Origin of the sequence: Stenotrophomonas sp. SRS1, assembly GCF_026130205.1 — a bacterium.
Taxonomy (GTDB): Bacteria; Pseudomonadota; Gammaproteobacteria; order Xanthomonadales; family Xanthomonadaceae; genus Stenotrophomonas; species Stenotrophomonas rhizophila_B.
The window spans coordinates 225681-283351 of sequence record NZ_JAINFD010000003.1 but is presented as its reverse complement, the minus strand read 5'-3'; the positions used below and the strand labels follow the sequence as shown (position 1 = coordinate 283351).

Genomic DNA, 57671 nt, shown 5'->3' with positions numbered 1-57671 from the left:
CGTCCTCGATGCGCGAGATCAGCTGGCGCAGCAGGCGGAAGCTGGACGGGATCACGCCGGAGGCGTCGCCGGAATGCACGCCTTCGTTGAGCACCTTGACCGAGAAGTTGCCGCCGGTCAGGCCGCGCAGCGAGGTGGTGCACCACAGCTGGTCGTAGTTGGCGCAGCCCGAATCCAGGCACACCACCAGCGACGGCTTGCCGATGCGGTCGGCCAGGTGGTCGACATAGGCGGGCAGGTCGTAGCTGCCGGACTCTTCGCAGGCTTCGATCAGGATCACGCAGCGCGCGTGCGGCAGGCCCTGTTCCTGCAGCGCCAGCACGGCGGCCAGCGAACCGAACATCGCATAGCCATCATCGGCGCCGCCACGGCCATACAGCTTGTCGCCGCGCAGCACCGGGATCCACGGACCCAGATCGTCGTCCCAACCGGTCATTTCCGGCTGCTTGTCCAGGTGGCCGTAGAGCAGGATGGTGTCGTCGCCGGTCTCGGCGCCGGACGCCGGAATTTCCAGCAGCAGCAGCGGGGTGCGGCCTTCCAGGCGCACGACCTCGACGGTCAGGCCGGGCAGGTTCTGGGCGCGGGCCCAGGTTTCCATCAGGGTGACGGCCTGTTCCATATAGCCGTTGGCGACCCAATCGGCGTCGAACATCGGCGATTTGTTGGGGATAGGGATGTAATCGACCAATTGCGGGACGATTTCGTTGTCCCACTTTTCACTGACGAATTGGCCGAGCTTGGCGCTGTCCATCTGAACTCCGGAGTGCTTTTGACAAGTCCCTCCATTCTACGCCTGCGGTGGGGTAGGTATTTCCCTACATCACGTCGGGTGTTAGGCCTGCTGTGTGAAGGCGCTGTGGACGATAGGCTGTGTGTATGTGGCGAGGGACGCTGGAACCTTCGACAGGATTGCCGGCAGGGGCCGGTTCCGAGCCACAAGGAGTTACACAGTGGGACCTTGGTTTTCGTGCAGGGCGCTGGTGCTGGGACTGCTGTTGAGCGGAATGGCCTTCGCGGCCGATCGGATCAACATCAATACGGCGGATGCGTCGACGCTGCAGCAGGGATTGGCGAACGTGGGGCCCATGAAGGCCGAGGCGATCGTCGCGTACCGGCGACAACACGGCCCTTTCGTACACGTCGAGGATCTGGCGCGGGTGAAGGGGATAGGGACAGCTACCGTCGAACGGAATCGACAACGGATGACGACCGGGGCCAGGCAGGCGCCGGCCGAGGCACCGCCCAGGAGGGCAGCGCCGGCCTCCGTACCAAGGCGCTGAACAACAGGACAGGTCGGGACAGGCAGGACGCCGGTCACTGGTCGCCACGGCAGGATGCCGCGGCGGCACCGACAGCTGCACGGACGCAGCACGCAGGGAGGCGGCGCGGAAGGATTGGCGCGGACCCACCAGGATGGTGGCATCCAGACCCCGGGAAGGGTTGAGATGGCGGAAGCATATACGGCCGAGTGCAGGACGCATGGCCGGCACCCAGACTGGGCAGGATGCACAGGGGGAAGGCGGGATGCCGACAAGGATGTATCGATTGCCCGGTTCGCACAGGATGTGTGGCCGGGCAATGCTTTTTGGGGCGACGGAAAGGGATCGCCGGTTTTCGCGATCGGCTGCAGGCAGTTCGTGTAGCGTGGCGGCATCTCTTTGAATGGATGCACGACATGGCAGTACGCAGCACGCTGTTGAGTCTGGCGCTCGGGACGCTGCTGGCGACCGGGATGCTCCCCGCCACGGCCGCCACGGCGGCCAACCCGGCGCCGACGGCAGCCACGACCACACAGGCCCCGCGCGGGCCGACCGATCTCAAGCCCGGCCAATTCCTCTGGCATCCGGAAATCTCCCCGGCCGGCCCGATCGTGCTGGTGGTCAGCCTCGATGAGCAGCGCGCCTACGTGTACCGCAACGGCATCGCGATCGGCATGAGCACGATCAGCTCGGGCAAGACCGGGCATGAAACCCCGACGGGTGTGTTCACGATCCTGCAGAAGGACAAGGACCACAAATCCAACCTCTACAACAGCGCGCCGATGCCCTACATGCAGCGCCTGACCTGGGACGGCATCGCGCTGCACGGCGGCAGCCTGCCGGGTCACCCGGCCTCGCACGGCTGCGTGCGGCTGCCACAGGCGTTTGCGCAGAAGCTGTTTGGCGAAACCCACCGTGGCGATACCGTGGTGGTGGCCGACGCCAAGAGCGCGCCGATGACGCTGGCCTATCCGGCCGTGCTGGCGCCGGTCAGCAGCACCGGCAAGCCGCTGGTGGAGAGCACCGACGCGCCCGCGCACTACTGGAATGATGCGGCGGCACCGGCCGGCCAGGTCGGCATCCTGGTCAGCCTGCATGATCAACGCCTGTATGTGCTGCGCGATGGCGTGCTGATCGGCGAGTCGCGGTTGGAGGCCAAGGCCTTGCCGGCGTTCGAGGGCACCACGTTGTTCGTGATGGGCCAGGGCTACCAGGACAACCCCAGCCCGCTGGACCCGCACCGCCCGCTGCACCGCTGGACCGCCTACCCACTGCTGGGCCAGACCGCCGCCAATGCCACCCCGGACCTGCTCGCCACGCCGAGCCTGCCGATGGCGCTGCCGCCGGAATTCGCCGAACAGCTGTACGGCGTGCTGGTGCCCGGCACCACGCTGCTGGTGACCAGCCTGCCAGCGGTTCGCCCGGTGGCCGATGAACAGAACCTGCAGCCCGTCTTGGAATCCGACGCCGGCGGGTCCACGTTGTAAGGGATGCCCCCGGTTGGTGTGCTGCCCATGCCCGTTGTGAAATTGCTGCCTGCCGCGTTCTGCGGCCTGATCGCATCCGCCACCGCGGGTGCGGCCAGCCCTGCGCCCGCTGCGGAGGCGAATCCGGTACAGATGGCCGAGATGCTCTCCAAGGCGGCACCGGCGGCGGACAAGCAGGTGCTGCAGCTGGCAGCCCGCGCGATGCGCTGTGCGTTGCGTCGGCCGGAGCTCGGCGTCGACCCGGGCAAGTTGAGCGTGATCGATTACTCGCGACCGTCGACCGAACCGCGCATGTGGATTTTCGATCTGACCCGCCAGCGGCTGCTGTTCGAAGAGTGGGTCGCGCATGGGCGCAACAGCGGCGACAACCGCACCCAGCATTTCTCCAACAAGGACGGCAGCTTCATGTCCAGCCTGGGCGCGTTCACCGCCAAGGAAACCTACATGGGTGGCAACGGCTATTCGCTGCGCCTGGAAGGGCTGGAGCCGGGCTTCAACGACCATGCCCGCGACCGCGCCATCGTCATCCACGGCGCGCCCTACGTGAATCCCGCGATCGCGCGCCTGCAGGGGCGCCTGGGCCGCAGCCTGGGGTGCCCCGCCGTGCGGCTGTCCGTGGCGCGGCCACTGATCGACAGTCTGCGCGGCGGCACCATGGTGTTTGCGTACTACCCCGACAAGGACTGGCTGGCGCGTTCGCGCCTGCTGGAACCCGATTGCGGCGGCGTATCCTGAGGCAGCTCTGCTGCGTCGGCTCAGGCACACTGGCGCCATGTCGACCGATACCGTCCTGAGCGCGGCCAGCCGCGTCATTCCCTCTTTCGAATACCGCCGCGAACGCTGGCGCAACGGTCTGGGCTGGACCCGCGAGATCCTGCGCGTGCCCGACAACGAGGACTGGCAGGTGCGCCTGTCGATCGCCGAGATCGAGCAGGACGCCGCCTTCTCGGCGTTTCCGGGGGTCGACCGCGAGCTGGTGCTGCTGCGCGGCGAAGGCCTGCGCCTGCGCTTCGCTGATGGCGCGGTGCATACGCTGATGCCGCCGCACGACCGCCTGCGGTTTGCGGGCGAAGCGCAGGTGACCGGCGAGTTGATCGATGGGGTGACCCACGATTTCAATCTGATGTGGCGGCGCGATGCCGTGCAGGCCGAGCTGCTGCACCGGCCGCTGGTGGGCAGCATGTTCTTCTTCACCGACCCCGAGGCGGCGTGGGCGATTCATCTGCTTGCCGGCCAGGCCGAATTTGAAGGCGAGCCGTCGCTGGCACCGCTGGCCGTCGGTGATACTGCCTGGTTGGCCGCCGGTGAGCGCCGTCGGTTCGCCTTGCATGGGGGTGGGGAACTGCTGGCGATCCGCTTGGGTGCGGGCAGCCGTTCTGACGGATCCTGACGATGGTCGTGCGATCCGTTGGATCGTCTCGGACCGCTCGCCCTCAGTACACGTCGCGCCGGTAACGCCCGGCCACGATCAAGGCTTCTTTCCCGTCGCGGCCCAGCGCCTGCTCGATCACCGCATCCACCGCCGGGGCCATGCCCTGCAGGCTGCCGCAGACCAGGATCGTGGCACCGTCGTGCACCCACTGCTGCAGCGTGTGGATGTGCGCCTGCAGCCGGTCCTGCACGTAATGGTGTTCGCCACCGTCTCGACTGAACACCGTATCCAGACGCGCGATCCAGCCGTCGCGCTGCCAGGCGCGCAGGTCGTCGCCGAAGAAGAAATCGTGCGCGGCCGTGCGCTCGCCGAACAATAGCCAGTTGCGGCGCGCGCCGGCGCTGATGCGCTCGCGCAGGTGGGCGCGCAGGCCGGCGATGCCGGTGCCGTTGCCGATCAGGATCAGCGGCGTTGCCGCTGGCACACCGTGGAAATTGGGATTGCTGCGGAAGCGCAGATCGATGCGCCCATCCAACGCAGCGTGATCGCACAACCAGCCGCTGCCCAGCCCCGGGGTGCCATCAGGACGCAGCTGCCGACGCAGCAGCAACTGCACCTGGCCTTCGGCAGGCAGGCTGGCGATGGAGTACTCGCGGTGCGGCAGCGGACGTAACGCGGCGACCAGTGCGTCGGCGTCGGCAAACGTCGGGAGTTCCCCGTTACTGGGCAGATGCGCCCGCGCGAGATGTGCACGCAACGGCTGCCCATCGATGAGCATATCGCCGTCCCACGGGGCATCGCGCAGCCAGGCCTCGACCTCGGCCGGTGCGTGTTGTGGCCCGATCTCGACCACGTCGCCGGCCTGCCACGCCGGCAGCACGCCGTCGGAAGGCACCAGCGTAATGCGGTACGTCGGTGCGCCCGGGCTGCCCGGGTTTTCCAGATGCCGCGCCTGCAGTTGCCACGGCAGGTACTCGGCCGGCGCCCAGTCCGGCAGTTCGGTGGCTTCACCGCCGAGCTGGCCGAGCAGTTGCTGCCAGTGGCGCAGTGCGCCGGGATCGGCATTGTCTACTTCAACGGTATCGAACAGCGGATGTGCGCCGTGCTGACGCAGCCACGCATCCAGCTGGTGGCCGAAGGCGCAGAAATGCCCGTAGCTGCGATCCCCCAGCGCCAGCACGCCGTACTGCAGCTGCGGCAATGCGAGCGCCTGTGGCATCACCTTGCGCAGGAAGGGCAGGGCATGATCCGGCGCATCGCCTTCGCCGGTGGTGCTGACCACGAACAGCACCTGCCCGCTGCGCTGCAGAAGCTCGGCGGTCACCGCATGCAGCGCGCGGATGCGGACCGGCAGGCCGGCAGCGCGCAACGCCTCCGCACTGCGTTCGCACAGCTGCTGGGCGAAGCCGGTCTGGCTCGCCCAGACCAGCAGGATCGGTGCGGGTCCGTTGTCGGCCACGTGCTCTTCGCGCGCGCGCCCGCGCCACCAGATCAGCGTGCAGAATGCCGCATACAGCACCAGGCTGCCGGCCGCCCAGCGCCACTGCGAGGCCAGGGGGGCGCTTTGCCACCATGCGTCGCCCAGATGCAGGCGCAGCAGCGCCCAGGCAACGACCGCCAGCAACAGCATGACCGCCAGGTTGCCCAGCCAGGCACGGGAAGGACGCAGACTCATGCCGCGCCCACGCGGTCGTCGGCGAGCAGGTGCTCGAATGCGGGGCTCATGTGTTCCTCGATACCGTGCGCGCCCCGGCTGACAACGCGGGCGGCCAGTGCATGGGTGCGCGCAAATGCGATGCCTTCGTCGGGGCCCATCACCGTCAATGCGGTGGCCCAGGCATCGGCCTGCATGGCACTGTCGGCGACCACGGTGACTGCGGCCGCAGCGCGCGTGACCGGTGCACCGGTGCGCGGATCCAGCGTGTGGCTGAACTGCTCGCCGCTACGTTCGAAGTGATGCCAGCGATCACCGGAGGTGGCCACCGCCAGTTCTCTCAGCGCGAGCACGCGCGGCGGCTGCTCCGCCTGCGCATCCTCTTCCGGGGCCGATTCCACCAGCACGCGCCACGGCTGGCCATCGGGCTTGTGGCCAAAGCCATGCAGCTCGCCGCCGACCTCCACCAGCGCGGCGTGCACCCCGTTCTCGCGCAGCCACGTACTGACCTGATCGACACCAAAGCCCTTGGCGATCGCCGACAGGTCCAGCGCCAACCCACCGGGTTGCAGCAGGCGACCGGGCTGCCAGTGCAGCCGCTCCCAGCCACACCGCGCACGGGTCGCGGCGAGGGTGGCCGCATCGGGAATGCGCCGGGCTTGCGCCTGTGCGCCAAATCCCCACAAGGCCACCAACGGGCCGATGGTCGGATCGAAGGCGCCGCCGCTGCGCTGTGCGATGTCCAGTGCGCACTGCATCACCGTGTCGAACAGCGGTGGCAGCGTCTGCCATTCACCAGCGGAGGCGCGATTGAAGCGCGCGATATCGCTGTCGGCTTCCCACGTGCTCATCTGCGTCACGATGGCGTCCAGCTGCGCCTGGATGCCGGCGTGCAGCGGGTGCAGGTCGCGGCTTCGCGCCACGGCCAGCTTTACCTGCCAGGTGGTGCCCATGGTGTGGCCGCCGAGGCTGGCGATGTCGAGATCCGGGTTGTTCATGGGGATGGGCACGTCGGGCCTAGTAAGCCCGATGGCCGGACTGCGTCGGGTGAAAAGCCCCCGTCGTGTCGACGGGGGCGGGTTGAGGTGGACGGCGCGTGCAGCGCCCGCGCCGAAGGCCGTTACTCCGGCAGCACTTCCAGCGTGGCCACATAGCTCAGGCGACGCTTCTTGGCTTCCTTGATCGAGGTCTTGCTGTCTTCGGTGCCGGTCTCCAGCCAGTACATGCCCGCTTCGGGCCAGGTGACGGCGAACTCGCCCTTGGCATCGGTGCTGACCTTGATCTCTTCCTGCGCGTTGCGGTAACGGGTACCGCCACGGGTGATCTCGAAGTCCAGGCCGGCGGTCGGCTTGCCGTCGACCAGCACGCGGAAGCGCGCGGCTTCGCCGGCGACCAGATCGTTCGGGTGGGCCAGCGCGATCATCTCGATACCCTGGTTGGTCGGCTTGAGCGCGGTGTCGTTCGGGGTACCGTTGGTGACGAAGGTTTCCACGCGACCGACCGACTGCGAGACCTGCAGGTTCCTGGCGTTCTTCGGCACCTCGGTGGCGAAGGTGGCCGGGGTGCCGCGCCAGCGCTTGGGCTTGCCGTCTTCTTCCCAGCTGGCCGACAGGCCGTTGTTGACCGTCGCCAGGCGGTAGGTGCCCTGCTGGGTCAGCTCGACATCGAACACGCTGCGGAACTTGCCGGTCGCCGCGTTCTGCGGCTGCACGGTGCTGCCGTCCGGCGCGGTGATGACCAGGCTGTCCAGGCGCAGCGGCACGTGGTTGAAATAGAACAGGTCGTTGGAGACCGCCGCATCGACGGTGATCCACGGGTTGGTACCCGCGATCACGGTCTGCGAGGGCTGCAGCCAGGCCTTGTGGGCCAAGGCGGAGAACGGAAGTGCGGCGGCCATGGCGGCGGCGAGGACGAGCGTGCGCTTCATCGAAAAACTCCAGGTGGACAGGGGATCAGGGCTTGGCGGACAGGGTGACCAGACCGAGTTCGGTCGCGCCCTGGGCCTTGCCCGACTGGGCGGACGTGACCGGCCAGGTGAAGGGGATCTTGAGCAGTTCGCGGCCGCCGACTTCGCGCACCGCTTCCACCACGAGCGTGTAGTTACCCGGTGCGAGCGCCTTGAGCGCCGGCTGCGTGTCGCTGAAGGAGAGCGCGTGCTTGCCGACCGGGCGGGTCGGGCCGGTCACACCATCCACCGGCACCTCCAGCGTACGGCCGCTCTTGCGCCACCACTGGCGCAGATCGGGCAGCCACTTGGTGCCATGGCCTTCGGCGTTGCCGGTCTGCTGGTACCAGACGGAGAGGTTGGCGGCGACCTTCTGGTCGGCCCCCTCCAGCCACACGGCCACATACGGGCGGTGGTACTCGGCCACGTTGAGCTTGGGCACCTCGACGTTGATGTCCAGGGTGGTGGCATAGGCCGGCGAGGTGGCCAGCAGGCCGCTCAGGGCGATGGTCAGGGTGACGCGCATGGTGCGGCTCCGGAAAGAAAGGTCAGTGGATGAGGATCAGGGCGATCAGCAGCGGGATCAGCAGGCCCAGCCCGACCAGCGGCCAGGTCATGCGGCGCTGGCGGGCATGCAGGTGCAGCAGGAACAGGCCGGTGATGCAGAACACCAGGCAGGCCACGGCGAAGATATCCAGGAACCAGCCCCAGGCCGGCCCGGCATTACGCCCTTTGTGCAGATCGTTGAAATAGGACACCCAGCCGCGTGCGGTGGATTCGTATTCCACGTCGCCCGTTTCGCGGTCGATGCTCAGCCAGGCGTCGGCCCCCGGGCTGGGCATGGAGAGATAGATTTCGCCATCGGACCATTCGGCCGGGCGGCGCCCGATCGAGATGCCGAGCTGCGCATCCAGCCAGCGGCTGGCCACACGGGGCAGGGGGGCATTGCCGTCGGCGCGGTCGCCAAGCGTGCCGAGCAGGTCGGCAGGCAGCGCCAGTTGGCGGCTGACCACCTCCGGCGTGGCTTCGATCCTGGCCGCGTGGTTCAAGGTGATGCCGGTCGCGGCGAACAGCAGCATGCCGATCAGGCACACCGCCGAGCTGATCCAGTGCCACTGGTGCAGCGTGCGCAGCCAGAAGCCGCGGCGTTGTTGTTGCACGCTGGAAGAGGGAGCGCTGGTGGCCACGGTCGCAGGAGGGAGTGCTGAGGGGCGAATTACACCATTGATGAGAATGATTCGCAATTTGTGCAAAAAGAAGGCAGCGTTCCGTTGCCGGCGCGCTGCCCGAGGTCAAGGCCAGCGGCGGCGCCATCAGGACGCCGCCGTGGTGTGCCTCAGAACTTGGCGTTCAACGAAATCCAGTAGCTGCGACGCTGGTCCTTGGTGGAGTAATCGTCCACGCAGCTGAACTCGCTGTCGCTGATCAGCACGCAGGATTGCGAGACGAAGTCCTTGTCGAACAGGTTGTTGACCCGCGCGTTGACGGTCAGCCATTTGTTGATGTCCCAGCTGCCGCCGAGGTGGAAGATCGTGTAGTCCTCGTAGTAGCGGGTCTGCGAGCTGCTCACGCCGCCGACGTTGCTGACCAGCGTGTCGCGGTAGCGGTCGTAGCGGCCTTCGCCGATCAGCGACAGGCTCACCGCCTCGCTGATCTGCCAGTTCAGGCTGGCATTGGCCATGTGCTTGGCTGGGTTGCCGGTGATCGGCAGGCCCTTGCCGGTGCCGCTGGTCTGCTCGCTCTTGGTCCAGGTGTAGTTGCCGCGCAGCTGCAGGTTGTCCAGCAGATCGACCTGGGCCGCCGCTTCGACGCCGCGGGTTTCGGCCTTGTCGATGTTCACGCTCTGGCCGAAGGTGCTGTAGCCCAGCTCGGCCCAGCCCGGGCCGATGTCCACGCAGTAGCTGCCATCGTTCGGGGCGACTTCGCAGTTGGCGAAGGTACCGCCGCTGGCGATCTTGTCATCGAACTTGTTGAGGAAGCCGGTGAGGTTGAAGCCCCAGCGATCGCCTTCGTAGTACGTGGCGATCTCGTAGTTGGTGCTGGTTTCCGGCTTGAGGTTCGGCGAGCCGACCAGCGGGGTCACGCCCTGGCCGCCGAAGCCGACGATGCCGGGGAACAGCTGGTCCGGACGCGGGGTCTTGTAACCGGTGCTGACGCCGCCCTTGACGGTCCAGGCATCGTTGGCGTTCCAGACCAGGTAGGCGCGCGGGCTGACGTGGCTGCCGAAGATGTTGTGGTCGTCATAGCGCACGCCGACCGTGGCGGTCAGGGTGTCGGTCAGCGACCAGTTGTCCTCGGCGAACAGCGCCCACATGCGGTGCTGCTGCTTGACGTTGTTCTTGTAGCCGTTGCCGTCCATGCCGAACACGCCATCGACCATGTCGGTGTCGTTGTACTGGCCGCCCACGGTGAGCTTGTGCGCGCCGAAGGTGAGATCGAGCATGGTGTCCAGCACGTTGCCCTCCAGCTCCATCGTGCGCAGCGGGCGCGGCAGGAAGGCCTGCAGGCGAGCCAGTTCGGCGGCGTTGAGCGCGCCCAGCCCGTTGCGTGCACCGGCCGCGCAGTTGGCGGCGGCGCCGGTGCGGCGGCAGACGTCGTTCCACAGGCCCTGCAGATCGGCGCGCTCATCCAGCGTCAGCGGCAGCGAGCGGCCGAGGTTGTTGCTGGTGATGTGGGTCAGCGTGGTCTGCCAGGTGCCGAACTCATAGCGGCCCTGGTGGGTCAGCGCCAGCTGGTCGCGCTCGTAGCGCTGGTAGGCGGTGTAACCCACGCGCGGCTGCACCACGCGGCGGGTGATGTTGCCCGGACCGTTCGGGTTGCGGATCGTCGCATTGCCGACGCGCCACAGGCTGGCCAGGCTGTCCAGGGTGCCGGTCTGGCCTTCGCTGTTGTCGTACTTCTGGCGCGACACGTCGTAATCCAGCCACAGCTCATGGTCGTCATTGACGATGAAGTTCAGCCGCAGGCCGGTGTTCCAGTTGGTGTTGGCCACCGCCTTGCCGCCGCCACCGAAGCCGATGCTGCGCGACCACATCGTGCCATCCGGCAGCTGGAGGTCATCCCATTCCGGGTTGGAAGCTTTGGCGTCGTAATAGCTGCCGCGCACCGACAGGCCCAGGCGGTCCTTGATCAGCGGGCCGCTCAGGTAGACATCGGTGCTGCGTGCATCACCGAACTGGTCGTCCTTCTGCATCGTGAAACCCTGGGTGACCGCGCCATGCCACTCGGTCTGGTTGCGACGGGTGATGATGTTGATCACCCCGCCCATCGCATCGGAGCCGTACAGCGTCGACATCGGGCCGCGCACCACCTCGATGCGTTCGATCGCATCCAGCGGCGGCATGTATGAGAACTGGCCGCCACCGAAGTTGTTCGGGTACAGGTTGCCGGCGTTGCTCTGGCGGCGACCGTCGATCAGCACCAGGGTGTAGTCCGAGGGCATGCCACGCATGGAAATGGTGGCGCGGCCGTTCTTGTCGGTCGGCTCCATGCCCACGTCGATGCCTTCCACGTCGCGCAGCGCATCCACCAGGCTGGTGTACGGGCGCTTGCTCAGTTCTTCGCGGCTGATCACGCTGATGCTGGCCGGGGCATCGGCGATCTTCTGTTCGAAGCCGGCGGCGGTGACGACTACCTTGTCCAGCGTGGTCGGGCCGGCGGCCTCACCGTTGGCGAAGGCCGGGGTGCTCAGCGCACCGAGCAGGGCGATGGACAGGGTGCAGCGGGACAGGGACGTGCGACGACGATGGCGCTGGGCCATGGGGGTAACCTCGGAAAGAAGAACGCGGACGCAACGCGGCAGGCCGCAGGACGGCAGCACGCGCAGGAATCAGGAAGGCCCGGAACGGGCAGAACGTGCGTGACCGGGCGGGGCGCGATGGCGCCGCCGGCCGTGTGGATCAGCCCTGCGGAGGGGCTTGGCCGCGCTGGACGCGCAGGCCGGGTGCAGCAGGCAGCGGCGTGGCCGGTGCCGAACCAATGGCGGGTACGACCCGTGGCGGCTGTGCTACCAGCGTGGCCATCAGCGCATCCAGCGATTCCACGACCGGTGGCAGCGAGGGCTGCGGCGGTGGCGTCGGCGCAGGGCGCGCGCTGGCGACCCGGCGCGGCTTGGCCGGGGCGTCTTCCTGCGGCGCGGTCTCACCACCGCCCACCGGGCGCTCGTCCATTGGCATCTGCAGGACCATCACGGTGCTGCCCGGGGTAACCCGTTCCAGCACCGGCAGGCCGGCCAACAGCAGCGACAACAGGCCCAACCATGCCAGCACAGTCGACAGCGCATGCTGGCGCCCGCGCATGGCGGGAGCAAAGCTGCGGTGGCGGTGTGGATGGCGCAAGTGGGGCCCCTGTCAGACGGCCAGTCGATCAGCCGACTGGCAACGCGGCGGGATTGTAGGTGAGATTCGTTAGCGGACGCAAATGAGAATGATTAATGATTCGAGCGGCTGCTGGTGCGCGAGCCCCTGCAATCAGGTAACCAGCGCCCGGATTGAGGGATGGGGCGAGTCTGCCAAGGTGGGGCGCAGGTGAGCCAGAAACGACGGGCTGCCGTGTGCAAGTGCGCGACGCAGCCAGTGCGCTGCACCGTCGATGTCGCCGGCGGCGAGCAGCACGGAGGCATGGCTCGCCTGGCCGCGGAAGTCGCCGGCCTCGGCCGAGCGCCAGTACCAGGCCGGTGCCGCCGCCGGATCGGCGTCGACCCCGATCCCGTCCTCCAGAGAACGTCCGACCAGATTCATCGATTTGGCATGGCCAAGCCGTGCGGCGCGCAGGTACAGCGCGAACGCGGCCCGTTCGTCGCGGGCCACGCCACGCCCGGTAGCCAGCAGGTTGGCCAGGTTGTACAGCCCCCAGTCCAGCTCGGCATCGGCCGCCTTGCGGTACCAGACCGCCGCCAGCGCCGGGTTGATCGGGGTGCCGCTGCCGAGTTCGTGGCAGCGTCCGAGCATGTTCATCGCGATGGCCAGGCCACCGTTGGCGGCGCGCTCGAACCAGAGCACGGCCGCGGCGGCATCGGGTGCGATCCCGCGTCCTTCCATCCGTGCCTGGCCAAGCAGGAACTGCGCCTGCGGATCGCCGCGCTGTGCGGTAGCTTCCAGGGTGGCGAGCGCGGCGGCTGGATCGTGTTGCAGCTGGTCGGCCAGTGCCGCCACGTCGAGCGCAGGCAGGGGAGCCTCAGACATCGGCCCACTGCCGCAGCAGGTTGTGATACACGCCGGTCAGGTTGACCAGCGCAGGGTGTTCGGGGTGGTCATGGGTGAGCCGGCGGATCGAGACATCCATATCCCACATCAGGCGCCGCTGGCCGTCATCGCGCAGCATGCTCTGGATCCAGAAGAACGAGGCCAGCCGCGTGCCGGCGGTGACCGGGGTGACCTGGTGCAGGCTGGTACCCGGGTACAGCACCATGTGGCCGGCCGGCAGCTTGACCCGCTGGTTGCCGTAGGTGTCTTCGATCACCAGCTCGCCGCCCTCGTACTCGTCCGGATCGCTCAGGAACAACGTGGCCGAGAGGTCCGTGCGTACCGGTTGCGGTTGTCCCGGAACGGTGTAGTCGTAGCGCACCGCGTTGTCGACATGGAACCCGAAGGTCTGCCCCGGCTGATAGCAGTTGAACAGCGGCGGGAAGATGCGACGCGGCAATGCGGCCGAGAAGAAGGTGCTGTTGCGGCCCAGCGCATCGAGGATGGCCGAGCCGACCGCTCGCGCGGCCGGATCGGACTCGGACAACTGCAGGTTGTGCTTGGCCTGCGCGGACTGGTAGCCCGCGGTCAGGCGGCCGTCGGTCCAGCCGGCCGTGGCCAGCTGCTGGCGGGCCTGGGTGACCTGCTCGGCGGTGAGGACGTCGGGAATATGCAGCAGCATGATCGGCTCCAGCCCCTCCCGTACGAGCGCGCGGGAGGGGCGTATCGCTTAGAACGTGAAGTTGAAGGCCAGCGTGGCCGAACGGCCCGGCGCGATGGCGGCGTAGTGCGAAGCGTACGCCTTGGTGAAGTAGGTTTTGTTGGTCAGGTTCTGCACGTTCAACTGCAGGCTGTAGCGCTCGCTGAAGGCATAGCCGACCATCGCATCCCAACGGGTGTAGGAGGGCACCCACTTGGTGTTGTTGACGTTGCCGTAGACCTTGTCCACGTAGTTGGCACCTGCGCCCAGGCTCAGGCCCGGCACGAACGACGGCGCCCACGTGGTCCACAGACTGGCGCTGTGCTTGGCGGTGTTGGGGAACGCGTTGCCGTTGAACGGCGAGGGCACGTAGACGCCGTTGACCAGCGCAAAGCCGTTGTCCTCGACCACGGCATGCAGGTAGGTGTACCCACCGAAGACCTGCCAACCCTCCACGATCGTGCCGCTGAAGCCCAGCTCGGCACCCTTTACCTTCTTGGTACCGGCGTTCTGCGTGGTGCCCGCATCGCTGGTCACGCGCGCGTTGCTCATTTCGGTCTGGAAGATCGCACCGGTCAGCGACAGGCGGGCATCGAACAGATCCCACTTGGTGCCCAGTTCGATGTTGCGGCTGCGCTGCGGTTTCAGGTCCTGGATGGTGGCGCTGATGCCGTCGGCGCCGTCGCCGCCGTCCACGCCGACCGGGGTCGAGGAGGTGCCCCAGGAGAGGTAGATGCTGCCGTTTTCCATCGGCTTGAACACCAGGCCGGCCTGGCCGTTCCAGAACGAGGTGTCGTTGCGCAGGTGCTGCAGGTTGGCCGCCGCAGTGGGGTTGAACTGGTGGGTGTTGTAGTCGTCGAAGCGCGCACCCAGGTTCAGCATCCACTGCTCGCTGAAGCTGATGGTGTCGAACACATAGGCCGACTTGGTGCGGGTGGTCTGGCGCACGTCGCGGGCCGGATCGCTGCGGGTGACGGTGTGCGTGGCCGACCACGGATCATTCGGGTTCGGGTTGGTCAGGTCGGTGCAGTTGTAGCCGGTCGCCGCACCGGTGGTCGGGCAGCTCTGGTTGCCGGTCAGCGGGTTGTTGGTGCCTGCGGTGGTCTGGCCATTGGGGCGACGCACATCGGCGATCGCGTAGGTGCCGCGCACGGTCTTTTCGCTGCTGTACTCCACGCCGGCGTTGAAGTTGTGGCGCAGCGGGCCGGTTTCCAGCTCACCGGTCACGCTGGTCTGGTTGACGAAGCTGTCGGTCTGCGTGGCGCGTGCGTTGGTACGGCGCCAGACGGTGCCGAACAGGTTGGGGTTGCCCTTGCTGTCGTCCGGCTGGGTCCACAGGTAGTCGTTGCGGGTGTCGCCGTAGCGGGTGATGTTGCGCAGGACGATGCTGCCGAAATCATGCGACAGGTTCAAGGTGGTGATGTCCGCCCTGGTCTTCTGGAAATCACGGTCGACCAGGCCATAGAACGCGTCGCGGTTGGTCACGGTCGGGCTGCCGTCGCCATTGAGCGCCACGTTCGGCCCGCTGGTGAACGGGTTGTTGTATGGGAAGCCGCCGGCATCGGGCAGGTCGTCGGTTTCCATGTGGTAGTGGCTGATCACCGCCTGCGTCGGGCCGTTCAACCCGAACGCCAGCGATGGCGCGATGCCCCAGCGGCTGCTGTTCACCTCATCACGGCCAGCCACGTCGGCATCGTGCTTCATGATGTTCACGCGCGCGGCGATGCCGTCGCCGATCACCTGGTTCGCATCCAGCGTGCCGCGACGGTAGCTGTCCGTGCCGGCGGCCAGGCTGCCAGACACGAAGTTTTCCAGCTTGGGCGTCTTGCTGACCAGGCTGATGGTGCCGCCGGCCGAGCCGCGACCGGAGTAGGCCGAACTCGGGCCCTTGACCACATCGATCTGCTCGATGGCGAACACTTCGCGGGTCTGGCTGCCAGCATCGCGGATGCCATCGACGTAGATGTCCGAGGCCGAATCAAAGCCACGGATGAAGGGGCGGTCACCGGTCGGGTTGCCGCCTTCGCCCGCACCGAAGGTGATGCCCGGCACGGTGCGCAGCGCATCGAGCAGGGTGGTCGCGGCGGTCTGCTCGATCACCTGCTGGGAAATCACGCTGACCGACTTGGGCGTATCCAGCAGCGGTGCAGTGAACTTGGACGACTGCGCGCGGACGCGCTCGCCGTGGACATCGACGCCGTCCAGTTCGGTGGCGCGCTGCGGATCGGCGGCAGCGTCGGTCTCGGCATGGGCGATGGCGGGGGCGGCGATGGCCAGCAGCAGGGCGGACGACAACGGAGTCGGGCGGACGGTCATGGTGATTCCTGGGAAGACGGACGAAGGCCGGACGGCACGCGGCGGTCACGGCGGAGCGGAGGCAGGTCGGGAAAACGGACAGGCGGCCGACGGCGGCGCGGTGGCGCAGGCGTGGCGGGCATCGACGCGCAGCAGCGTCGATGCCGGGATCAGGCGCAGGGAGGGGCGTGGCCGGGGTTGAGCCGCAGCGAGGGTTCCAGCCGCTGCCAACGCAGCGCGTCGGCGCGCCACAGCGGCACCAGCGCGACCCACGGCGCGCGGCGCAGGCGAGGCAGCACCGCCGGGTGGGCGGCCTCGGGGTCGGGGCCGGTCTCGGCTGTCAGGCTGGGCTCGGCGAACGGCAGTTCCGGCGCAGGCGCGGGCGCGGTGGGCGCGGTGACCCGAAGCGTGCTGCCGGTGTCCGCTATCGCTGGGGTCTGGCCCGTCGCGGTGGAGCGCGCGGCGTTACCCGTACCTCCGGCGCTCAGCCAGCCGCATGCCAACAGCACCACGCACAACGTGGCCCACAGGGCGGCGATACCAAGAACGGAGCGGTTGGCGGACACGGCGTACCGGGCAGGAGCGGCCGGTTGGCCGCAATGCCTATGGTAATAGGAATAATTCGCGTTTTCAAAACGCCGGCGTTCAGCCCCGGTCAGTCGCGGTCGTCGCGGGCCCAGACGGCGTCGTGTTCCCGCTTGACCGGGAATTTCGCGACCGGCGAGTAGGCAGGGGCGCACAGCGCGGCCCCGTCGCGGACGTCGAAGCGGGCCCCGTGCAGGACGCACTCGATGCTGGCCTCGGTGGTATCGAACGTGCCCGAGGACAGCTCGAACTCGTCGTGGGTGCACTGGTCTTCCAGCGCGTACAACTCGCCGTCCAGGTTGAACACCACGATCGGCGTGCCGGTCACCTCATCGAAGGTGCTCTTCATCTCGCCGGGCAGCAGCTCGGCGCTGGCGCAGATGAAGGTCCAGGTCTCGCTCACGCCGGCACCGCCAGCGGCTTTTCCAGGATTTCGAAGCGCAGATCGTCGCGCTTGGGGATGCCGAAGCGTTCATCGCCATACGGGAACGGCTTCTTGATCCCGGTGCGCTGGTAGCCCCGGCGTTCGTAGAAGGCGATCAGCTCCTCGCGGATGTCGATCACCGTCATCTGCATGACCGGTACGCCCCACTCGCGCGCGGCGTGGGCTTCGGCGGCCAGCATCACCTGCTTGCCGATGCCGCCGCCCTGCTGGGCGGGGTCCACCGAGAACATGCCGAAATAGCCCTTGCCCTGGTCATCGGCGATATGCGCGCAGGCCAGCAGCTGGCCCTCGCGCTCGGCGAGCAGGATGGTACTGCGCGGGCGCTCGATGTCGGCCTGCAGGCCCTGCGGGTCGATGCGGGCGCCATCGAGGATATCGGCCTCGGTGGTCCAGCCGGCGCGGCTGGCCTCGCCCCGGTAGGCGGAAGTGACCAGGGTGACCAGGGCGGGGATGTCGGCCAGCGTGGCGGCGCGGTAGGTGAGGGTGCTCATGGCGCCATTTTAGGCTGGTCGGGGCCGGGACGGAAACGATCGGCATGGACAACAAAAAACGCCGTGGCAGGCCACGGCGTTCCGGTGGGGCGCAGAGCAGGGGCGGACTCAGCCCAGCAGCTTGCGCACCTTGTTCAGCGCCACGATGAAGCGCTCGATCTCGTCATGCGTGTTGTAGAACGCCAGCGAGGCGCGGCAGGTCGCGGCGACGCCGTAGTACTGCAGCAGCGGGTGCGCGCAGTGTTGGCCCGAGCGGACCGCGACGCCTTCCAGGTCGAGCAGGGTGGCCAGATCGTGCGAATGCGCGCCCTCCACCAGGAAGGAGACCACCGCGGCCTTGTCCGGCGTGGTGCCGAAGATGCGCAGGCCGTCGATCCTGTTCAGCTCTTCGGTGAAGTGCGCCAGCAGCTCGCCTTCGCGGGCTTCCACGTGGGCAAGGCCCAGTGACTCCAGGTAATCCACCGCCACGCCCAGGCCGATGAAGCCGGCGATGTTCGGGGTGCCGGCTTCGAATTTGTGCGGGGCATCGTTGAACACGGTGCCTTCGAAGCTGACTTCCTTGATCATCTCGCCACCGCCGAGGAACGGCGGCATGGCATCGAGATGCTCGCGCCTGGCCCACAGTGCACCGGTGCCGGTCGGGCCGCACATCTTGTGGCCGGTGATGGCGTAGAAGTCGCAGCCGATCGCCGGGATGTCGATCTTGCGGTGCGGCGCAGCCTGCGAGCCGTCCACCACGGTGATGATGCCGCGCTTGCGGGCCTCGCGGCAGATCTCGCGGACCGGGTTGACCGTGCCCAGTACGTTGGAGACGTGGGCAACGGCGAGCAGCTTGACCTCGGGGGTCATGGCCGCGCGCAGTGCATCCAGATCCAGGGCGCCTTCCGGGGTGATCTCGGCCACGCGGATCGTCGCGCCGGTGCGCTGGGCGACCAGCTGCCACGGCACGATGTTGGCGTGGTGCTCCATGCGCGAGACCAGGATGACATCACCAGCCTTCAGCCGCGGCAGCGCCCACGAATAGGCGACCAGGTTGATCGCGAACGTGGTGCCGCTGCACAGCACCAGCTCGCTGGCGCGCACGTTGAGGAAGCGCGCCAGCTTGTTGCGTGCGCCTTCGTAGGCATCGGTCGCCTCGGTACCGAGCGCATGCACTGCGCGGCTGACGTTGGCGTTGTAACGGCGGTAGAACTCGTCCAGCGCGCCGATCACCTGCACCGGCTTCTGGCCGGTGTTGGCGTTGTCGAAGTACACCAGCGGCTTGCCGTGCACCTCGCGCATCAACAGCGGGAAGTCCAGGCGCACGCGGTCCCAATCGGGCGCGGCGCCGGTATCGGCGACCGGGCGCGGCGTGGACAGGTTCATGCCACGCCCGCCAGGGCCAGCGCACGGTCGAGCTGGGCGGTGAGCTGCTTGGTCAGGCGCGCGTCGAGGGCGTTCAGCGGCTCATGGCAGAACGCGGCGCTCAGCAACTGCTGCGCGCGATCGGCCGGCAGGCCACGCGAGCGCAGGTAGAACAGCGCATTGGCATCGAGCTGGCCGACCGTGGCGCCGTGGGCGGCCTTCACTTCGTCGGCATCGATCACCAGCGTGGGCTGGGTGTCGATCTCGGCATCGGCGGAGAGCAGCAGGTTCTTGTTGGACAGGTTGGCGTCGGTGCCATCGGCGCCTTCGCGGATGTGGATGCCACCGTGGAAGACCACGCGGCTGCGATTGGCCGCGACGCCACGCCAGACCATTTCCGAGGCGGTATCGCGTGCGATGTGCTCGATGCCCAGGCGGGTGTCGACATGGCGGCGGCCGTTGCCGAGCAGCACGCCGTTGGCGGTCAGCTGGGCGTTGTCGCCTTCCAGGCGGACGTTGAGCTCATGGCGGCTCAGCGCGGCGCCCAGTTCCAGATCGACACGGCGGTACTGCGCGTTGCGGGCCAGCACGGCGTCGGTGCGCAGCAGCGAGGTGGCGCGGGTGGCGTCGGCCTGCACGCGCGCGTGCGAGAGCACGGCATCCTGCGCCAGGTGGACGTGCACCAGGGTATTGTCCAGGTGCGCGGCATCGCCGACATGCAGGTGATGCTCGACCACGCCCAGCGCAGCGCCAGAGCGAAGTTCGATCAGGTGACGGTGGTGCCAGGACAGATCGGTATCGGCGGCAACGCTGATGAAGACCAGCTGCAGCGGCGTCTCGACCTGCACGCCTGCTTCCACGCGCAGCAGCACGCCTTCATCGGCGAGCGCGGCGTTGAGGCGGGCGAACACCTCCTCGCTGCGCTCGAAGCGGCGGCCGAGGAAGCGAGCGGCTTCATCGCCCGCGGCCAGTGCCGAGGACAGGGTGGCCAGCTGCACACCGGCCGGCACCGCAGCGACATCGCTCAGCGCGCCGGACGGGCGACCATTGACGAACACCAGCCGCGGCGACGGAATGTCGGCCAGCAGGGCGGCATCGACCACGGCCGGGGCGAGCGGGGCCGGCTGGAAGCTGCGACGCTCCAGCTGGCGCAGGGAGGTGTATTTCCAGGCTTCGGTACGCGGGCCGGGCAGGCCGGCCTGCAGGGCGGCATCCAGCTCGGCGCGACGTGCATCGCTGCCGCAGAAGCCGCTGGCGAGGGAATCGAGCAGGGCGCTCATCAGACCGCTGCCTCCGGCACCACGCGGTCCTTCAGGAAGTGGTAGCCATGGGCTTCCAGTTCCAGGGCCAGTTCCGGGCCGCCGCTCTGCACGATCTTGCCATCGGCCAGCACATGCACCACGTCCGGCTTGATGTAATCGAGCAGGCGCTGGTAATGGGTGATCACGATGAAGGAACGGTCCGGCGAACGCAGCGCGTTGACGCCGTCGGCCACGCTCTTGAGCGCGTCGATGTCCAGGCCGGAGTCGGTTTCATCCAGGATCGCCAGCTTCGGCTCGAGCACGGCCAGCTGGAAGATCTCGTTGCGCTTCTTCTCGCCACCGGAGAAGCCTTCGTTGACGCCACGGTGCAGCAGCTCGTCCTTCAGGTGCAGCACGGCCAGCTTCTGGCGGACCAGCTTGAGGAACTGCATCGAGTCCAGTTCTTCCTCGCCGCGCGCCTTGCGCTGGGCGTTGAGCGCGGCGCGCAGGAAGTAGGTGTTGTTCACGCCGGGGATTTCCACCGGGTACTGGAAGGCCAGGAACAGGCCGGCGGCGGCGCGTTCTTCCGGCGCCAGCTCGAGCAGATCCCTGCCTTCGAACTGCACGCTGCCTTCGCTCACGTCATAGCCGTCGCGGCCGGCCAGGACGTTGCCCAAGGTGGACTTGCCGGCGCCGTTGGGGCCCATGATGGCGTGCACCTGGCCGGGCTTTACGTCGAGCGAGAGGCCCTTGAGGATTTCTTTGTCGCCGATGCGTGCGTGGAGGTTGTCGATCTTCAACATGTCGATAATCGTCTTGTCAGATAGGGGAACTGGAGGCAGCGCGACTCAGAGGTCGTATTCGCTGCGCTCGAGGAATTCGTTGCGCAGGTAAGTGACCCGCGCGGTGGTCAAGGCCGCCTTGGCGCCGGAATACAGCATCGGGTACATCGAGCCGTACAGCAGGCGCGGGTTCTCGTCATCGCCCACCGGGTAGCGCGCGTCCAGATCGGCGTCGCGCAGCTGGACCCACAGGCGCTGCGCTGCTTTCATCTTTGCCAGTGCCACCGGCTCGCCGGCCAGCTTGGCCACGATCTGACGGTACACCGCGTTCAATTCGGCATCGGCCTGCTTGAACTCGTTGTCGGCGCAGGCATTGAGCTCGAGCTGGTTTCCACCCGGATCGCATTTCACGTCCTGCGCGGCCACTGGCGCCACCGCGCCCAGCAGCAGACCCAGGCTGATCAGGACGCGGATCATCCGACCGAGCCTTCCAGGCTGACTTCCAGCAGCTTCTTGGCTTCCACCGCGAACTCCATCGGCAGCTCGCGGAAGACCTGCTTGCAGAAGCCGTCGACGATCATCGAGACCGCGTTTTCCTGGTCGATGCCGCGGGCGCGGCAATAGAACAGCTGGTCGTCGGAGATCTTGGAGGTGGTCGCTTCGTGCTCGACCGTCGCGCTGGGGTTCTTCACCTCGATATAGGGGAAGGTATGCGCGCCGGACTTCTTGCCGATCAGCAGCGAATCGCACTGGGTGTAGTTGCGCGCGCCCTCGGCGCCGCGATCGATCTTCACCAGGCCACGGTAGGTGTTCTGGCCATGGCCGGCGCTGATGCCCTTGCTGACGATCTTGCTCTTGGTGCGCTTGCCGATGTGGATCATCTTGGTGCCGGTGTCGGCCTGCTGACGATGGTGGGTCAGCGCGACCGAGTGGAACTCGCCGACCGAATCGTCGCCAAGCAGCACGCACGACGGGTACTTCCAGGTGATCGCCGAGCCGGTCTCGACCTGGGTCCAGGTGACCTTGCTGCGTGCACCACGGCACTCGGCACGCTTGGTGACGAAGTTGTAGATGCCGCCCACGCCGTTCTCATCGCCCGGGTACCAGTTCTGCACCGTGGAGTACTTGATCTCGGCATCGTCCAGCGCGACCAGCTCGACCACCGCGGCATGCAGCTGGTTCTCATCGCGCATCGGCGCGGTGCAGCCTTCCAGGTAGGACACGTACGCCTTGTCTTCGCAGATGATCAGCGTGCGCTCGAACTGGCCGGTGTGGCCGGCGTTGATGCGGAAGTAGGTGCTCAGCTCCATCGGGCAACGCACACCCTTGGGGATGAACACGAAGCTGCCATCGGAGAACACCGCCGAGTTGAGCGCGGCGAAGTAGTTGTCGCCGACCGGCACCACGGTTCCCAGGTACTGTTTGACCAGCTCCGGGTGTTCCTTGATCGCTTCGGACATGGAGCAGAAGATCACGCCCTTCTCGGCCAGTTCCTTGCGGAACGTGGTGCCGACCGAGACCGAATCGAATACCGCATCCACGGCGACGCCGGCCAGCCTGGCGCGCTCGTGCAGCGGCACGCCGAGCTTGTCGTAAGTGTCCAGCAGTTCCTTGGGCACGTCGTCCAGCGAGGCGTACTTCGGGCCCTTGGGCGCGGAGTAATAGCTCAGCGCCTGCAGGTCGATCTGCGCGATCTGCAGCTTGGCCCAGTCCGGCATCGGCATGGTCAGGAAGTGGCGGTAGGCGTCCAGGCGCCACTGCGTCATCCATTCCGGCTCGTCCTTCTTGGCCGACAGGGCACGGATGGTGTCCTCGTCCAGGCCGGGCGGCAACGAGTCCGATTCGATGTCCGTGATGAAGCCCGCCGAATACTTGCGGCCGAGCTGCTCATGGATCTCGCGGTTGGGGGTATCGCCGGTGGCGACGGTATCGAGGGTATCGGTGGCCATGGGGGCTGCCTGATCAGGAGACGACATCCGCCGCGATCGCGCGGCGGTGGGCGTCAACAAGGGGAAGAGGGGGCAGGATCTGCGCCAGGGTGACCGCGCGCAGCGCTTCGGACACCACGTCGTTGATCATCCGCCAGCTGCTGCGCGCGCCACACTGCAGCTCGCGGCCGCACTGGCTGTGGTCGTGGGCGCACTCGGTCAGGCCCAGCGGCCCTTCCATGGCTTCCACGATCTCGAACAGCGTGATCTGGTCTGCCGCGCGGGTCAGCCGGTAGCCACCGCGGACGCCGCGCAGGCCTTCCACCAGACCGGCCTGGGCCAGCGGCTTGAGCAGCTTGCTGACGGTCGGCGGTTCCAGACGGGCGAACTCGGCCAATTCGGTGGCACTGAGCACCTCGCCCGGGCGGGCAGCGAGCACGGTCAATACGACGGTGGCGTAATCGGTGAGCTTGGTGACGCGGAGCATGTGGGGTGCAGAACCATAAAGCGGACTGAAATTGTACGCTTTTCTCCGGCGGCATCCAACCCGCCCGTTCAGGCGCCCGAAGGGCGGCCTTGGGCGCGTAGTGAACCGCATCGCTTTGGCAATCACAAAGATTAAGCGAGAATCGGGGCTTCCCACCGCAACGGTCAGCCAGATGCCCAAGAAGATCCAGGCCCGCAAGTCCACCATCCATGGCAATGGCGTGTTCGCGCTGGCGCCGATTAAGAAGGGCGAGCGGGTCATCCAGTACAAGGGTCTGCTGCGCAGCCACGCCGACGTGGACGCCGACGACACCGGGGACGTGGAGAGCGGTCATACCTTCCTGTTCACCCTCAATGACGACTACGTCATCGATGCGAACTACAAGGGCAACGACGCGCGCTGGCTCAACCACAGCTGCGATCCGAACTGCGAGGCGGTGATCGAGGAAGCCGAGGGCGACAATCGCCGCGAGGACAAGGTCTTCATCGAATCGATCAAGGACATCAAGCCGGGCGACGAGCTGACCTACAACTACGGCATCACCCTGGCCGAGCGTCACACCGCGCGCCTGAAGAAGATCTGGGAATGCCGCTGCGGTTCGAAGAAGTGCACCGGCACGATGCTGCAGCCCAAGCGCTGATCCCTCCGGTCGCCACCGGCCGTCGGCCGGTGGCTGCGCCGACACGCTGTGCACATCGTGGTCACCGTCGCCCAATGCGCCCGTGGCCACACTGAGCGCTCCTACTTACTGGAGCCGCTCCATGGCACACGCACTCAACGGCAAGCACATCGCGATTCTCGCCACCGATGGCTTCGAACAGTCCGAGCTGCAGGAACCCAAGCGCTTGCTGGAATCCTGGGGCGCCTCGGTCAAGGTGATCGCCCCCGGTGACGCCCGCACGATCCGCGGCTGGAAAGACAAGGACTGGGGCGAGGAGGTCACGGTCGATGCACCGCTGAAAGGCGCCAAGGCCGACGATTACGACGCGCTGGTGCTGCCCGGTGGCGTGATCAATCCCGACAAACTGCGCATCGACACCGACGCGATTGCGTTGATCAAGGCCTTTGGTGCCTCACGCAAGCCGGTTGCCGCGATCTGCCACGGCCCGTGGCTGCTCGTCGAGTCCGGCCTGGCCAAGGGCCGCAAGGTCACCTCGTGGCCATCGCTGAAAACCGATCTGGGCAATGCCGGTGCCGAATGGACCGATGCCGAAGTGGTGGTCGATGGTGGCTTGATCACCAGTCGCAAACCGGGTGACATTCCGGCGTTCGCCGATGCGGTGGGCAAGGCCTTGGCCGGTTGAGGATGCAGGCACCGACCGTTGGTCGGTGCCTCTTCCGGGTTACTTGCTCAGCAATCCGGCCGGCACCAGCGCGCCGAGATCTTGGTTGAACGTCACCACCAGCTTGCCGTTCTCCACCTGCGCCGACTGGACCTGCAGCGTGCCCAGCACGGCAGCGACCGTCGGGTCGATCTTGTAGATCGGCTCGCGACGCGCGTAGTCGACCAGCCAGGCGTTGAGCAGGCCGCGGGTGCGCGAGTCGAGCTTGCCGCCGTTGTTGGCCGGCGTGAAATCGTCAACTGTCGGCTCCTGCAGATGGAAGCCCTGGGTCTGCGCGTCATAGCGCAGGCCGCTGCTCAGCTTGACCTTGCCCAGCGGCGCCGGGTTGCCGCCCGCGGTCGCCATGGCGATATCGAAACCGAGATCCAGGCGATTGCCCTGCGGCAGGGTGAGCTTGGGGTGGCTCATGGTCATGGCGATGAGGCCACCCAGCGCATCCTGCGTGCGTGGGAAGCTGCCATCGAGATACTGCTGCACATCGGGCGCACCGACCGACAACTGGCGGCCGGACACACTCGGTGCGGCCTGCGCGCCGACGGCAGCGGCAAGCAATACGGTGCAGGCGGCGAGGCGGGACAACAGCGGGCGAACGTTCATGACGGCAGGCCGTGGGGGAATGAGGGGCCAACAATAGCGCGCGCGGCTGAATCCAGCTTTGACGTGTCGTCGTCAGCAGGGCGCGTGGTGGCTGTCGGCGGCACCCGCAGCTGGCTCAGGGTGCGCCCTGGATCGACTCCAGTGCGGCCAGCACCTCATCCAGTTTCGGTTGCAGCACGGTGAGCGGGTGGCCAGGTTCATCGGCATGGCGCTGGGCGAGGTCGCGCAGCAGCTGGGTAGCCACGATAGCCGCGGCACGTTCGTCACCACTCAGCCCGGTGTTGCGCCGCGCGATTTCCAGCAGGCGCATCCAGTCCTGCTGCGCGCGATGTTCCAGTTCGATGGTGCAGCGCCCGCTGCACTGCAGGCCGTCCTTTTCGATCGGAGTGACGGTGATGCGGTAACGCTGGGAGGAAGAGCTGGCCATGGCTGCCTGCGCGGTGGGGGACAAGGCCACCATAGGGCGCGTCCCGCGCGCGGACGACAGGTACCGTCGCACGCAGTGTTCCACCCGGTACGTTCCGGCCGGTTCTGCCATGGCGCAGATCGCGGCAGGACAGGCATCTGCGCGGGACGTACGCGCCGCAGACGTCTTTGGAAACGCTGTGTTTCGCTGCGTGCGGCGAGCCCGAAAAAGAGACGGGACGGCATAGGCCGTCCCGTCCGGGTGCTGCAGGAAGCGCGCAGATTAGAGCGCGGCGTCCTTGAGCTTCTTGAGCGGACGCACCTTCAGCTTGGTGGACGCCGGCTTGGCGGCGAACCACTGCTCTTCCTTGGTGAACGGGTTGATGCCCTTGCGCTTCGGCTTGGCCGGCACGCTGACGGTGGAGATCTTCAGCAGGCCCGGCAGGGTGAAGCTGCCCGCGCCCTTCTTGTGCACCGAAGCGGCAACGGCGCCTTCCAGCGAGGCGAGCACGGCGCGCACGTCCTTGGCGACAACGCCGGACGCTTCAACGATGTGTGCAACCAGACCAGACTTGCTCAGCACTTCCTTGATCGGCTTGGGAGCGGCCGGCTTCGCGGCTGCCTTCGTAGCGACTTTCTTTACTGCCTTCTTCGGGGCAGCCTTCTTAGCGGTCTTTGCCATGGTTTCCTGTTCCGTGAACGGTTGGTTGTTTGGTCGCGCCGAACCCCGTCGGCAAGCGAAATGTAGGGCAACTATGGGGCGCCGCCAATAGGCAAACGCATAAAAATTCGTGATTTCCACGCCCTTCGTTACCGCAGTGCATCAGGTCATAGCCAAAAAACAGGGTCCGCCCTTGCGGCGGAGGCCATCGGTCATGGACCGTCGCACCCCGACTGTCGCACGAAAACCACTTGAAAACAGCATCGGTCTTGAGGGCCGATTCAGCTGGGGTCGACACCTGCCGATCACCTGACAGCGATCAGACATGGCACTAACGCGCCACGGTCTAGGCTGGTCTGGTCATTCACGCCGCAGGAGATCTCACGATGGGTATTTCACGCCACGCCACCGCGCATTGGGAAGGTGACCTCAAGACAGGCAAGGGACAATTGAGCACGCCCCAGAGCGGCTTGATGGACAAGACCCGCTATGCCTTCAGCAGCCGCTTCGGTGATGAGAAGGGCACCAACCCGGAAGAACTGATCGCCGCCGCCCACGCCGGCTGCTTCACGATGGCGCTGTCGGCCAAGCTCACCGAGGCCGGTTTCGTGCCGACCTCGCTGGATACCGAAGCCAAGGTCGACCTCTCGATGGAGGGTGGCCCCCAGCTGTCGCAGATCACGTTGAAGGTGAAGGCCGTAGTGCCGAACATCGAGGCCACCCAGTTCCGTGCCATCGCCGATGACGCCAAGCAGAACTGCCCGGTGTCCAAGGCGCTCAGTGCGGTACCGATCAGCCTTGAGGCCGAGCTGGCCGGCTGATTCCGCGCCAGCGATTGGTGCACAGCAGATTGTGATGGGGAAGCGGCGGCCGCATAGTCGCCGCTTTCCTGTTGTGGGGTATCTGCATGCGTCTGACCGCTCTTGCCACCCTGATGAGCTGCCTGCTGGCCGGCACTGCGCAGGCCGATGTGCGGCTGTTGACCGCCGCGACCATCCACACTGGCAATCCCGAGGCACCGGCGGCCACGGCGCTGGCCTGGGATACCGACACCGGGCGGGTGCTCGCCGTCGGTGATCGGCAGGCACTCCTGGAGCTGTATCCATTGGCAGCGCTGACCGACGTTGGCGAGGCCACCGTGATCCCGGGGCTGATCGATGCGCATGCGCACCTGATGTTCCTGGGCGGCGCCCTGATGCAGGCCGACCTGACCGGTGCGACCAGTACCCAGGACATCGTGGCGCGCCTGCAGCGCCTTGCGGCCGACAATCCCGAGGGCTGGCTGCTGGGCAGCGGCTGGGACCAGAACCGGTGGCCGGACAAACAGTTCCCGACCGTGGCCGACCTCGACGCGGCGTTCCCGGACCGGCCGGTCTGGTTGGGTCGCATCGATGGTCACGCGGGCTGGGGCAACAGCGCGGCACTGCGCGCGGTCGCACGGCAGCCCGGCCAACGCGCGTTGAAGGGCAGCTGGCAGCCGGCCGGTGGGCGCATCGTGCGCGATGCCAAGGGGCAACCGAGCGGGGTGTTCGTCGATGAAGCGATGACCCTGGTGCAGGCGGCGATCCCAACGCCCAGCGACGCCGCCCGCGAGCAGATGCTGACCCGCGCACTGGATAAAGCGGTCAGCCAAGGCCTGACCGGTGTGCACGACATGGGCGTATCGCGCGCGGATCTGGCCCTGATGCGCCGCTTCGCCGATGCCGGCACGCTGCCGCTTCGCATCGATGCGTATGCCGATGGCAATGGCGATGCCCTCGCTGATCTGTGTGCACAGGGCGCGTACCAGCATGCCGGTGGCCGCCTGGAAATGCGCGGGGTCAAGCTCTTCATGGACGGCGCGCTGGGCAGCCGCGGTGCTGCGCTGTTGGCCGATTACAGCGACGACCCGCACAACCGCGGGTTGCTGGTGACCTCGCCGGCCGATTTTGAAACGGCGGTGCGCAAGGCCGATGGCTGTCACATCCAGGTCGCCACCCACGCGATCGGGGATCGTGGCAACCGCATCGCGCTGGATACCTATGCCAAGGTGCTGGGCGAGCGCCGTGGCAGCGACCATCGCTGGCGGATCGAGCATGCGCAGGTGGTGGCGCTGGAGGACATTCCGCGCTTTGCCCAGCTCGGCGTGATCGCCTCGATGCAACCTACCCACGCCACCTCGGACATGGGCTGGGCGCAGGATCGGGTCGGTCCCGAGCGCATCCTTGGGGCCTATGCGTGGCGGCGGATGCTGGGCTCCGGTGCCCGTCTCGCGCTGGGTTCGGATTTCCCGGTGGAGCAGGTGGATCCCCGCCTGGGCCTGTATGCCGCCGTCACCCGTCAGGACCGTGCCGGCCAACCGCCGGGTGGCTGGCAGCCCGATCAGCGCCTGACCGCGGCCGAGGCGCTGCGGGGGTTCACCGCTGATGCGGCGTGGGCAGGCCATGACGAGGCCCAGGTCGGCCGGTTGCAGCCCGGCCTGCGCGCGGATTTCGTCGTGCTTGATCGCGATCCGCTCAGCATCGCGCCTACCGAACTGGCCGACCTGCAGGTGCGCTCGACCTGGGTCGATGGCGCACCGGTGTACGACGCGGCGCGTTGACGCGCCGCCGCCGGAATTACCAGTCCAGCGTGCCGCGGATGACGGTCTGCACCTGGCCTCCGGACCAGACATCGCCATGGTCATCGATGCGCAGGGTCAGGCGCGCATCGTGGCCCACTTCACGGCCCTGGCTGACCACATAGCTGCCCGCGTTGCCGGGCAGCGCGTCGCGGCTGTCCAGCCAGGCAGCCAACACCGCATTGGCGGCACCGGAGGCGGCGTCTTCAAAGCGGCGACCGTTGCCGACGAACGCACGCACCGCCAGGTCCCAGGCCTGGCCTTGGCTGCGTGCATAGGCGAATACCCCCATGCTGTCGGTGGCCTCGGCCAAGGTGGCCACGGCATCCCAATCGGGGGTGAGCGCGCGCAGGGCGGCCTCGTCAGCGAGTTCCACCACCCACCAGCTGCGGCCACCGGCCATGCGTGCCGGCGGCAGGCTGCCCAGTGGCCACCCGGCCAGGGCTGCCTGCAGGCGCGGGTCGGCGGCAGTGGTCACTTCGGCGACCGCGGCGCGCGGGGTACGGATCGCGATGGTGCGGGCGTCACCGCTGCCATCCACCCGCAGCGGCAGGGCGCCGGCGATGCCGTCCTGGACCAGCACGCCCTCGACCGGTGCGGCCACACCCAGCTCCAGCACGGCATGCGCGGTGCCCACGCTGGGGTGGCCGGCGAACGGAACTTCCTTCTGCGGGCTGAACATGCGGATGCCGTAGCTCGCGCCCGGGGCGGCAGGCGGGAACACGAAGGTGGTCTCCGGCAGCCGGGTCCAGCGGGCGATGGCCTGCATCGCCGTTTCTTCCAGGCCCTGTGCATCAAGCACGACGGCCAGCGGGTTGCCGGCGCCGGGGTAGGGCGAGAACACATCCAGCTGCAGGAAACGACGGGAGGTCATGGCGGGGCGCTCAACGAAAAACGGGCGGGCAGCTTACCAACCAGGGCCGCATTGCGGGCCCTGCCCCTGCAACGGGCAGGCTTGGCATAGAATCGGGAGTTCGGCCCGGCGTGCCGGGCGATCCCCCTCACTACCCAAACCTCCACCTCCATGTCAGCTTCCCCCCTTGTCGATCGCTGGATCGTACTGAAGTTCGGCGGCACCTCCGTGTCGCGTCGTCACCGCTGGGACACCATCGGCAAACTGGCGAAAAAACGGGCGGAAGAAACGGGCTCGCGCGTGCTGGTGGTGGTATCGGCGCTGTCCGGGGTGACCAATGAACTCACCGCGATCGCCGATGGCGCCGCCGACAGCCGCGACCGTGTCGCCGCGCTGGTCGCGCGCCACCGCGAATTCCTGACCGAGCTGGAGCTGGACGCCACCGCGCTGGACGTGCGTCTGGACGCGCTGGCCGGGCTGCTGGACGATCCGCGTGCCGCCGGTCGGCCGCTGGAGTGGCAGGCCGAGGTGCTGGGCCAGGGCGAATTGCTGTCCTCGACCGTCGGTGCGGCCTACCTGCGCGCCAGTGGCCTGGATTTCGGCTGGATGGATGCACGTGAGTGGCTCGATGCACTGCCGCCGCAACCCAGCCAGAGCGAGTGGTCGCAGCGCCTGTCGGTGAACTGCCAGTGGCGTGCCGAGGCGGAGTGGGCCGCGCGTTTCCGCGCCCAGCCGACCCGCATGCTGATCACCCAGGGCTTCATCTCCCGCCATGCCGATGGTGGCACCGCCATCCTCGGTCGCGGCGGTTCGGATACCTCGGCGGCGTACTTCGGTGCGCTGCTCGGTGCCAGCCGCGTGGAGATCTGGACCGATGTCCCGGGCATGTTCAGCGCCAACCCGAAGGACGTGCCCGACGCGCGCCTGCTGACCCGACTGGACTATTACGAAGCACAGGAAATCGCGACGACCGGCGCCAAGGTGCTGCACCCGCGTTCGATCAAGCCGTGCCGTGATGCCGGCGTGCCGATGGCGATCCTGGATACCGAGCGCCCCGAGCTGCCGGGCACCAGCATCGACGGCAATGCCGCGGCGGTGCCAGGCGTAAAGGCGATCAGCCGCCGCAACGGCATCGTGCTGGTCTCGATGGAAGGCATCGGCATGTGGCAGCAGGTCGGCTTCCTGGCGGACGTGTTCGGGCTGTTCAAGAAGCATGGCCTCTCCGTGGACCTGATCGGTTCGGCCGAAACCAACGTGACCGTCTCGCTGGACCCGTCCGAAAACCTGGTCAGCACCGATGTGCTGGCCGCGCTGTCGGCCGACCTGTCGCAGATCTGCAAGGTCAAGATCATCGTGCCGTGCGCGGCGATCACCCTGGTCGGCCGCGGCATGCGCTCGATGCTGCACAAGCTCTCGGACGTGTGGGCCACCTTCGGCCGCGAACGTGTGCACATGATTTCGCAGTCGTCCAACGACTTGAACCTGACCTTCGTCATCGACGAAGCGGACGCGGACGGCCTGCTGCCGATCCTGCACGCCGAGCTGATCGACAGCGGCGCGATGCCGGTGGAAGAGGGCGAAGTGTTCGGCCCGCGCTGGCGCGAAATCGCCGGCACCATCCGCCCGCGCGAAACCGCCTGGTGGCGGGGCCAGCGCGAGCATCTGCTGACGCTCGCCCAGGCCGGTACGCCGCGCTACGTGTACAACCTGCCCACGGTGCGGGCGCGTGCACGCGCGCTCAATGCGATCAAGGCGATCGACCAGCGCTACTACGCGATCAAAGCCAACTCGCACCCGGCCATCCTGGAAGTGCTGGAGCAGGAAGGCTTCGGCCTGGAGTGCGTGTCGCACGGCGAGCTCAAGCACGTGTTCAATACGCTGCCGACGCTGTCGCCCAAGCGCGTGCTGTTCACCCCCAGTTTCGCGCCGCATGCCGAGTACGATGCCGCGTTCGCGCTGGGCGTGACCGTTACCCTGGACAACGTGGAAGCCCTGCAGCGCTGGCCGGAACTGTTCAGCAACCGCGAGCTGTGGCTGCGCGTGGATCTGGGCCGTGGCGAAGGCCACCATGCCAAGGTCCGCACCGGCGGCAAGGACTCCAAGTTCGGCCTGCCGATCGCCCGCGTGGATGAATTCGTCCGCATTGCCGGCGAGCTGGGCACCCGCGTGGTCGGCCTGCATGCGCACCTGGGCAGCGGCGTGGAAACCGCGCAGCACTGGCGCCTGATGTGCGATGAACTGGCCGGGTTCGCCCGCCGCATCGGCAGCATCGAGACCATCGATATCGGTGGTGGCCTGCCGATCCCGTACAGCGCCGACGACGAGCCGTTCGATCTGGAGGCCTGGGCGATCGGCCTGGCCGAAGTGAAGGCCGTGCACCCGGCGTTCCGCCTGGCGATCGAGCCGGGTCGCTACCTGGTGGCGGAGTCCGGCGTGCTGCTGGCACGGGCCACCCAGGTGGTGGAGAAGGACGGCATCCGCCGCGTCGGTCTGGATGCGGGCATGAACACGCTGATGCGCCCGGCGCTGTACGACGCCTGGCATGACATCGAGAACCTCAGCCGCCTGAGTGGTTACTCCGAAGCGATGTTCGATGTGGTCGGCCCGATCTGCGAATCCAGCGACGTGTTCGGCAAGCGCCGCCGCCTGCCGGCCTCGACCGCGCCGGACGATGTGATGCTGATCGCCGACGCCGGCGCGTATGGCTACGTCATGGCCAACACTTACAACCAGCGCGAGCTGCCGCGCGAGGACGTCATCGATGATGGCCCTTGACCGCTGCCTGTCGCCTTCCAAACCGGATACACCATGACTGCTTTTGATAAACACCAGGTTGCCGTTTTCCGCTTCGTCCGCTGCGAATTCGCCGCGGACACCGGCGTGGCGCAGCTGGTCTACGCCTTCGATGACGGCCCGGAACTGATCGAGACGGTGACCATTCCGGGCGCGCCGTTCGTGCTCGAGGGTGACCGCGCCGAGGCAGTGCAGCGCGCCCTGCGCCTGCTGCACCTGATGGCCGGCGTGAGCTACTACAAGGCCGGCGTGCCCGAACAGGTGCGCATCGACAGCTACACGATCGATGCGGCGACCGCTGCGCTGGTCGAGACGGTGTACCTCAATGGCCTGGGCGAATTCGCCTACCGCAATGGCCTGAACCTGCGTGGCCGCTTCCGCCTGCCGGTGGAGGGCGAGGCCTTCGCCGCACCGGCGCTGGGCCTGCGCGAACACGCGCTGGTCGCCATCGGCGGTGGCAAGGATTCGCTCGTCAGTATCGAAGCGCTGCGCAGCCTGGGCATCGCCGAAACGGTCACGTGGATCGGCGGCTCGCAGCTGATCCGCGCCTGCGCCGAGCGCACCGGCCTGCCGATCCTCAACATCGGCCGCACGCTGGCCCCGGAGCTGTTCGAGCTCAACCGCCAGGGCGCCTGGAACGGCCACATCCCGGTCACCGCGGTGAACTCGGCGATTCTCGTGCTGGCCGCGCTGCTGCAGGGCGTGGACCAGGTGGTGTTCTCCAACGAGCGCTCGGCCAGCTATGGCAGCCAGATTCCGGGCACCGGCGAGGTCAATCACCAATGGTCGAAGGGCTGGGCGTTCGAGCAGGCCTTCGGCGAGCATCTGGAACGGCACGTCGCCGCGGACCTGCACTATTACTCGCTGCTGCGCCCGCTCTCGGAGCTGGCGGTGGCGCGTCAGTTCGCCAAGAGCGATGTCTACGACGCGCATTTCTCCAGCTGCAACCGCAATTTCCACATCCTGGGCGAGCGCCCGGTGAACCGCTGGTGCGGCGTCTGCCCGAAGTGCCACTTCGTGTTCCTGGCGCTGGCCCCGTTCATGCCCAAGATGCGCCTGGTCGGCATCTTCGGCCGCAACCTGCTCGACGATATCGAGCAGGCGCCGGGCTTTGATGCGCTGCTGGAATTCCAGGACCACAAACCGTTCGAGTGCGTGGGCGAAGGCCGCGAATCGCGCGCCGCGATGGCGACCCTGGCCGCGCGACCGGAATGGAATGAAGACGCGCTGGTGAAGCGCTTCGTCCACGAGATCCGCCCGCAGCTGGATGCCACCGAACTGCAGATCGAGCCGCTGCTGGCGCTGGAAGGCGAACACCGCATTCCGCCGGCGATCTGGGAGCGTCTGCGTGCGAATTTCGCAGCTTGAAGGCAAGCGCGTTGCGTTGTGGGGCTGGGGGCGTGAGGGGCGTGCGGCGTTCCGCGTCCTGCAGCAGCGGCTGCCGTCGCTGCCGCTGACCCTGTTCTGCCCGGAGGCCGAGGCCGCCGGTGCGCGCGAGGAAACCCACGGCGCGCTGACGGTTCGTTCGGATGTCACCGGCGAGGCGCTGGCCGCGTTCGAGGTGGTGATCAAATCGCCGGGCATCAGCCCGTATGGCGACGCTGCGTTGCACGCCACGGCACAGGGCACGCAGTTCATCGGCGGTACCTCGTTGTGGTTCGCCGAGCAGGCCGCTGCCGACGGCATCGTGCACGACACCGTGTGCGTGACCGGTACCAAGGGCAAGAGCACCACCACCGCGCTGCTGGCGCACCTGCTGCGCGCCTCGGGCGCGCGCACCGGGCTGATCGGCAACATCGGCCTGCCGCTGCTGGAAGTGCTCGACCCGCAGCCGGTGCCGCAGTACTGGGCAGTGGAACTGTCCAGCTATCAGACCGGCGAGGTCGCGCGCAGTGGCGCGCACCCGCAGGTCGCCATCGTGCTGAACCTGTTCCCCGAACACCTGGATTGGCACGGCAGCGAAGCACGCTACATCGACGACAAGTTGCAGCTGGTCACCGGGGCCGCGCCGCGGATCGCGGTGCTGAACGCGGCCGACCCGTACCTGGCCGGCGTGTCGCTGCCGGAGAGCGAGGTCATCTGGTTCAATCAGCCTCAGGGCTGGCACATGCGTGGTGATGTCGTGCATCGCGGTGAGCAGGCCGTGTTCGACACCTCACACACGCCGCTGCCGGGCCGACACAACCGCGGCAACCTGTGCGCGGTGCTGGCGGCGATCGAGGCGCTGGGCCTGGACGCGGTGGCACTGGCGCCGGCGGTGCAGGACTTCCGCCCGCTCCCCAACCGCCTGCAGACCATCGGTACGCGCGAGGGGGTCACTTTCGTCAACGATTCCATCAGCACCACCCCGCACGCGAGTCTGGCGGCGCTGGAATGCTTCGCCGGTCGCCGCATCGCGCTGCTGGTGGGCGGGCATGATCGTGGCCTGGACTGGCACGACTTCGTCGCACACATGGCGCACGACGTGCCGCCGGTGGAGATCGTCACCATGGGCGCCAACGGCCCGCGCATCCACGCGCTGCTGCAGCCGCTGGCCGATGCAGGCCGTTTCGGTCTGCATGCCGCTACCGATCTGCCCGAGGCCATGCGGCTGGCGCAGGCCGCGCTCGGCGGGCAGGGCGGGGTGGTCCTGCTGTCGCCGGGTGCGCCGAGCTATGGCGTGTACCGCGACTACGTCGCCCGTGGCCGCCACTTCGCTGAACTGGCCGGCTTTGATCCGGATGCGATCACGGCGATCCCGGGCATCGGCATTGCCTGATCTGTCGATGTAGAGCCACGCCATGCGTGGCTGCTGCTGGCATGGATTCTGCAGCCACGCATGGCGTGGATCTACCCTGGGGCGACGCGGGATACTTCATCTACCCTGCTTACGCCGGTGATGCAGGTATCAGGCTTCTTCTTCATCGATGAACGCGTAATCCCCGTCGATGAGCTGCTGCAGGTACGCATCGAAACCCGGTGCAATCACGGCATAGCTGTCCGGGTCGTGCAGATAGCGCACCACCTGGCCGACCGTGCCGCCGGGTGCGGGATCGAAATCCAGGTAGAGCATCGAGGTGCCGCCATTGTTCATGCAGTGCGAGAAGCACAGGCGCTTGCCCATCGGCAGGTCCGCATCGATGCCGTCGCCGAGAATCTCGGGGTCTTCCTCCAGCCAGTCCTCGTAGATCGAGCGGATGCTGTCATCCCACTGCGCGCTGTCCTCGAACACCTGCTCCACCGAACGCAGGTAGTAGGGGTAATGCCCCTCCTCGACATCCGAGCCCAGCATCAGCACCACCGCCTCGCCACCCGGGTAGGTGCGGAAATGCGTGCCATCCACCCGCGCCAGCAGCGCCACCAGGCTCTCGGGCACCTGCGGCCAGTGCTCGCGCAGGCGCGCCAGATCGCCCGTGCTGGCTCCTTCCACCCAAGCCCACATCCGCGCATCGTCGTCGGGCAGGCGGGGCACCAGGCCGGAAAGAAAGCGATCGACAAGGCTCATGAGGGGTTCCATGCACAGGGGCCGGCCAGCCTGCCATAACAGGGACGGAGGTAGTTAATCCGAGGTAGTTGATTCACGGGGCTGCACGTCGCGCCGACGCTTCTACACGGTCCCGTCAACCGGCCGTCATACACTCGGGACTCTTTCTGTCGGGAGCAGACGCATGAACAAGCAATGGCGGTGGGGTGCGGCGGTGCTGTTGGGCATGACGGCGCTGCCCGCGCTGGCGGCGATGCAGGCCAAGCCGGTGGAGTGGACCCAGGACGGCACCACCTTCAGCGGGGTGCTGGTCTATGACGACAGTGACAACGACAAACGCCCGGGCCTGGTGATGGTGCCCAACTGGAAGGGGGTCAACGACTCGGCCATCGCCAAGGCCAAGCAGCTGGCCGGCGACGACTATGTGGTGCTGGTGGCCGATGTATACGGCAAGGGCGTGCGCCCGAAGACCGATGCCGAGGCGGGTCCGGTGGCGACCAAGCTGCGCAATGACCGTCCCGTGCTGCGGGCGCGTGCGCTCAAGGCGATCGAGGTGCTCAAGGCGCAGGCTGGCAAGGCGCCGCTGGATGCCAGCCGGATCGGCGCGGTCGGGTTCTGCTTCGGCGGCACCACGGTGCTGGAGATGGCCCGTGCTGGCGCACCGCTGGCCGGTGTGGTCAGCCTGCACGGTGGGCTGGGCTCGCCGCTGCCGGCCAAGGCCGGTGGAACCCATCCCTCCGTGCTGGTGCTCAATGGCGCCGACGACAAAAGCGTGAGCAAGGACGACATTGCCGGTTTCGAGCAGGAAATGAACGCCGCCAAGGTCGACTGGGAGTTCACCAATTACAGCGGCGCGGTGCACTGCTTTGCCGAGTCGGATGCGAACAGTCCGCCGGGGTGCCAGTACAACGAACGCGCCGCCAAGCGTGCGTGGAAGGCGCTGGTTGAATTCTTCGAGGAGCGGTTCGAGACGACACGCCGGTAGGTGCCGACCGTTGGTCGGCACGCCTCCGATCAATGCGAGCGCTGCACCGCGTAACGGGCCAGCCCGCGCAGGGCGGCCACGGCATCGTTGTCGGCCAGGCCGTCGAGCGCACGCTCGGCGGCATCGGCATATTCCTCGGCACGGGCGCGGCTGTACTCCAGCCCGCCGGTGGCGTGGATGGCGGCCAGCACTTCGGGCATCGCCTCGGCGTCGCCGTTCTGCACGATCTCGCGCAGGCGCTCGCGGGTGGTGGCATCGGAATGCGCCATCGCGTGGATCAGCGGCAGGGTAGCCTTGCCCTCGGCAAGGTCGTCGCCCAGGTTCTTGCCCAGCTCCTCGGCGTTGGCCGAGTAGTCCAGCACGTCGTCGGCGATCTGGAAGGCGTAGCCCAGGTTCATGCCGTAGTCGTACAACGCTTGCTGGGTGGCTTCATCGACGCCGCTGGCCAGCGCGCCCAGACGGGTGCCGGCGGCGAACAGCACCGCGGTCTTGCGCTCGATAACGCGCAGGTAAGCGGCCTCGTCCGTATCCGGGTTGTGGACGTGCAGCAACTGCAGCACCTCACCCTCGGCGATCCGGTTGGTGGTGTCGGCCAGGATCCGCATGACCGGCATGCGGTCCAGTTCGACCATCAGCTGGAAGCTGCGCGAGTACAGGAAATCGCCCACCAGTACGCTTGGGGCGTTGCCCCACAGTGCATTGGCGGTGCTGCGGCCGCGGCGCAGGCTGGATTCGTCCACCACATCGTCGTGCAGCAGGGTCGAGGTATGGATGAACTCGATGATCGCGGCCAACTGGTGGTGTTCCGGGCCGGCCTGGCCGACCGCGTGGCCGGCCAGCATGACCAGCATCGGGCGCAGGCGCTTGCCACCGGCCGAGATGATGTGGTCGGCGATCTGGTTGATCAGCACGACATCCGAGGACAGTCGGCGACGAATCAGCGCATCGACGGCGTCCATGTCGGGCGCGGCGAGCGTCTGGATCTGGGGCAGGCCCAGCGCGGGGCGGGTGTCTTCGGTGATGGTCATGCGGTCTGACTTTCAGGCTTGGGCGGAATTATAGGCGGTGCCGTCGTATTCCGCCCGCGAAGACGCGCCGGTGGCCCGGTCAGGCGCGGGGCAGGGCGCCGGAACGGGCCGACCTTGGCCGCCGGCCCATCGCCACATGATGGGCGAAGGGCCGCCTGACCGGAGGCCCGGAACGCCCCGCGCACCGCGATCCGGCGTGAATACGTATGCATGCGACCCCACCGCTGGAGGTGCCCCGCTAAGCTTGTCGGGTTCGTTTCTGGCCCCCTCGCGGGTGCCGTGGAAGCCCGAAGGGGGGCCCCAATGTCGCAGTCTCCATGGTGGCGCGGTGCCGTCATCTATCAGATCTACCCGCGCAGTTTCCTGGACGCCAACGGCGATGGCGTGGGCGACCTGCCCGGCATCATCGAGCGCCTGGACTATGTCGCCGCGCTCGGCGTCGACGCGATCTGGGTGTCGCCGTTCTTCAAATCGCCGATGGCCGACTTCGGCTATGACATCGCCGACCATCGCGACGTCGACCCGTTGTTCGGCACGCTCGCCGATTTCGACCAGCTGCTGGCCAAGGCGCATGCGCTGGGCCTGAAGGTGATGATCGACCAGGTGTTCAGCCATACCTCGATCGACCATGCCTGGTTCCAGGAGAGCCGGCAGGACCGCACCAATCCCAAGGCGGACTGGTACGTGTGGGCCGATCCGCGCGAGGACGGCACCCCGCCCAACAACTGGATGTCGATCTTCGGGGGCGTGGCCTGGCAGTGGGAGCCGCGGCGCGAGCAGTATTTCCTGCACAACTTCCTGGCCGACCAGCCCGACCTGAACTTCCACAACCCGGCGGTGCAGCAGGCCACGTTGGATTACGTGCGGTTCTGGCTGGACCGTGGAGTGGATGGCTTCCGCCTGGACTCCATCAATTTCTGTTTCCACGACGCCCAGCTGCGCGACAATCCGGCCAAGCCGCTGGAGAAGCGCCTGGGCCGTGGCTTTAGCGCGGACAACCCGTACGCTTACCAGTACCACTACTACAACAACACGCAGCCGGAGAACATCGGCTTCATCGAGCGGCTGCGCGCGTTGCTGGATGAGTACCCGGGCGCCGTCAGCCTGGGCGAGATTTCCGCGGAAGACTCGCTGGCGACCACGGCCGAGTACACCGCGCCGGGCCGCCTGCACATGGGCTACAGCTTCGAGCTGCTGGTGAAGGATTTCAGCGCCGGTTACATCCGCGACACCGTAGCGCGGCTGGAAGCGACGATGACCGAAGGCTGGCCATGCTGGGCGATCTCCAACCACGACGTGGAGCGCGCGGTGACGCGCTGGGGCGGTCATCCGGCCCAACCGCGACTGGCGCGGATGCTGGTGGCGATGCTGTGCTCGCTGCGCGGTTCGATCTGCCTGTACCAGGGCGAGGAGCTGGGGCTGGGCGAAGCGGATGTGCCGTTCGAGGCGCTGCAGGATCCGTATGGCATCACCTTCTGGCCGAACTTCAAGGGCCGCGATGGCTGCCGCACGCCGATGCCGTGGCTCGATGCGCCGAAGGCGGGGTTCACGACCGGTGAGCCGTGGTTGCCGATTCCGGCGGAGCATCAGGCGGCATCGGTGGCGACGCAGGAACATGATCCGCAGTCGGTGTTGAACGCGTTCCGTCAGTTCCTGGCGTGGCGGCGGACGATGCCGACGTTGTTGGTGGGAGATATTCGTTTTCTCGAGTCCGCCGAGCCGGTGTTGATGTTCGAGCGGGTGCACGGGGAGGAGACGTTGCTGTTGGCGTTCAATCTGTCGGCTGAGCGCGCTCGGGTGTCGCTGCCGGTGGGGGCGTGGCAGGCGATGCATGTGCCGGGTCCGGATGTGGGCGAGGTGGTGGATGGCGAGCTGGTGTTGCCGGCGCAGTCGATGTATTGCGCGCGACGCGGCTGATTCGATTTCCGGTGGTATTGAGAGGGCGGGGCCGAGTGCCTCGCCCTTTTTTTGTCTTGCGTTCGTGTGTTGGGGTACAGCGACAGCCACAGCCACAGCCACAGCGCTCAGGGCTGCGATCGTGCTGGTTTGGGCGGGCAGGGGTGGGTCAGCGGGACCCGCTGCAAGTACGTCCGTGTAAGCTCGTATGCCGCCATCCATGGCGGCATACCGTCCCGCCAACCCACCCCTGCCCACCCTTTGACAATGTGCCGGTGCGCAAGGGAAAAGCGATGACGGGCAGGCACGTCATGGCACCCGCGAGGCTGATGTCGACCGTAAACCGAACGGCTCGAGCTGTCGCGCTGGTCTCAGGCGTGGAAGCACTTGAAGCACTTGAAGCACTTGAAGCCTGCGCAATGGTCGGAGTGGGTGGCGCGGTCGAGATGCTTGGTGCAATCGGTGCGGTCCGGAGGGTCAAGCCTATCGTGGCGTTCGTCGCAGTCAGCACGCTCAACAGTGTCGAGGCGGGCGAACTGCTCGAGCTGGTCCGAGCCGCAGATATCTCGTTCGATCAGGCTTTGCTTTGCTTTGCTTTGCACTGCCATAGCCACCAACCAACTGTCGAAGGGCGGGGGTGTGTGGGTTGGCGGGACCGTTGTGCCGCATGGATGCGGCTCACGAGCCCCCAAGGATGGGTTTACGGCGCGTCCCGCGAACCCACACACCCCCGACCAGGCCACGGACATCCGGCGCTGACGCTCTTCAGAGTCAGAGAAAAGCCAACAAAAAACCCGCTGCAAATAGCAGCGGGCTCTTCGGATCTTCGATGTCGCCACTAAGTCGCTGACAAGAGCAACATCAGAACTTGTAGTTCACACCCAGCATATAGGTCCGGCCCCACTCCACGTACTCCAGCGGACGATCCGTCGTGCCAGCGTAGGTGCGATACGGCTCGTTGGTCAGATTGCTTCCCTGCAGCAACAGCGTCAGCCCATGCAGACTGCTGCTGTCGGCGAACGTATAACTGACCTGCGCATCCGTCACGTTCTCACCGACCACATAACGCAGCGTCCGGTTGCCGTTGAAATTGCCGATCTCACCGATGAAATCCGAACGACGGCGCTGGCTCACGCGGGCCTCGAACCCACTGCGCTCGTAGTACGCCGTGAAGTTGTACACGCGCTCGGACAGGCCCGGCAGGCTGATCGGATCGCTACCCACGCTGGACGCGCTTTCAGGATCCAGGATCTTGATGTCACTGTCATTGAACGTCGCACTGGCCTGCACGCCGAAGCCACGCAGGCTCTCCGTCAGCATCTCCAGCGGGAACGACGCGGTCAGCTCCAGGCCCTTGAGCTTGCCACCCTGGCCGTTCTGCGGGGCCGAGAAGGTACCGGTCGGCAGGACCGGGACGATCATGCCCGGCGGCGGTACGTAGCTGGCCAGCAGGTCGCTGAAGTCGTAGTCATCGCGCGACTGCGTGTAGACGTAGGACTTCAGATCCTTGAAGAACACCGCAGCGGCCACGTAGGCCTTTTCGCCGAAGTACTTCTCGTAGGACAGATCGATCGCGTTCGCACGCCACGGATCCAGCAGCGGATTGCCGCCGCTGCCGCCGGGCTTGCCGGTGGCGGTGTCCACGCCGAACTCCAGGCCGGCGCGCATCTGGTCCACGCGCGGGCGTGCCACCTGCTTGGCCACGGCGAAACGCAGCGTCTGCTGGTGCGGGAACATGAAGGCCAGGTTCAAGCTCGGCAGCCAATCGGTGTAGGTCTTGCCGTCATCGATCGGCAGGATGTTCTGGCCGTCCGGACGCGAGCGGTCGAAGTAGTTGGACTGCGAGCTCTGGTCGGTGCGCACCATCTGTACGCCGATGTTGCCGCGCAGGCCCACCTCGCCCAGATTGGTGTTGATGTTGGTGCGGATCCAGGCGGTGCTGGTCTTTTCCTGCACCGTCCAGGCCTTGGGAATCAGGTAGTCCAGGTTGGTGACCGGGTTGAAGACCATGTAGCGGTCCACGGCGGCCGGGACGTTCCAGGCCGGGATGTAGCCGATACCGGCGAAGCCCAGATTGACCGGTGCGTACTGCAGGTCACCGGCGATGTTGGCATCGCCCTGGTCGCCGAGCAGGATGTTGCCTTCGGCCTGGGTCTTGTCCTTGCGGCGGTCGGCGTAGTTCACGCCCACGTCCACATCGGAGAACCACGGCAGCGAATCGGGCATCGCGAAGGTGGCCTGCAGGCGGGCACCCTTCAGGCGGTCTTCGACCATCGGCACCTTGCCGTAGCCGGAGCCGTAGATGGTGTTGGTCAGGAACAGTGCGTCCGGGTTGGAATAGTCCAGCCCCGGGCTGATCTGCGAGAACCCGTCCGGCTTGACCACCACACCGACCGAATCCAGCTGCGGCATCGGGGTGAGCTGCAGGTTGTTTTCCAGATTCAGTTCGTTGCGCGTTGCCTTGGAGTAGTTCACATCGGCGACAACCTTGACCCGCTCGAAGTTGAACTCGTTGTTCCAGCCGAACGCGTCGATCTTGTCCTTGCGCTTGTTGTACATGCCGCGCACCAGCGGGTACACGCCGGTCGCTACGCCGCCGGCGAACGTGCCATCGGCGTTGATCTGCGGGTTGGTGATCAGCAGGCCCGGGGTATAGCCGCCGTTGTAGTTGCTGAGGTTGACCTCGAACTGGTTGGCGGTGTCGATCTGCTCGGCTTCGGTGTGGAACGCATCCAGGGTGCTGGTCCACACGTTCGACGGGCGGAACTGCACGGTGGCCATCACGCCGTCACGCTCGTTGTTGCCGGTGCGGCGCAGTGCCTTGATGCCGTCGGAAAACACGGTGCCCGGGGCCAGACCGGGGCGATTGCCCTGGTCGGTCTGCTCGGTGGTCCACGGTTCGTACAGACCCACCTGGTTTTCCTGGATGGGCATGTCGCTGTGCGCGTAGCCGATCGAGATGCCCAAGGTGTTGTCGAGGAACTGGTCGATGTAGCTGGCGCTGAAGCGGTTGCCGTACGGGTCGACGTTGGCGGCCTTGCCCAGCGAGCTCTTCTGGTAGCGGCCGCTGATGGCGATCACGCGCTCGGCGAAGCTCAGCGGGCGCACCGTCTGCATGTCGATGGTGCCCGACAGGCCCTGGCCGACCAGCGCCGCATCCGGCGTCTTGTAGACGGTCACGCCGTTGACCAGTTCCGAGGGGTACTGATCGAACTCGACGCTGCGGTTGTCACCGGTGCTGACCACTTCGCGCCCGTTGAGCAGGGTGGTGGCGAAGTCCGGCGACAGACCGCGCACGCTGATCACCTGGGCACGCCCGGCCACGCGCTGGGCGGCCAGACCGGGCAGGCGGCCCAGCGATTCGGCGATGCTCACGTCCGGCAGCTTGCCAATGTCCTCGGCCGAGATCGCTTCGACCACCGACGTGGCGTCCTGCTTGATCGCGATCGCGTTCTCGATGCCGCGGCGGATGCCGGTGACCTGGACCGTGTCCAGATTGGTCGCCGCGGTACCGGTCGGTGCGGTGGTGGTACTGGGTTCGGCGGTCTGCGCCGACGTCATCAACGGCGTCAGGGCGACGGCCAGCGCGAGACTCAGCGCGCTGCGCTTGCGGTTCAACATTTTCCCCTCCCAGGCAATGTTGCCAATCGATTTTTTGGTTGCCCGGAAGACCCGGGAGCGTCATGGCGCGGTGGCCGTTGACTGCGTGGCTATGGTAGGCAGCGCATCGGCCGCGGGAATCACCCTGCATACGTATTCAATGACGTTTGCAGCATTGGAAGCGATTACAGGTGCGTTATCGCAGTCGCGCCGCCGCGCCACGGTCTGCCATGCAACCGTGGAGGGTAGTGCCGGCCGCTGGCCGGCATCCTCGGGATGCCATGCAGATGCAGGAGCCGGCCAGCGGCCGGCACTACACGTCATGGGGCGACGTCGAGACCACCTCTGATCAGGTCTACAGCGGCGTGAAACGGATCGCCTGGCCGCCACCGGGCGCAAGCACCAGCGTCAGCGCATCGACGCTGGTGACCTCGCGGGTCTCGCGCACGAAGGCGAAGGGATTGCTGCGGAAATCGGCGCCGTCGCCATCGCGGTAAATCTCAGCGCGGTAACGCAGACCCGGCTCAAGGAAGCCCAGCGAGACCGGCAACACGCGGCCGTGTTCGTCGGTGATGCTGCCCAGGAACCAGTCGCGGCTGTGGCGGTCTTTGCGCACGATGGTCACGTAGTCGCCCACCTCGCCGTTGAGCACGCGGGTATCGTCCCAGTCCACCGCGACGTCTTCGATGAAGCGGAAGGCTTCGCGGTGCTGCTTGTAGTGCTCGGGCAGGTCGGCCGCCATCTGGATCGGGCTGTAGAGCGTCACGTACAGCGCGAGCTGGCGGGCCAGCGTGCTGGGGATGGCCTGACCGCCGCGGCCCTTCAGGCTCAGGATGCCGGGCGTGTAATCCATCGGCCCGGACAGCATCCGGGTGAACACCAGGTTGACCTCGTGCTCGGGCGGGTTCGGCGGTTGGCCCCAGGCGTTGTACTCCATGCCGCGCGCGCCTTCGCGGGTGATCCAGTTCGGGTAGGTGCGGCGCAGGCCGGTGTCCTTGATCGGCTCGTGCGGATTCACCGCGATATGCCGCTTGGCTGCTTCCTGCACCACCTTGAGGTGATGGCGGGCCATGAACTGGCCGTCGTGCCACTCGCGCCACAGCGGCCCACCGGCCGGGTTGCGGCGGTCGACCTGGCCGTCATCGCAGACGTAGCCGCTCTTGAACGAATCCACGCCCAGCCGCGCATACAGATCCAGCGCCGCGCCGAGCTGATCTTCGTAGTGTTTGATCGCGCAGCCGGTTTCATGGTGGCCGATCAGGTGTACGCCCTTCCTCGCGCCGTAAGCCGACAGTGCCTCGATATCGAAGTCCGCGGTGGGCCGGGTGAAATCGAAGGCGTAGCCATTGCCGACCCAGTCACCGTTCCAGCCCGGATTCCAGCCCTCCACCAGCACGCCGCGGAAACCATGCCGGGCGGCGAAGTCGATCACGCGCTTGGTCTTGGCCGTGGTCGCAGCGTGCCGTGGGCCGGTCGCCCAGCTCTCCTCATCCAGATGCATCGACCACCACACGCCCAGGTACTTGGAAGGCTTCACCCAGCTGACGTCGCCCAGCACGTTGGGCTCGTTGAGGTTGAGGATCAGGCTGGATTCGACCAGCCCGCCGGCGGTATCGCTGATCTGCAGCGTGCGCCACGGGGTGTCGAAGGGCAGGTTCCGCCGCACTTTCCAGCCCTCGGCCGAGGGCGACAGCTGCGCGCGCAGGCGTTGGCCGTCGGTGCGGCGCAGCCACATGCCGGCGTAGTCCACCAGCGCGGCTTCGTGGATGGCGACATGCAGGCCATCGCGGCTGCGCAGCGTCATCGGTGTATGTGCCAGTGGCACCTGATCCAGCGGCGTGCGCTGGTAGAGATACTCGTAGTGAATCGGCTCACCGGCCGGAATCCACCAGGCGGTGGAGGTCGGTGCGATCGCGAACTCGGTCAGCTCATCGTCGATGATCGCCTCGCGCATGCCCGGCTGCTCAGGGAAGTGGTACCGGAAGCCGAGGCCGTCGTCATAGACCCGGAACACCACATCGATGCGACGCTTGGCGCCACCGCGTTCGGCCAGCTGCACGACCACTTCGTTGAAGTGATTGCGGGTCAGCCGGCGCTCGCCCCAAGGCTGTTCCCAGGTTTCATCGACGCTGCGCGACTGCTGGCCAAGCACGGCGAGATCCCGGTCCAGGCGGCCATCGCGCAGCTGGAAGCCGAGCTTGGAGCTGTCCACCACGGCCTCGCCGAAACGTTCAACCCGATAGCTGGGGTGGCCGCCGTCCAGTTGCAGCGATACGCGCAGTACCTTGCCGGGCGACTCGACGTCGGCCACGGTGACGGGATCGGCGATGGCAGTGGCGCTGAATGCGCAGAGGATCCAGCCCAGCAGGGGCAGGCCACGACGTGCGAAAGGCCCGTCTGTTGGATGCGGCAGTGACGGCATTTCCCCTCCCAAGGCGGCCGAAAACACCCCCGGACTATAGCGACGCGGTCACGGTTGCCGACCGCCCTGGCCATGAATACGTATGCAGCTCGATGCAGGCTGCGGCGTGCCGTCTACCATGGGCCCAAGGCACCCTGGGAGGGGGCCGCGAGCGCATTGCCGCGAGGCAGTGCGGACCTACAACGCGAGCAAAGGGGAGGGAGGCAACAGGCGCGAGCCGGTTCGCCACTTCGATGCTGAAGATGATCTGCCTGACCGTTGCCCTTGGGGCGGCGATGGGGTCCACCGCACGTGCGGCCGACCTGGACTTCGACGGCCGCCATGCGCGCGCCGAGACCGCCGCTGAAGGTGGCTACCGTCTGCATGCGCCGCAGGGCGAGGTGCGTGTCAGCGCGCAGCGGATGCGCAGCGAGACCGGCAGTGTGCTGTTCGATGCGCTGTTCGGGCTGGCCCAGCAGGAAATGGATGCCGACCGCGTGGAGGCGATCCGCGACCCGGCCTTCAATCACGGCAAGCCGGTTCCCTGTGCGTGCTTCCAGACGGGCGAACGCTGGCCCTACGTGTGGACCCGCGATGTGAGCTTCGCCGCCGATCTGGCGCTGTCGCGTCTGGATCCGGTACGCACCCGCCAGTCGCTGCAGTTCAAGCTGTCCACCGCGCGCGATGGGCATACGCCAGGCTTGTTCGTCGCCCAAGACACCGGCTCCGGCGGCAGCTGGCCGATCAGCAGCGACCGCGTGGTGTGGTTCCTGGCCGCACGCGGGCTGCTGGATGACGCGGCCTTTGCCGACCAGGTCTGGGAGGCACTGCAGGCCACCCTGGCGCAGGATCGCGAGGCGGTGTTCGATGCGCGGATCGGCCTGTATCGCGGCGAGACCTCGTTCCTGGATTGGCGTGAGCAGACCTACCCGGACTGGACCCGCGAGGATGTGCGCTTCATCGGCGAGTCCTTCGCGCTGTCCACCAACGTGCTGCATTACGAAGCGCTGCGACTGGCCGAGCAGCTGGCTGGCCAGCGCGGCGATGCGCGCGCCACCACGTACGGCCAATGGGCCGATGCGCTGGCCCGCCAGATCGACACACGCTTCTGGCGCGAGGAGGCTGGTCAGTACATGAGCTACATCGGCGAGGCGGCGCACCCGGTGCCGTACGCCAAGTACGACCTGCTCGCGCTCTCGCTGGGCGTGCTGGCCGATGTGTTCCCGGCCGATCGCGCGCGGCGCGCGCTGGCGAATTACCCGGCCGAGGCCGGTGGCAGCCCGGTCGTCTGGCCGCAGGAAGCGCAGCAGCCGATCTACCACAACCGCGGCATCTGGCCCTTCGTCAGCGCGTACTCGCTGCGGGCAGCCCGCCGGTTGGATGATGCCCCGCGCATTGCCATGGAGATCGAATCGCTGATGCGCGGCACCGCGCTGGCCGGCTCCAACATGGAAAACTACGAGATGCGCACGCTGGCCGTGCATGTCGATGAAGGCGCCCTCAGCGGCCCGGTGGTCAATTCGCCGCGGCAGCTGTGGTCGGTGGCCGGATACCTCTCGATGGTGCTGGACGGGGTGTTCGGCGTGGAAGACGATGGCCGCATCGCGCCGAAGCTGCCGGTATCGCTGGTGCCGACACTGTTCGGTGAGCAAGACCGCATCCGCCTGGACGATGGCGAGCAGCGTTACGTACTGGTGCGACCGAAGCAGCTTGCCGGCGAGCTGCTGGTGGCGGGTGACATCCAGCGCGATGGCAGCACCACCACGGTGCAGCTGGTGCCGTTGCATGCCACGGGCGCGACGCCATCACCGGCCATCCTGCGTCCCTCGGCGGTGTTCGCCCCGGCCACCCCCGCCGCCCCGGTGCCGCGTGAAACGACGGCAGGCTGGCAGATCACGGTGCCCGTGGGGCACGTGCTGTGGCGCGACGGCCAGACGCTGACGCCCACACGGGGTGTCGCCACGATTGCCAGGGACGGTGCCAGTCACTGCCTGAGCCTGACCCGCCGGGAGGGCACGCTGGAATCGCTGCACAGCCCGATGACCTGCATCGGCCCGCAGCAGGTGCTGGCCGGCGACACGCACTGGCAGTGGACCGCACCGACCGCCGGCCGCTGGCGTGCACGCCTGCGCTACGACAACCCGAACGGCCCGATCAACACCGGCGTGACTGCAGCGGTGAGGACGCTGGTGCTGCAGTGCGAGGGCCAACCGGAGCAGCGCCGTCCCATCGTGATGCCGCACAGCGTGGGCGAACAGGACTCCACGGCGGTTGAATTCGAGCTGCCGGCACGCGCTTGCCGCATCGCGCTGGATGAGGGCTTCAACATGAGCGCGTTGACCCACTTCGCGCAGTACAACGGCGGCAAGGGAGGCAGTGAGGGCATGCTCAATCAGGCCCGCGTGTCCGCGCTGACCCTGATGCCGGTCGCGGCCTCGACGGAGCCGCGCCGATGAGCCGTTCGCCCAAACCAACGCTGTCGTTCTGGCAGATCTGGAACATGTGCTTCGGCTTCCTCGGCATCCAGTTCGGCTTTGCCCTGCAGAACGCCAATGCCAGCCGCATCTTCGAGACGCTCGGCGCGCCGATGGATGCGGTGCCTGGGCTGTGGATCGCCGCGCCATTGACCGGTCTGCTGGTGCAGCCGGTGATCGGCTACCTGTCCGACCGCACCTGGACGCGCTGGGGCCGCCGCCGCCCGTTCTTCATGATCGGTGCGGTACTGACCACGTTGGCTCTGCTGGTGATGCCGAATTCGCCGACGCTGTGGATCGCCGCTGGCACGCTGTGGGTACTGGATGCCTCGATCAACGTGTCGATGGAGCCGTTCCGCGCGTTCGTCGGCGATCAGCTGGCTCCACGGCAACGGCCGACCGGCTTTGCCATGCAGAGCTTCTTCATCGGCATCGGTGCGATCGTCGCCAGCTTCCTGCCTTTCATCCTGGCCCACTTCGGCGTGGCCAACACGGCGGCAGCGGGGCAGGTGCCCGATACCGTGCGCTACGCGTTCTACTTCGGGGCCGCGGTGCTGCTCGCGGCGATCACCTGGACCGTGGTCAGCACCCGGGAATACTCGCCGGCTGAGCTGGCCAGCTTCGATGATGCCGAGCCGTCCGCAGTGCACCAGAGTGCGCGCGTGGCCGGACCGCCCCCGTGGGCGCAGATCGGCGGCTGGGTGGCGGTGGGCATCGTGTTGGCCGCCGCCATCGCGGCGCGGCAGGGTGACCGCATGCTGTACGTGCTGGCTGGCCTGTGCATCGCCTATGGCGTGCTGCTGGGTGTGGCGCGCTGTGTACCGGGGGCGAACATGCTGGCCACCATCGTCGACGACCTGCGTGCGATGCCGCGCACCATGCGTCGTCTGGCCTGGGTGCAGTTCTTCTCGTGGTTCGCGCTGTTCGCGATGTGGATCTACACCACCGCCGCGGTCGCGGGGACCCACTTCGGCTCCATCGATACTGCGTCGGCCGCCTACAACGAGGGGGCCAACTGGGTCGGCGTGCTGTTCGGTGCCTACAACGGCTTCGCGGCACTGGCCGCGCTGGTGATCCCGGTGATGGTGCGCGCACTGGGCCTGCGCTGGAGCCACCTGGTCAACCTGTGGCTGGGCGGTCTGGGGCTGATCTCGATGCTGTTCATCCGTGATCCGCACTGGCTGCTGCTGTCCATGGTCGGCGTCGGCTTCGCCTGGGCCTCGATCCTGTCGCTGCCGTATGCGCTGCTGTCCGACAGCGTGCCGGCGGCCAAGATGGGCATCTACATGGGCCTGTTCAATTTCTTCATCGTGATTCCGCAGCTGGTCGCGGCCAGTGCGCTCGGGTTCCTGCTGCGCACCTGGCTGGGCGGCGATCCGATGCATGTGCTTGCGCTCGGTGGCGGCAGCCTGCTGCTGGCCGGTCTATGCGTGCTGTATGTGCCATCTCAACAGGAGGCTGTCTGATGTCCCGGTATTCGTCGTTGTCGCTGGCCCTGTCATTCGCGCTGTCCGCCAGTCCCGCCCTGGCCATCGAACGCCCGGACTATGTCGGCACGCGTGAGCCGTTCGCCAGCCAGGCGGTCTACTTCGTGGTCACCGACCGCTTCGTCAACGGCGATCCGTCCAACGATCACCGCGACCAGGGCGGCGCGCATCCCACCTTCGACATCCCGGTGCCCTGCCCGGACAAGGTGGATGGCAACATCGGCTACCTCGGCGGTGACTTCAAGGGCGTGCTCGACAATGCCGCGTACATCCGCAACCTCGGCTTCGGCGCGGTGTGGATCACCCCGATCATCGACAACCCGGACCAGGCCTTCACCGGCAGCAAGCCGATCAGCTGTACCAGCACGCTGACCGACCGCGGCAAGACCGGCTACCACGGCTACTGGGGCGTCAACTTCTACACGCTCGACGAGCATCTGCCGAGCAGGGACCTGGACTTCGCCGCGTTCACCCGCGGCCTGCATGCCGCTGACCTCAAGGTGGTGCTGGATATCGTCGGCAACCATGGCTCGCCCGCGTGGACGATGCCGGTGGCGCAGCCGCAGTTCGGCCAGATATTCGACAAGGACGGCCGATTGATCGCCGATCACCAGAACCTGCCGCCGCAGCAGCTGGACCCGGTCCATAACCCGCTGCATGCGTTCTACAACAACATCGGCCCCGTCGACGGCAAGCACGGCTCGATCTTCGACGGCAACCTGGCCGAGCTGTCCGACTTCAACGAGCACAATCCGGCGGTGATGGACTACCTGGTGGGCGCCTACCTGCAATGGACGGCGCAGGGCGTGGATGCGCTGCGCATCGACACCATCGGCTGGCTGCCGCACCCGTGGTGGCATGCCTTCGTCAACCGCATCCGTGCCGAGCATCCCGGCATGTTCATGTTCGGCGAAGCGTTCGACTACGACGCCAGCAAGATCGCCGAGCACACCTGGCCGGCCAACGCGAATGTCAGCGTGCTGGACTTCCCGCTGCGCGGCGCACTGTCGTCCGTGTTCGGCAAAGAACAGAAGGGCTTTGAGACCCTGGCCGAACCGCTGCACCTGCTCGACGGGCCGTATGCGAATCCGTACGAGCTGATGAGCTTCTACGACAACCACGACATGGCGCGCTTGGACGCAACCGATGCCGGGTTCATCGACGCCAACAACTGGCTGTTCACCGCACGCGGCATTCCGGTGATCTATTACGGCTCGGAAACCGGCTTCATGCGCAGCCGCGCCGAGCATGCCGGCAACCGCGCCTACTTCGGCCAGGCGCGCGTCAACGACGCGCCGAACAGCCCGATCTACGCGCCGCTGCAACGCATCGCCAAACTGCGTGAGGCCACACCCGCCCTGCAGCGCGGGCTGCAGGTCAATGAACGTCTGCAGGGCGATGAAGCGGTGTTCTTCCGCGTGCTGCAGCACGGCGATACCGCCCAGACCGCGCTGGTGCTGCTCAACAAGGGCGACACCGCCCGCACCCTTGAGGTGCGCCGCTATCTGCAGGCCGGGATCTGGCGCGACGCGCTGGGCGGTGCCAACCAGACGGTCAACGGATCACTGAAGGCCGAGGTGCCTTCGCATGGCGTGCGCGTGTTCGTGCTGGATGCCCAGGTCGACCAGGCCGCGTTGCAGGCCCGGTTGAAGGCGGCGGTCGACGATCAGCAGGCCCGCACCAAGCGCCTGGCGAAGTAGCCGGATGATGCCCCGCCTGCCGTTCGAGGTGGGCCGGGCACTACAATCGGGCTCGCGATCGCGCACGGCGATCCTTTCGAGTACGTTCTCCATGTCACGCCTGTCCCTGCGCCCCGCGACGCCCGACGACGCCGAGCGCCTGTTCCATCTGATGCAGTTCTACTACTTCGAGGCGTCGGCCTGGAGCGGAGAAGAAGTACGCTCCGACGGCCTGTTCGACTGTGATCGGAGCGATGTCGAAGCCTCCCTGCGCAACGCCCCGCAGTGGGCGCGGTTGTTGTTCGTCGACGAGGCACTCGCCGGCTTCGTGCTGGTGGACCGGGTGGAACGGGACGGCCACCACTATCCTGAACTGGCCGATCTCTTCGTGCTTCCCAAGTACCGGCGGCAAGGCCTGGCGGCCTACGTGGTCAACGCACTGGTGCGCCCCGGCGAGGGGAAATGGCTGCTCGCAGTGTTCCGCGGCGACGTGGCTGCGCATGCCCACTGGCTGCGGACCCTGCCGCGTCTCGGCCTGCCGCATGTCGCGCTGGCCGACGATGACCCGCGTTTCCACCTCTACCTGATCGGCGGTCCACCGCGCCCGTAATACCGGCCGCTGGCCGGCTCCCGACACCCCCGGCGGTACACTAGCGGCCCCCACCCATACCCCCGCATTCCATGAACGATGCCGCCCCCCAGACCCCGATCGAAACGCTGCTCAAGACGGCGATGGAGGGTCAGCTGCCGATCGGCCTGTTCATGAAGGCCTTCGTCGCCTCCGAGGTGGTGTTGCTCACTGGCAGCCTGGTGACGCCGGATGGCAGCGGTTTCGATCCGCTGCTGTTCGACAAGCAGGGCGTGTTGCACGTGTCGGTGTTCACCGATATGAGCCGCGTCGGTTTCCACAGCCAGCAGGCCCCCCACACCATCCGCATGCTGATGCTGGAGGTGCTAAAGCGCGTCCCCGGCGGCTACGGCGTGGTGATCAATCCGGGCACCTCGCTGGGCTTTGAAATCTCCCCGTCCGGCGTCGGCGAAATCCTCAAGGACTTCGCCGACGGCCCGCGCTGAAGGGACGGCCTGTTGCCGGTCGCATCCGTTGGGCAGATGCCATGCTGGTGATCGCGTTCCATCACACAGCGTGCAACCTGTGACGCCAGCTCGCGCGCGTCGTGCTGCTTGACGCCTGCAAGCAGGTCCTGCTCAAGAACCCGTGCTACCAGCGTTTTGAGCGAAGCCTGACTGCTGGAGATACCTGTCCCTGGCGGCAGATTACCGGCGAGGATCAGGGCGTTGGCCATCCGCACGGCGAGCGCGTCGCGTATCCACTGCGGGTTGCGTGGCGTTCCATTGGATTCATACAACAACGACAGGTAGATACCCAGTTCATTCGTGTAGAAGTCGATAGGGTTGGGTCGATCTTTGGTTCCCAGGCTGAATCCCGCCAAGGCACCCAGGAGGGTGCCGCATACCAGGCCCACCAGCAGCAGTAGTGCGTTCACCTCGAATCCCTCGATCACGTGGGCAATCATGATGGAGGGAGGAGGTCGGCCGTCCGATCAGGGGAAGACGCACATCGCCTCAGGGAGACGGCGCATTGCGCCGTCAGTGCAAGGCGCCGGTGATGCTGGCCTTCTGGCCAGCATCACCCGTTGCATTACAGCGTCACCTTCCGCCGGTTGTCAGACGACACCCGGTCGATCAGTTTGTTGTACGGATCGAAGCCCGCTTCATCCGGCTTGCCCTCGACCGTCACCGTGATGGAGGGATTGGCCTCGGTGACGTGGTGGCGCTGCAGGTACAGCGCCCTCTGATCGCGCTCCTTGCCCGACGGCGCATTGGCGAACACGCCCACCTCGATCCAGTCGTCCATCGCACCGGCGGTCTCCTTGCCGTCACCGTCGGCATAGCGCTTCTCGGCGTGCAGCTTCAAGGTGACGTCGTACTTTCCATCGGCACGCTTCTGCGCGCTCGCGGTGAGGACGCGGTTGTCGTAGAAGCTGATCTTCTCGAACAGGTCCGTTACCAGCTGCTGGCGGTCGGCCGGGGTCTCGGCGCGGATGTAGGCGAGCAGTTCGGTGGAGGTGGTGTAGGGCGGCTGCTGGAAGCCCTTGTCCTGCAGGTAGCGCTTGAGGGCGCGATTGAGGGCGACTTCGCCGATCTCCTCACGCAGCCGGTAGAACGCCAGCGAGCCCTTCCGGTAGTGGATGTACTGCTGGTTCTCCACCCGTGCCAGCGGCAGTTCCTCCACGCCTTCGCCACCACGCCCGGACAGGTACCCGTCCAGCTCGTTCTTCAGGAACTGGCGCATGTGCTGCCGCCCGTACTCCTTCTCCATCACCATCAGCGCCGAGTACTGCGACAGCGACTCGGACAGCATCGTGGCGCCCTGTACGTTGGCACCGATCACCTGGTGCGCCCACCACTGGTGTGCGATCTCATGTGCGGTGACATAGAACACGTAGTCCACCTTGTCCGGATCGCGCAGGTCGGCGATGAAACCGATCGACTCGGAGTAGGGGATCGTGTTGGCGAAGGACTGCGCGAAGCTCTGGTAGCCCGGGAACTCGATGATGCGTACCTGACGGTGCTGATAAGGCGTGAAGTTGGCTTCGTAATAGGCCAGCGATTTCTGCACCGCATCGATCATGCGGTCCACGTTGTAGCCGTGCTGGGCGTCGTAGTAGATCTCGACCGGAATACCCTTGTAGGCCGCACGCTTCACCTCCCAGCGGGCAGACAGGTAGGCGTAGAAGTTCAGCATCGGCCGGTCCATGGCATAGCTGAAGCAGCGGCGGCCGTTGACGGTCGTTTCCCGCGTCAGGTAGCCCGGTGCCAGCGCAACCTGGTCCGGCGCGGTGCAGATGGTGCTGCGGAAATCCAGCCAGTCGGCATCGTCGCTGACGTAGTTGTTGGCGCGTGCGGCCTGATCCTCCAGCTTGGGCATGCGGGTCGGCTCGCCCAGGCCGCGCTTGCGACGCTCGTTGCGGTCGGTGATCTGTACGCGCTGGTTGTAGCCGAAGGACGGCAGATCGCTGCTGTTGAAGAAGCTGCCGTTGTCGACCAGATTGGTGGGCGCCTGATGCGCGGTGATGCCGTCCGGATGCTGGTTGATGCGGAAGTGGATGCGGCGTTCCTCACCGGGCTGCAACGGCTTGGCCAGCCGGTAGATGCGATAGCCCAGATCAGCGTCGTGCATGGACAACGTTTCGCCCCCCAGGTCGACCAGGGTCAACTGCCTGTCATCGTCCATCGACACATGGATCTGATCGATGGGCGCGGCATGGGTATTGCGCACCGTCCAGTTTGCATCGATGACCATCGACTGGGTTTCCGGCGACAGGTCGATCCGGTTGTCCACCGCCACGATGCGTGGCTGCGCCAGATCACGGTAGCGCGACAGATCGCGTTCGTAGCGGGCCTGCAGGTCCAGCTGCTGATCGGGCGAGCGGAACTCGTTGCGGATGTTGGTGCTCCAGTACAGCCAGCCACCCACCCCGATGAAGGCCAACGTGGCCACCACTGCACCGAGTCCAGTCGGGCCGCGCAGGCGGCGTCCGGCCAGCCTCAGCCGCTGACGCGCACCATTGCCGACGCCGCGCACCCAGAAGGCGGAGGCGACGCACAACAGGGCCAGCAGGAACAGCGCCCAATACCCCTGGAACGCCAGCTGCCCGGGCAGGAAGTGACCGTAGCCATTCATGTCCGAGTACGGTGCGATCGGCCAACTGCCGAAGTTGTACAGGTTCTGGGTGTAATCGAGCATGCCCAGCACCGCCTGGCCGATCATCACCAGGATCAGGAGTGCATAGCCGACGAACTTGTTGTTGGTCAGCACCTGCAGCACCAGCGCCAGCCCACCCATCAGCAGATAGACCACCGAATCCAGCGCGAGCATCTTGAGATACACCAGCGGCTCGATGTGGGTGTAGCCCTTGGCCAGCTGCACGCCGATCGCGGCCAGCGCGCCGATGGCCTGGAAGCAGGCGATCACTGCCACCAGCGTGGCGAACTTGGCCAGCAGCGGCACCCAGTTGGGCACCGGCATCGCATCGGTGACGTCACTGATGCGTGCGGTGCGTTCCTTCCAGACCAGCTCGCCGGCGAAGAACAGCACGATGATGATCAGCAGCCAGCTGTAAGTGCCTTGCAGCGCGGTCAGCATTTCCGACGTGACCGGCCAGATCGGGGTGCCATACAGCGTCTGGCGGAACAGCGCACTGGGCAGGAAATTGCACAGTCCCAGTACCAGCAACACCAGGAAAGGCACGCTTCGCACCACGCCGGCCGTATCAAACCGAACCTGGTGCAGGAACTGGTGCCAGGCGGTGCCGATACCGCTGCCGGGGACCACGCGTGGCACCGTGACCTGGGCCGGGCGCAGCGACGGGGTGCTCGTTGCCGCGGCGGCTTTACGGCCCCAGCGACGACCGGCACTGCCGCTGCGCTCGGTGCGGAACAGGGCGAAGGTCGCGGCGAACAGCACTGCCGCCACACTCAGCCATAGCGCACGGTTGGCCAGCAGCTGCCCGGCCGCGGCAGGCAACCCCGTGTTGCGCTCGGCCACCGACCAGTAGCGGATGGTCCGTGACAGCGCCCGCAGGCCGAGCGGCTCGCTCAGCACTGCAATCCAGGTGTTATCGATATCGCTGAGCAGTGCCGCGCTGACGCCGTACAGCACGAAGTAGGCGATCACGCCGATGTAGACCCACAGGATCGAGCGCGTGGTGGCCGCCAGCAAGGCCAGCAGGGCAGTGGTGAAGATCAGGTTCGGAATCACGATGACGCCGAATGCCCAGACGTAGCTGTACAGCGAGACCGGGCCCATGCGGGCCGGATCGACCCAGGGCATGAACGGCCCCAGCGCCATGCCGGCGGCGATGATCACGTACACCAGCAGCCCGCTGACCAGCGCGGCGCCGATGCGTCCGGCCAGGTAATCGCGGCGTTTGATCGGGCTGGCGAAGATCAATTCGGCGGTGCCGAGATCGAAGTCGCGCAGCAGCGCATTGCTGACGAACAGCGTGGAGACCAGCATGCCGAGCAGGGTGAAGATGCCCAGCATCGAAGCGATGACGGTCGGTGCATTGCTGTGCACGTTGCCGGTGCCACCGCCGATCTGTATCGCGTCGGACGACGCGGCACCGAAGGCCATCAGGGCGAACAGGCCCGCCAGCAGCCACAGCAGCGGGGAACGGAGCTGCTCGCGCAGCTCAAAGCGGAAGAAGGCAGCGATCATGGGCGGGCTCCGGTCAGGCGGCCCGCGACTGCAGGCGCAGTCGCTGGAAATAGACATCTTCCAGATCGGGAGCCACGGCTGCGAAGCCGTCGCCGGGGTCGGTCGCGCTGTGTACGTGGATCACCGGCCGGCCACCGACCAGGCGCGTGGACAGCACCACATGGTTGGCCTCATAGGCGGGCAGTTCGGCAACGTCCACCTGTTTGCGCCAGACCTGGTGCTGCAGCGCATCGATCGCATCGCTGGGTTTGCCGGTCAGCAGCACCTGTCCCTTGTTCATGATGGCCATGTTCGGGCACAGGTCGGTGACATCTTCGACGATGTGCGTGGACAGGATCACCGCCACGTTCTCGCCGATCGCCGCGAGCAGGTTGAGGAAGCGGTTGCGCTCTTCCGGATCCAGGCCAGCGGTGGGCTCATCGACGATCACCAGGCGCGGATCGCCGAGCAGCGCCTGCGCGATGCCGAAGCGCTGGCGCATGCCGCCGGAGTAAGTGCCGAGCTTGCGCTTGCGCGCATCCCACAGGTTGACCTGCTGCAGCAGCGCCTCGACCACCTCACGGCGTTGGCCCTTCTGGGTGATGCCCTTGAGCACCGCGAAATGATTGAGCAGGTCCAGCGCGCTGACCTTGGGGTACACGCCGAAGTCCTGCGGCAGGTAGCCCAGCCGGCGCCGTACCGCATCCTTGTCGCGCAGCACGTCGATGGCCGCCTCACCGGGAATCGAGAGCGTCGCCGAGCCGCTGTCGGCCTCCTGCAGCGTGGACAGCGTGCGCATCAGCGAGGACTTGCCGGCGCCGTTGGGCCCAAGCAGACCGAACATGCCGCGGGGCACATCGAGCGTCACACCGGCGAGGGCATGGACACCATTGGCGTACGTTTTGGACAGCGCGCGGATCTCAAGCATGTGGCGACTTCCCCTGGGAGATAGCTCGGTTATCCCCCCTATTCAGGTAAGCTGCATCCG

The 57671-nt window shown here is 66.8% G+C and carries 50 protein-coding genes (1 of these 50 only partly in view); 18 read left to right on the top strand and 32 right to left on the bottom strand.

The annotated features are described in order from the left end of the window. On the bottom strand, positions 1-751 hold the 5' portion of the coding sequence (locus tag K4043_RS11960) for a M20 family metallopeptidase (RefSeq protein ID WP_265309476.1). The gene continues 743 nt to the left of window position 1, outside the view; only the first 751 of its 1494 coding nucleotides appear in the window; it begins with the start codon at positions 749-751; its stop codon lies beyond the left edge, outside the window. Between the two features lie 253 nt (positions 752-1004). On the opposite strand from K4043_RS11960, the gene K4043_RS11955 reads away from it, so the two are divergent. The 4 genes from K4043_RS11955 to K4043_RS11940 all read left to right on the top strand — a co-directional run bounded on the left by K4043_RS11955 (position 1005) and on the right by K4043_RS11940 (position 4136). Further along, positions 1005-1280 (top strand): ComEA family DNA-binding protein, encoded by a 276-nt coding sequence (locus K4043_RS11955; protein WP_123728576.1) that lies wholly within the window; start codon positions 1005-1007, stop codon positions 1278-1280. A 395-nt stretch (positions 1281-1675) separates the two neighbouring features. After that, positions 1676-2746 (top strand): L,D-transpeptidase, encoded by a 1071-nt coding sequence (locus K4043_RS11950; protein ID WP_265309475.1) that lies wholly within the window; start codon positions 1676-1678, stop codon positions 2744-2746. Positions 2747-2773: 27 nt separating this feature from the next. Continuing rightward, positions 2774-3481, top strand: a complete 708-nt coding sequence (locus tag K4043_RS11945) for a murein L,D-transpeptidase catalytic domain family protein (protein ID WP_123729684.1) — start codon at positions 2774-2776, stop codon at positions 3479-3481. A 37-nt stretch (positions 3482-3518) separates the two neighbouring features. Next, a complete protein-coding gene (locus tag K4043_RS11940) occupies positions 3519-4136 on the top strand; it encodes a HutD family protein (RefSeq protein WP_265309474.1) in 618 nt (205 codons plus the stop codon). A gap of 43 nt (positions 4137-4179) precedes the next feature. On the opposite strand, the gene K4043_RS11935 is transcribed toward K4043_RS11940, so the two are convergent. The 19 genes from K4043_RS11935 to K4043_RS11845 form a co-directional block, all read right to left on the bottom strand. Then, positions 4180-5793, bottom strand: coding sequence for a sulfite reductase subunit alpha (locus K4043_RS11935; RefSeq protein WP_265309473.1), 1614 nt, complete (start codon positions 5791-5793; stop codon positions 4180-4182). After that, positions 5790-6770 (bottom strand): FAD:protein FMN transferase, encoded by a 981-nt coding sequence (locus tag K4043_RS11930; RefSeq protein WP_265309472.1) that lies wholly within the window; start codon positions 6768-6770, stop codon positions 5790-5792. Before K4043_RS11930 ends, K4043_RS11935 begins: the two co-directional genes overlap by 4 nt. 122 nt (positions 6771-6892) lie before the next feature. After that, on the bottom strand, positions 6893-7699 hold the full coding sequence (locus K4043_RS11925) for a DUF4198 domain-containing protein (RefSeq protein ID WP_123728581.1): 807 nt from the start codon (positions 7697-7699) through the stop codon (positions 6893-6895). 25 nt (positions 7700-7724) lie between these two features. Then, positions 7725-8243 (bottom strand): DUF2271 domain-containing protein, encoded by a 519-nt coding sequence (locus tag K4043_RS11920; protein WP_123728582.1) that lies wholly within the window; start codon positions 8241-8243, stop codon positions 7725-7727. Positions 8244-8265: 22 nt separating this feature from the next. Continuing rightward, positions 8266-8904: a PepSY-associated TM helix domain-containing protein gene (locus K4043_RS11915; RefSeq protein WP_265309471.1), complete on the bottom strand. Its 639-nt coding sequence runs from the start codon at positions 8902-8904 to the stop codon at positions 8266-8268. A gap of 149 nt (positions 8905-9053) precedes the next feature. After that, positions 9054-11477 (bottom strand): TonB-dependent receptor, encoded by a 2424-nt coding sequence (locus tag K4043_RS11910; RefSeq protein ID WP_265309470.1) that lies wholly within the window; start codon positions 11475-11477, stop codon positions 9054-9056. A 139-nt stretch (positions 11478-11616) separates the two neighbouring features. Continuing rightward, entirely contained in the window at positions 11617-12054 is a 438-nt protein-coding gene (locus K4043_RS11905; RefSeq protein WP_265309469.1) for a hypothetical protein, read from the bottom strand. Positions 12055-12186: 132 nt separating this feature from the next. Continuing rightward, on the bottom strand, positions 12187-12900 hold the full coding sequence (locus K4043_RS11900) for a tetratricopeptide repeat protein (RefSeq protein ID WP_265309468.1): 714 nt from the start codon (positions 12898-12900) through the stop codon (positions 12187-12189). Beyond that, complete coding sequence (locus tag K4043_RS11895) at positions 12893-13582, bottom strand: Fe2+-dependent dioxygenase (protein ID WP_265309467.1); 690 nt, start codon at positions 13580-13582, stop codon at positions 12893-12895. Before K4043_RS11895 ends, K4043_RS11900 begins: the two co-directional genes overlap by 8 nt. 48 nt (positions 13583-13630) lie before the next feature. Further along, complete coding sequence (locus K4043_RS11890; RefSeq protein ID WP_265309466.1) at positions 13631-15916, bottom strand: TonB-dependent siderophore receptor; 2286 nt, start codon at positions 15914-15916, stop codon at positions 13631-13633. A 149-nt stretch (positions 15917-16065) separates the two neighbouring features. Then, on the bottom strand, positions 16066-16461 hold the full coding sequence (locus tag K4043_RS11885; protein WP_265309465.1) for a hypothetical protein: 396 nt from the start codon (positions 16459-16461) through the stop codon (positions 16066-16068). A gap of 89 nt (positions 16462-16550) precedes the next feature. After that, positions 16551-16883, bottom strand: coding sequence for a non-heme iron oxygenase ferredoxin subunit (locus K4043_RS11880; RefSeq protein WP_123728590.1), 333 nt, complete (start codon positions 16881-16883; stop codon positions 16551-16553). After that, positions 16880-17416 carry a GNAT family N-acetyltransferase gene (locus K4043_RS11875; protein ID WP_265309464.1) on the bottom strand — a complete coding sequence of 179 codons (537 nt, stop codon included), beginning with the start codon at positions 17414-17416 and terminating at the stop codon, positions 16880-16882. The genes K4043_RS11880 and K4043_RS11875 overlap by 4 nt, the downstream gene beginning before the upstream one ends. A 108-nt stretch (positions 17417-17524) precedes the next feature. Further along, positions 17525-18781: a cysteine desulfurase gene (locus tag K4043_RS11870; protein WP_265309463.1), complete on the bottom strand. Its 1257-nt coding sequence runs from the start codon at positions 18779-18781 to the stop codon at positions 17525-17527. Then, entirely contained in the window at positions 18778-20040 is a 1263-nt protein-coding gene (sufD, locus tag K4043_RS11865; RefSeq protein ID WP_265309462.1) for a Fe-S cluster assembly protein SufD, read from the bottom strand. Before sufD ends, K4043_RS11870 begins: the two co-directional genes overlap by 4 nt. Then, complete coding sequence (sufC, locus tag K4043_RS11860; RefSeq protein ID WP_123728594.1) at positions 20040-20804, bottom strand: Fe-S cluster assembly ATPase SufC; 765 nt, start codon at positions 20802-20804, stop codon at positions 20040-20042. Before sufC ends, sufD begins: the two co-directional genes overlap by 1 nt. A 45-nt stretch (positions 20805-20849) precedes the next feature. Continuing rightward, positions 20850-21260: a DUF1311 domain-containing protein gene (locus K4043_RS11855; protein ID WP_260232165.1), complete on the bottom strand. Its 411-nt coding sequence runs from the start codon at positions 21258-21260 to the stop codon at positions 20850-20852. Then, on the bottom strand, positions 21257-22732 hold the full coding sequence (gene sufB, locus K4043_RS11850; protein ID WP_123728595.1) for a Fe-S cluster assembly protein SufB: 1476 nt from the start codon (positions 22730-22732) through the stop codon (positions 21257-21259). The genes K4043_RS11855 and sufB overlap by 4 nt, the downstream gene beginning before the upstream one ends. 13 nt (positions 22733-22745) lie before the next feature. Next, positions 22746-23198: an SUF system Fe-S cluster assembly regulator gene (locus K4043_RS11845; protein ID WP_026070170.1), complete on the bottom strand. Its 453-nt coding sequence runs from the start codon at positions 23196-23198 to the stop codon at positions 22746-22748. Positions 23199-23370: 172 nt separating this feature from the next. Between K4043_RS11845 and K4043_RS11840 the strand changes: the two genes are divergently transcribed. Continuing rightward, complete coding sequence (locus tag K4043_RS11840) at positions 23371-23838, top strand: SET domain-containing protein-lysine N-methyltransferase (protein ID WP_123728596.1); 468 nt, start codon at positions 23371-23373, stop codon at positions 23836-23838. Between the two features lie 121 nt (positions 23839-23959). Beyond that, positions 23960-24502, top strand: a complete 543-nt coding sequence (locus K4043_RS11835) for a type 1 glutamine amidotransferase domain-containing protein (protein WP_123728597.1) — start codon at positions 23960-23962, stop codon at positions 24500-24502. A gap of 39 nt (positions 24503-24541) precedes the next feature. On the opposite strand, the gene K4043_RS11830 is transcribed toward K4043_RS11835, so the two are convergent. The 3 genes from K4043_RS11830 to K4043_RS11820 form a co-directional block, all read right to left on the bottom strand. Next, positions 24542-25138 (bottom strand): DUF1439 domain-containing protein, encoded by a 597-nt coding sequence (locus K4043_RS11830; RefSeq protein WP_123728598.1) that lies wholly within the window; start codon positions 25136-25138, stop codon positions 24542-24544. A 115-nt stretch (positions 25139-25253) separates the two neighbouring features. Beyond that, a complete protein-coding gene (locus K4043_RS11825; protein ID WP_123729686.1) occupies positions 25254-25565 on the bottom strand; it encodes a DUF3861 family protein in 312 nt (103 codons plus the stop codon). Between the two features lie 261 nt (positions 25566-25826). After that, positions 25827-26225 (bottom strand): HU family DNA-binding protein, encoded by a 399-nt coding sequence (locus tag K4043_RS11820; RefSeq protein WP_019185677.1) that lies wholly within the window; start codon positions 26223-26225, stop codon positions 25827-25829. 365 nt (positions 26226-26590) lie between these two features. Here K4043_RS11820 and K4043_RS11815 point away from each other — a divergent pair, with 365 nt between their 5' ends. Both K4043_RS11815 and K4043_RS11810 read left to right on the top strand, forming a co-directional pair. Then, a complete protein-coding gene (locus K4043_RS11815; protein ID WP_123728599.1) occupies positions 26591-27025 on the top strand; it encodes an OsmC family protein in 435 nt (144 codons plus the stop codon). Between the two features lie 86 nt (positions 27026-27111). After that, a complete protein-coding gene (locus K4043_RS11810; protein ID WP_265309461.1) occupies positions 27112-28785 on the top strand; it encodes an amidohydrolase in 1674 nt (557 codons plus the stop codon). 16 nt (positions 28786-28801) lie between these two features. On the opposite strand, the gene K4043_RS11805 is transcribed toward K4043_RS11810, so the two are convergent. Next, positions 28802-29677: a PhzF family phenazine biosynthesis protein gene (locus tag K4043_RS11805; protein ID WP_265309460.1), complete on the bottom strand. Its 876-nt coding sequence runs from the start codon at positions 29675-29677 to the stop codon at positions 28802-28804. Between the two features lie 150 nt (positions 29678-29827). On the opposite strand from K4043_RS11805, the gene K4043_RS11800 reads away from it, so the two are divergent. From K4043_RS11800 to murD, 3 genes are read left to right on the top strand one after another with little or no spacing between them, the layout of a single operon-like run. After that, a complete protein-coding gene (locus K4043_RS11800; protein ID WP_123728602.1) occupies positions 29828-32431 on the top strand; it encodes a bifunctional aspartate kinase/diaminopimelate decarboxylase in 2604 nt (867 codons plus the stop codon). Positions 32432-32464: 33 nt separating this feature from the next. Continuing rightward, a complete protein-coding gene (gene murL, locus K4043_RS11795; RefSeq protein ID WP_265309459.1) occupies positions 32465-33817 on the top strand; it encodes a UDP-N-acetyl-alpha-D-muramoyl-L-alanyl-L-glutamate epimerase in 1353 nt (450 codons plus the stop codon). Further along, positions 33798-35207, top strand: coding sequence for a UDP-N-acetylmuramoyl-L-alanine--D-glutamate ligase (gene murD, locus K4043_RS11790; RefSeq protein ID WP_265309458.1), 1410 nt, complete (start codon positions 33798-33800; stop codon positions 35205-35207). The genes murL and murD overlap by 20 nt, the downstream gene beginning before the upstream one ends. 129 nt (positions 35208-35336) lie before the next feature. Here murD and K4043_RS11785 read toward each other — a convergent pair whose 3' ends face one another. After that, positions 35337-35933 (bottom strand): SMI1/KNR4 family protein, encoded by a 597-nt coding sequence (locus tag K4043_RS11785; RefSeq protein ID WP_265309457.1) that lies wholly within the window; start codon positions 35931-35933, stop codon positions 35337-35339. A 163-nt stretch (positions 35934-36096) separates the two neighbouring features. On the opposite strand from K4043_RS11785, the gene K4043_RS11780 reads away from it, so the two are divergent. Next, positions 36097-36897, top strand: coding sequence for a dienelactone hydrolase family protein (locus tag K4043_RS11780; RefSeq protein WP_265309456.1), 801 nt, complete (start codon positions 36097-36099; stop codon positions 36895-36897). 29 nt (positions 36898-36926) lie between these two features. On the opposite strand, the gene K4043_RS11775 is transcribed toward K4043_RS11780, so the two are convergent. Then, on the bottom strand, positions 36927-37925 hold the full coding sequence (locus K4043_RS11775; protein WP_123728607.1) for a polyprenyl synthetase family protein: 999 nt from the start codon (positions 37923-37925) through the stop codon (positions 36927-36929). Between the two features lie 303 nt (positions 37926-38228). Here K4043_RS11775 and K4043_RS11770 point away from each other — a divergent pair, with 303 nt between their 5' ends. Beyond that, on the top strand, positions 38229-39842 hold the full coding sequence (locus tag K4043_RS11770; protein WP_265309455.1) for an alpha-glucosidase family protein: 1614 nt from the start codon (positions 38229-38231) through the stop codon (positions 39840-39842). Positions 39843-40192: 350 nt separating this feature from the next. On the opposite strand, the gene K4043_RS11765 is transcribed toward K4043_RS11770, so the two are convergent. From K4043_RS11765 to K4043_RS11755, 3 genes are all read right to left on the bottom strand, one after another. After that, entirely contained in the window at positions 40193-40429 is a 237-nt protein-coding gene (locus K4043_RS11765; protein WP_265309454.1) for a hypothetical protein, read from the bottom strand. A 253-nt stretch (positions 40430-40682) separates the two neighbouring features. Further along, positions 40683-43442, bottom strand: coding sequence for a TonB-dependent receptor (locus tag K4043_RS11760; RefSeq protein ID WP_265309453.1), 2760 nt, complete (start codon positions 43440-43442; stop codon positions 40683-40685). A gap of 334 nt (positions 43443-43776) precedes the next feature. Next, positions 43777-45843, bottom strand: a complete 2067-nt coding sequence (locus K4043_RS11755) for a glycoside hydrolase family 97 protein (protein ID WP_265309452.1) — start codon at positions 45841-45843, stop codon at positions 43777-43779. 233 nt (positions 45844-46076) lie between these two features. Between K4043_RS11755 and K4043_RS11750 the strand changes: the two genes are divergently transcribed. The 5 genes from K4043_RS11750 (at position 46077) to K4043_RS11730 (ending at position 52536) form a co-directional block, all read left to right on the top strand. After that, positions 46077-48278, top strand: a complete 2202-nt coding sequence (locus K4043_RS11750) for a Six-hairpin glycosidase-like protein (RefSeq protein ID WP_265309451.1) — start codon at positions 46077-46079, stop codon at positions 48276-48278. After that, positions 48275-49762 carry an MFS transporter gene (locus tag K4043_RS11745; RefSeq protein ID WP_265309450.1) on the top strand — a complete coding sequence of 496 codons (1488 nt, stop codon included), beginning with the start codon at positions 48275-48277 and terminating at the stop codon, positions 49760-49762. The genes K4043_RS11750 and K4043_RS11745 overlap by 4 nt, the downstream gene beginning before the upstream one ends. Continuing rightward, positions 49762-51483 carry an alpha-amylase family glycosyl hydrolase gene (locus K4043_RS11740; RefSeq protein ID WP_265309449.1) on the top strand — a complete coding sequence of 574 codons (1722 nt, stop codon included), beginning with the start codon at positions 49762-49764 and terminating at the stop codon, positions 51481-51483. The genes K4043_RS11745 and K4043_RS11740 overlap by 1 nt, the downstream gene beginning before the upstream one ends. Before the next feature lie 91 nt (positions 51484-51574). Further along, positions 51575-52072, top strand: a complete 498-nt coding sequence (locus tag K4043_RS11735; RefSeq protein WP_265309448.1) for a GNAT family N-acetyltransferase — start codon at positions 51575-51577, stop codon at positions 52070-52072. 71 nt (positions 52073-52143) lie between these two features. Then, a complete protein-coding gene (locus K4043_RS11730) occupies positions 52144-52536 on the top strand; it encodes an SseB family protein (protein ID WP_265309447.1) in 393 nt (130 codons plus the stop codon). Here the strand turns inward: K4043_RS11730 and K4043_RS11725 are convergent. The 3 genes from K4043_RS11725 to K4043_RS11715 form a co-directional block, all read right to left on the bottom strand. Continuing rightward, positions 52437-52985 carry a hypothetical protein gene (locus tag K4043_RS11725; protein WP_265309446.1) on the bottom strand — a complete coding sequence of 183 codons (549 nt, stop codon included), beginning with the start codon at positions 52983-52985 and terminating at the stop codon, positions 52437-52439. The two genes, K4043_RS11730 and K4043_RS11725, sit on opposite strands and share 100 nt — an antisense overlap. Before the next feature lie 137 nt (positions 52986-53122). After that, a complete protein-coding gene (locus tag K4043_RS11720) occupies positions 53123-56704 on the bottom strand; it encodes a M1 family aminopeptidase (RefSeq protein ID WP_265309445.1) in 3582 nt (1193 codons plus the stop codon). A gap of 13 nt (positions 56705-56717) precedes the next feature. Continuing rightward, entirely contained in the window at positions 56718-57611 is an 894-nt protein-coding gene (locus tag K4043_RS11715; protein ID WP_265309444.1) for an ABC transporter ATP-binding protein, read from the bottom strand. Positions 57612-57671 lie beyond the last annotated feature (60 nt).

Excerpts from the sequence above, each read along its gene's own strand:
- K4043_RS11805 (WP_265309460.1), bottom strand. The coding sequence starts at position 29,677 with ATGACCTCCCGTCGTTTCCTGCAGCTGGATGTGTTCTCGCCCTACCCC.
- K4043_RS11945 (WP_123729684.1), top strand. The coding sequence starts at position 2,774 with ATGCCCGTTGTGAAATTGCTGCCTGCCGCGTTCTGCGGCCTGATCGCA.
- K4043_RS11870 (WP_265309463.1), bottom strand. The coding sequence starts at position 18,781 with ATGAACCTGTCCACGCCGCGCCCGGTCGCCGATACCGGCGCCGCGCCC.
- K4043_RS11840 (WP_123728596.1), top strand. The coding sequence starts at position 23,371 with ATGCCCAAGAAGATCCAGGCCCGCAAGTCCACCATCCATGGCAATGGC.
- K4043_RS11910 (WP_265309470.1), bottom strand. The coding sequence starts at position 11,477 with ATGGCCCAGCGCCATCGTCGTCGCACGTCCCTGTCCCGCTGCACCCTG.
- K4043_RS11845 (WP_026070170.1), bottom strand. The coding sequence starts at position 23,198 with ATGCTCCGCGTCACCAAGCTCACCGATTACGCCACCGTCGTATTGACC.
- K4043_RS11890 (WP_265309466.1), bottom strand. The coding sequence starts at position 15,916 with ATGACCGTCCGCCCGACTCCGTTGTCGTCCGCCCTGCTGCTGGCCATC.
- K4043_RS11775 (WP_123728607.1), bottom strand. The coding sequence starts at position 37,925 with ATGACCATCACCGAAGACACCCGCCCCGCGCTGGGCCTGCCCCAGATC.
- K4043_RS11770 (WP_265309455.1), top strand. The coding sequence starts at position 38,229 with ATGTCGCAGTCTCCATGGTGGCGCGGTGCCGTCATCTATCAGATCTAC.
- K4043_RS11935 (WP_265309473.1), bottom strand. The coding sequence starts at position 5,793 with ATGAGTCTGCGTCCTTCCCGTGCCTGGCTGGGCAACCTGGCGGTCATG.
- K4043_RS11785 (WP_265309457.1), bottom strand. The coding sequence starts at position 35,933 with ATGAGCCTTGTCGATCGCTTTCTTTCCGGCCTGGTGCCCCGCCTGCCC.
- K4043_RS11820 (WP_019185677.1), bottom strand. The coding sequence starts at position 26,225 with ATGGCAAAGACCGCTAAGAAGGCTGCCCCGAAGAAGGCAGTAAAGAAA.
- K4043_RS11925 (WP_123728581.1), bottom strand. The coding sequence starts at position 7,699 with ATGAAGCGCACGCTCGTCCTCGCCGCCGCCATGGCCGCCGCACTTCCG.
- K4043_RS11755 (WP_265309452.1), bottom strand. The coding sequence starts at position 45,843 with ATGCCGTCACTGCCGCATCCAACAGACGGGCCTTTCGCACGTCGTGGC.
- K4043_RS11745 (WP_265309450.1), top strand. The coding sequence starts at position 48,275 with ATGAGCCGTTCGCCCAAACCAACGCTGTCGTTCTGGCAGATCTGGAAC.
- K4043_RS11715 (WP_265309444.1), bottom strand. The coding sequence starts at position 57,611 with ATGCTTGAGATCCGCGCGCTGTCCAAAACGTACGCCAATGGTGTCCAT.
- K4043_RS11835 (WP_123728597.1), top strand. The coding sequence starts at position 23,960 with ATGGCACACGCACTCAACGGCAAGCACATCGCGATTCTCGCCACCGAT.
- K4043_RS11900 (WP_265309468.1), bottom strand. The coding sequence starts at position 12,900 with ATGTCTGAGGCTCCCCTGCCTGCGCTCGACGTGGCGGCACTGGCCGAC.
- K4043_RS11720 (WP_265309445.1), bottom strand. The coding sequence starts at position 56,704 with ATGATCGCTGCCTTCTTCCGCTTTGAGCTGCGCGAGCAGCTCCGTTCC.
- K4043_RS11810 (WP_265309461.1), top strand. The coding sequence starts at position 27,112 with ATGCGTCTGACCGCTCTTGCCACCCTGATGAGCTGCCTGCTGGCCGGC.
- K4043_RS11780 (WP_265309456.1), top strand. The coding sequence starts at position 36,097 with ATGAACAAGCAATGGCGGTGGGGTGCGGCGGTGCTGTTGGGCATGACG.
- K4043_RS11830 (WP_123728598.1), bottom strand. The coding sequence starts at position 25,138 with ATGAACGTTCGCCCGCTGTTGTCCCGCCTCGCCGCCTGCACCGTATTG.
- K4043_RS11950 (WP_265309475.1), top strand. The coding sequence starts at position 1,676 with ATGGCAGTACGCAGCACGCTGTTGAGTCTGGCGCTCGGGACGCTGCTG.
- K4043_RS11740 (WP_265309449.1), top strand. The coding sequence starts at position 49,762 with ATGTCCCGGTATTCGTCGTTGTCGCTGGCCCTGTCATTCGCGCTGTCC.
- K4043_RS11875 (WP_265309464.1), bottom strand. The coding sequence starts at position 17,416 with ATGAGCACCCTCACCTACCGCGCCGCCACGCTGGCCGACATCCCCGCC.
- sufD (WP_265309462.1), bottom strand. The coding sequence starts at position 20,040 with ATGAGCGCCCTGCTCGATTCCCTCGCCAGCGGCTTCTGCGGCAGCGAT.
- K4043_RS11735 (WP_265309448.1), top strand. The coding sequence starts at position 51,575 with ATGTCACGCCTGTCCCTGCGCCCCGCGACGCCCGACGACGCCGAGCGC.
- K4043_RS11730 (WP_265309447.1), top strand. The coding sequence starts at position 52,144 with ATGAACGATGCCGCCCCCCAGACCCCGATCGAAACGCTGCTCAAGACG.
- sufC (WP_123728594.1), bottom strand. The coding sequence starts at position 20,804 with ATGTTGAAGATCGACAACCTCCACGCACGCATCGGCGACAAAGAAATC.
- K4043_RS11815 (WP_123728599.1), top strand. The coding sequence starts at position 26,591 with ATGGGTATTTCACGCCACGCCACCGCGCATTGGGAAGGTGACCTCAAG.
- K4043_RS11760 (WP_265309453.1), bottom strand. The coding sequence starts at position 43,442 with ATGTTGAACCGCAAGCGCAGCGCGCTGAGTCTCGCGCTGGCCGTCGCC.
- sufB (WP_123728595.1), bottom strand. The coding sequence starts at position 22,732 with ATGGCCACCGATACCCTCGATACCGTCGCCACCGGCGATACCCCCAAC.
- K4043_RS11920 (WP_123728582.1), bottom strand. The coding sequence starts at position 8,243 with ATGCGCGTCACCCTGACCATCGCCCTGAGCGGCCTGCTGGCCACCTCG.
- murL (WP_265309459.1), top strand. The coding sequence starts at position 32,465 with ATGACTGCTTTTGATAAACACCAGGTTGCCGTTTTCCGCTTCGTCCGC.
- K4043_RS11825 (WP_123729686.1), bottom strand. The coding sequence starts at position 25,565 with ATGGCCAGCTCTTCCTCCCAGCGTTACCGCATCACCGTCACTCCGATC.
- K4043_RS11800 (WP_123728602.1), top strand. The coding sequence starts at position 29,828 with ATGTCAGCTTCCCCCCTTGTCGATCGCTGGATCGTACTGAAGTTCGGC.
- K4043_RS11955 (WP_123728576.1), top strand. The coding sequence starts at position 1,005 with ATGGCCTTCGCGGCCGATCGGATCAACATCAATACGGCGGATGCGTCG.
- K4043_RS11895 (WP_265309467.1), bottom strand. The coding sequence starts at position 13,582 with ATGCTGCTGCATATTCCCGACGTCCTCACCGCCGAGCAGGTCACCCAG.
- K4043_RS11765 (WP_265309454.1), bottom strand. The coding sequence starts at position 40,429 with ATGGCAGTGCAAAGCAAAGCAAAGCAAAGCCTGATCGAACGAGATATC.
- K4043_RS11930 (WP_265309472.1), bottom strand. The coding sequence starts at position 6,770 with ATGAACAACCCGGATCTCGACATCGCCAGCCTCGGCGGCCACACCATG.
- K4043_RS11855 (WP_260232165.1), bottom strand. The coding sequence starts at position 21,260 with ATGATCCGCGTCCTGATCAGCCTGGGTCTGCTGCTGGGCGCGGTGGCG.
- K4043_RS11940 (WP_265309474.1), top strand. The coding sequence starts at position 3,519 with ATGTCGACCGATACCGTCCTGAGCGCGGCCAGCCGCGTCATTCCCTCT.
- K4043_RS11750 (WP_265309451.1), top strand. The coding sequence starts at position 46,077 with ATGCTGAAGATGATCTGCCTGACCGTTGCCCTTGGGGCGGCGATGGGG.